40 protein-coding genes (1 of these 40 running past the window's edge) are annotated in these 57,671 nt (G+C 52.2%); 13 read left to right on the forward strand and 27 right to left on the reverse strand.

Annotated elements, in window-relative coordinates; all coding sequences use genetic code 11:
• Positions 1-49: 49 nt before the first annotated feature.
• Entirely contained in the window at positions 50-1,246 is a 1,197-nt protein-coding gene (locus G497_RS0100005) for a BaiN/RdsA family NAD(P)/FAD-dependent oxidoreductase (protein ID WP_027186601.1), read from the reverse strand.
• 106 nt (positions 1,247-1,352) lie between these two features.
• The gene (locus G497_RS0100010; protein WP_027186602.1) at positions 1,353-4,559 is read right to left on the reverse strand and encodes a DEAD/DEAH box helicase; all 3,207 of its coding nucleotides are present in this window, start codon (positions 4,557-4,559) and stop codon (positions 1,353-1,355) included.
• Positions 4,560-5,107: 548 nt separating this feature from the next.
• Between G497_RS0100010 and G497_RS15875 the strand changes: the two genes are divergently transcribed.
• From G497_RS15875 to G497_RS0100025, 3 genes are all read left to right on the forward strand, one after another.
• Positions 5,108-6,784: a peptide-binding protein gene (locus tag G497_RS15875; RefSeq protein ID WP_051257663.1), complete on the forward strand. Its 1,677-nt coding sequence runs from the start codon at positions 5,108-5,110 to the stop codon at positions 6,782-6,784.
• Positions 6,781-8,946 carry a RelA/SpoT family protein gene (locus G497_RS0100020; protein ID WP_027186603.1) on the forward strand — a complete coding sequence of 722 codons (2,166 nt, stop codon included), beginning with the start codon at positions 6,781-6,783 and terminating at the stop codon, positions 8,944-8,946. The genes G497_RS15875 and G497_RS0100020 overlap by 4 nt, the downstream gene beginning before the upstream one ends.
• A 484-nt stretch (positions 8,947-9,430) precedes the next feature.
• Complete coding sequence (locus G497_RS0100025; protein ID WP_027186604.1) at positions 9,431-10,126, forward strand: aspartate/glutamate racemase family protein; 696 nt, start codon at positions 9,431-9,433, stop codon at positions 10,124-10,126.
• A gap of 89 nt (positions 10,127-10,215) precedes the next feature.
• Here G497_RS0100025 and lptB read toward each other — a convergent pair whose 3' ends face one another.
• The 6 genes from lptB to pyrG form a co-directional block, all read right to left on the reverse strand.
• On the reverse strand, positions 10,216-10,956 hold the full coding sequence (gene lptB / locus G497_RS0100030) for an LPS export ABC transporter ATP-binding protein (protein ID WP_034635911.1): 741 nt from the start codon (positions 10,954-10,956) through the stop codon (positions 10,216-10,218).
• Positions 10,956-11,522, reverse strand: coding sequence for an LptA/OstA family protein (locus G497_RS15880; protein ID WP_051257664.1), 567 nt, complete (start codon positions 11,520-11,522; stop codon positions 10,956-10,958). Before G497_RS15880 ends, lptB begins: the two co-directional genes overlap by 1 nt.
• A 99-nt stretch (positions 11,523-11,621) precedes the next feature.
• The gene (gene lptC, locus G497_RS18745) at positions 11,622-12,638 is read right to left on the reverse strand and encodes an LPS export ABC transporter periplasmic protein LptC (RefSeq protein ID WP_051257665.1); all 1,017 of its coding nucleotides are present in this window, start codon (positions 12,636-12,638) and stop codon (positions 11,622-11,624) included.
• On the reverse strand, positions 12,632-13,186 hold the full coding sequence (locus G497_RS0100045) for a KdsC family phosphatase (RefSeq protein ID WP_245576321.1): 555 nt from the start codon (positions 13,184-13,186) through the stop codon (positions 12,632-12,634). Before G497_RS0100045 ends, lptC begins: the two co-directional genes overlap by 7 nt.
• On the reverse strand, positions 13,187-13,996 hold the full coding sequence (kdsA, locus tag G497_RS0100050) for a 3-deoxy-8-phosphooctulonate synthase (RefSeq protein WP_027186607.1): 810 nt from the start codon (positions 13,994-13,996) through the stop codon (positions 13,187-13,189).
• A 152-nt stretch (positions 13,997-14,148) separates the two neighbouring features.
• Positions 14,149-15,792 (reverse strand): CTP synthase, encoded by a 1,644-nt coding sequence (gene pyrG, locus G497_RS0100055; protein WP_034635946.1) that lies wholly within the window; start codon positions 15,790-15,792, stop codon positions 14,149-14,151.
• Positions 15,793-16,133: 341 nt separating this feature from the next.
• Here pyrG and G497_RS0100065 point away from each other — a divergent pair, with 341 nt between their 5' ends.
• Positions 16,134-16,949 (forward strand): phosphoribosylformylglycinamidine synthase subunit PurQ, encoded by an 816-nt coding sequence (locus G497_RS0100065; RefSeq protein ID WP_027186609.1) that lies wholly within the window; start codon positions 16,134-16,136, stop codon positions 16,947-16,949.
• Between the two features lie 79 nt (positions 16,950-17,028).
• Here the strand turns inward: G497_RS0100065 and G497_RS0100070 are convergent, their stop codons facing one another.
• From G497_RS0100070 to G497_RS0100085, 3 genes are all read right to left on the reverse strand, one after another.
• Positions 17,029-18,465, reverse strand: coding sequence for a sodium:solute symporter family protein (locus G497_RS0100070; RefSeq protein ID WP_027186610.1), 1,437 nt, complete (start codon positions 18,463-18,465; stop codon positions 17,029-17,031).
• Positions 18,466-18,770: 305 nt separating this feature from the next.
• The gene (locus G497_RS19505; protein ID WP_027186611.1) at positions 18,771-20,297 is read right to left on the reverse strand and encodes an LpxL/LpxP family acyltransferase; all 1,527 of its coding nucleotides are present in this window, start codon (positions 20,295-20,297) and stop codon (positions 18,771-18,773) included.
• 2 nt (positions 20,298-20,299) lie between these two features.
• Positions 20,300-22,081: an ABC transporter ATP-binding protein gene (locus tag G497_RS0100085; RefSeq protein WP_027186612.1), complete on the reverse strand. Its 1,782-nt coding sequence runs from the start codon at positions 22,079-22,081 to the stop codon at positions 20,300-20,302.
• A gap of 200 nt (positions 22,082-22,281) precedes the next feature.
• Here G497_RS0100085 and yedF point away from each other — a divergent pair, with 200 nt between their 5' ends.
• Complete coding sequence (gene yedF, locus G497_RS0100095; RefSeq protein ID WP_027186613.1) at positions 22,282-22,929, forward strand: sulfurtransferase-like selenium metabolism protein YedF; 648 nt, start codon at positions 22,282-22,284, stop codon at positions 22,927-22,929.
• Positions 22,926-23,675, forward strand: coding sequence for a pseudouridine synthase (locus G497_RS0100100; RefSeq protein WP_342663642.1), 750 nt, complete (start codon positions 22,926-22,928; stop codon positions 23,673-23,675). The genes yedF and G497_RS0100100 overlap by 4 nt, the downstream gene beginning before the upstream one ends.
• 355 nt (positions 23,676-24,030) lie before the next feature.
• Here the strand turns inward: G497_RS0100100 and murJ are convergent, their stop codons facing one another.
• Positions 24,031-25,596 carry a murein biosynthesis integral membrane protein MurJ gene (gene murJ / locus G497_RS0100105; RefSeq protein WP_027186615.1) on the reverse strand — a complete coding sequence of 522 codons (1,566 nt, stop codon included), beginning with the start codon at positions 25,594-25,596 and terminating at the stop codon, positions 24,031-24,033.
• 605 nt (positions 25,597-26,201) lie between these two features.
• Between murJ and thrB the strand changes: the two genes are divergently transcribed.
• Complete coding sequence (thrB, locus tag G497_RS15890; RefSeq protein ID WP_051257666.1) at positions 26,202-26,756, forward strand: homoserine kinase; 555 nt, start codon at positions 26,202-26,204, stop codon at positions 26,754-26,756.
• Positions 26,753-27,352, forward strand: coding sequence for a hypothetical protein (locus tag G497_RS0100115; RefSeq protein WP_027186616.1), 600 nt, complete (start codon positions 26,753-26,755; stop codon positions 27,350-27,352). Before thrB ends, G497_RS0100115 begins: the two co-directional genes overlap by 4 nt.
• A gap of 131 nt (positions 27,353-27,483) precedes the next feature.
• Here the strand turns inward: G497_RS0100115 and G497_RS15895 are convergent, their stop codons facing one another.
• From G497_RS15895 to G497_RS0100185, 12 genes are all read right to left on the reverse strand, one after another.
• Positions 27,484-29,934 (reverse strand): ArnT family glycosyltransferase, encoded by a 2,451-nt coding sequence (locus G497_RS15895; RefSeq protein WP_051257667.1) that lies wholly within the window; start codon positions 29,932-29,934, stop codon positions 27,484-27,486.
• 205 nt (positions 29,935-30,139) lie between these two features.
• Positions 30,140-30,874, reverse strand: a complete 735-nt coding sequence (locus G497_RS0100125) for an MlaA family lipoprotein (protein ID WP_169726946.1) — start codon at positions 30,872-30,874, stop codon at positions 30,140-30,142.
• Positions 30,875-30,882: 8 nt separating this feature from the next.
• The gene (locus G497_RS0100130) at positions 30,883-31,530 is read right to left on the reverse strand and encodes an MlaC/ttg2D family ABC transporter substrate-binding protein (RefSeq protein WP_027186618.1); all 648 of its coding nucleotides are present in this window, start codon (positions 31,528-31,530) and stop codon (positions 30,883-30,885) included.
• A complete protein-coding gene (gene mlaD / locus G497_RS0100135) occupies positions 31,530-31,976 on the reverse strand; it encodes an outer membrane lipid asymmetry maintenance protein MlaD (protein WP_027186619.1) in 447 nt (148 codons plus the stop codon). The genes G497_RS0100130 and mlaD overlap by 1 nt, the downstream gene beginning before the upstream one ends.
• Before the next feature lie 89 nt (positions 31,977-32,065).
• Entirely contained in the window at positions 32,066-32,899 is an 834-nt protein-coding gene (locus G497_RS0100140; RefSeq protein ID WP_027186620.1) for an ABC transporter ATP-binding protein, read from the reverse strand.
• Positions 32,896-33,684 (reverse strand): MlaE family ABC transporter permease, encoded by a 789-nt coding sequence (locus tag G497_RS0100145; RefSeq protein ID WP_027186621.1) that lies wholly within the window; start codon positions 33,682-33,684, stop codon positions 32,896-32,898. The genes G497_RS0100140 and G497_RS0100145 overlap by 4 nt, the downstream gene beginning before the upstream one ends.
• Before the next feature lie 18 nt (positions 33,685-33,702).
• Entirely contained in the window at positions 33,703-34,572 is an 870-nt protein-coding gene (locus G497_RS0100150) for an SPOR domain-containing protein (protein WP_027186622.1), read from the reverse strand.
• A 480-nt stretch (positions 34,573-35,052) separates the two neighbouring features.
• A complete protein-coding gene (gene argS, locus G497_RS0100155) occupies positions 35,053-36,702 on the reverse strand; it encodes an arginine--tRNA ligase (RefSeq protein ID WP_027186623.1) in 1,650 nt (549 codons plus the stop codon).
• Between the two features lie 248 nt (positions 36,703-36,950).
• Positions 36,951-38,498 carry a glycosyltransferase family 9 protein gene (locus G497_RS0100160; RefSeq protein ID WP_027186624.1) on the reverse strand — a complete coding sequence of 516 codons (1,548 nt, stop codon included), beginning with the start codon at positions 38,496-38,498 and terminating at the stop codon, positions 36,951-36,953.
• A 54-nt stretch (positions 38,499-38,552) separates the two neighbouring features.
• Complete coding sequence (locus G497_RS0100165) at positions 38,553-40,313, reverse strand: CgeB family protein (RefSeq protein ID WP_084515784.1); 1,761 nt, start codon at positions 40,311-40,313, stop codon at positions 38,553-38,555.
• A gap of 179 nt (positions 40,314-40,492) precedes the next feature.
• Positions 40,493-41,767 carry a dihydroorotase gene (locus tag G497_RS0100175; protein WP_027186626.1) on the reverse strand — a complete coding sequence of 425 codons (1,275 nt, stop codon included), beginning with the start codon at positions 41,765-41,767 and terminating at the stop codon, positions 40,493-40,495.
• 305 nt (positions 41,768-42,072) lie between these two features.
• Positions 42,073-43,023 (reverse strand): aspartate carbamoyltransferase catalytic subunit, encoded by a 951-nt coding sequence (locus G497_RS0100185; RefSeq protein ID WP_027186628.1) that lies wholly within the window; start codon positions 43,021-43,023, stop codon positions 42,073-42,075.
• A 587-nt stretch (positions 43,024-43,610) separates the two neighbouring features.
• Between G497_RS0100185 and G497_RS0100195 the strand changes: the two genes are divergently transcribed.
• Positions 43,611-48,068: an autotransporter outer membrane beta-barrel domain-containing protein gene (locus G497_RS0100195; protein ID WP_169726947.1), complete on the forward strand. Its 4,458-nt coding sequence runs from the start codon at positions 43,611-43,613 to the stop codon at positions 48,066-48,068.
• Positions 48,069-48,207: 139 nt separating this feature from the next.
• On the opposite strand, the gene G497_RS0100205 is transcribed toward G497_RS0100195, so the two are convergent.
• From G497_RS0100205 to G497_RS20680, 3 genes are all read right to left on the reverse strand, one after another.
• Positions 48,208-48,714 (reverse strand): outer membrane lipoprotein, encoded by a 507-nt coding sequence (locus tag G497_RS0100205; RefSeq protein WP_051257670.1) that lies wholly within the window; start codon positions 48,712-48,714, stop codon positions 48,208-48,210.
• 298 nt (positions 48,715-49,012) lie between these two features.
• On the reverse strand, positions 49,013-50,968 hold the full coding sequence (metG, locus tag G497_RS0100210) for a methionine--tRNA ligase (protein ID WP_027186631.1): 1,956 nt from the start codon (positions 50,966-50,968) through the stop codon (positions 49,013-49,015).
• Positions 50,969-51,004: 36 nt separating this feature from the next.
• Positions 51,005-52,315, reverse strand: a complete 1,311-nt coding sequence (locus tag G497_RS20680; RefSeq protein WP_051257671.1) for a PSP1 domain-containing protein — start codon at positions 52,313-52,315, stop codon at positions 51,005-51,007.
• 397 nt (positions 52,316-52,712) lie between these two features.
• Here G497_RS20680 and G497_RS0100220 point away from each other — a divergent pair, with 397 nt between their 5' ends.
• From G497_RS0100220 to G497_RS0100235, 4 genes are all read left to right on the forward strand, one after another.
• Complete coding sequence (locus G497_RS0100220; RefSeq protein WP_027186632.1) at positions 52,713-53,138, forward strand: ACT domain-containing protein; 426 nt, start codon at positions 52,713-52,715, stop codon at positions 53,136-53,138.
• A gap of 336 nt (positions 53,139-53,474) precedes the next feature.
• Complete coding sequence (gene fliD / locus G497_RS18755) at positions 53,475-55,874, forward strand: flagellar filament capping protein FliD (protein WP_051257672.1); 2,400 nt, start codon at positions 53,475-53,477, stop codon at positions 55,872-55,874.
• A gap of 121 nt (positions 55,875-55,995) precedes the next feature.
• On the forward strand, positions 55,996-56,664 hold the full coding sequence (gene fliS / locus G497_RS19510; RefSeq protein WP_084515788.1) for a flagellar export chaperone FliS: 669 nt from the start codon (positions 55,996-55,998) through the stop codon (positions 56,662-56,664).
• 634 nt (positions 56,665-57,298) lie between these two features.
• Positions 57,299-57,671: the 5' end (the start) of a hypothetical protein gene (locus G497_RS0100235; protein WP_027186633.1), read on the forward strand. It continues 2,180 nt past the right edge of the window; the window shows 373 of its 2,553 coding nt (coding positions 1-373); the start codon lies at positions 57,299-57,301; its stop codon lies beyond the right edge, outside the window.

Raw genomic sequence — 57,671 nt, forward strand, 5'->3', positions numbered from 1 at the left:
CAGGGGAAGGGGGAAAAGCCCCTTTCAAGGGGTTTTCCCCCTTCCCCTGCTACTCATTAGTCTTTATAACCTCACCTGCGGCAAAGCCGCTAGCCAGGGCCCAATGCAGGTTATAGCCACCCAGGCGGCCTGTCACGTCCAGCAGTTCCCCGCACACATACAGCCCCGGCATTTTGGTACTTTCCATGGTTTTGGAAGAAATTTCATGGGTGTTTACCCCGCCAGCGCAGGCTTCTGCCTTTCTGAACCCTTCATTGCCTGTGGGGGAAAGGGGAAACCGGGTACACAGGCTGGTGAGCATATCCCTGTCTTTACGGCTTGTTTCGGCAATACGTTTTTCAGCCAGGGCAGGGGGGAGCAACGCTTCCACCAGGCGGGCAGGCAGCAGGCCGCGCAGGCGGTTTTTCACGAGGGTTTTGCCGCTTTCCGGGGCATCCCACAAGGCATCTACACTCGTATCGGGTAAAAAATTACACACCAGTTCTGCCCCTGGCTGGCAGTAAAGAGAAGCCTGCAAGGCTGCCGGGCCGCTTACCCCTGTATGGGTGAAGAGCAAAGAAAGGTTTTGGGCCACAGGAAGGCTCTTTTTTTCACCAGGATTGGTAAGAGATAATGTCACGGGCAAGCTCATGCCAGCAAGGCCCAGTAAAGGGGAATTTTTGGGCAAATGCAACCCCACAAGGGCTGCACGGGGGGGCACCACACTGTGCCCAAACTGCTTTGCCAGGCTGAAGCCATAGGCACTCGCCCCGGTTTGGGGCCATGCCGGGCCACCCAGGGCCAGCACCAGGTGCGGGGCTGTAGCCTCGCCCGCTTCCCCGCGCACCACAAACATATCCTGTTCACGGGTCACAGCATGAATGCGCCCGCCAAGCTGGAACGCAGCCGCACCGGCCCCGGCAACCAGCCAGTTGCGCACATCTTCCGAAGTGCGTTTACAAAAAATTTGTCCTTCCTCCCGTTCTTCCAGGGGAATGCCCGCATCTTCCAGCATACGCAGCAGGTTAGCAGGGGTGAACCGGGTTAAGGCGGAACGGGTAAACGACGGGTTGCCGCTCAGGTAATGTTCTGGCAGCACATTACGGTTGGTAATATTGCATTTACCGCCGCCCGTAATTAACAGCTTACGCAGCGGCTTGCGGGCGTGGTCTATAACCATGACCTTGGCCCCATTTGCGGTAGCTTTTGCGGCACAGGCCATGCCGGAAACTCCGGCCCCAAGAATAATGCAATGTACGTGTTCCATAGGTGTGTGGTGGGGGTAATATGTAAAGAAAGGAAAAGAGGGAAGGTTGTTCCTTCCCTCTTAAATGGTATATTAATGGCATAAAGGACTCAAATGGTCCCCGATACTATACTTCAAAGAGCATTTCCAAGTCTTCCCGCGAGAGAGACTTGAACGTTTCAGCGCCGGGAATAATGGAGTCTGCCACATCTTTTTTGGCACTTTGCAGAGAAAGAATTTTTTCTTCCACTGTGTTCTGACAAATAAGCTTGTACGAGAATACCTGCTTTGTTTGCCCAATACGGTGTGAGCGGTCCGTGGCCTGGTTTTCCACAGCCGGGTTCCACCACGGGTCGTAGTGGACAACATAGTCTGCGCCAGTCAGGTTAAGCCCTGTGCCCCCGGCCTTCAAGGAAATAAGGAAGATGGGGATGGAGGGGTCGTTACTGAATTTGTCCACCTGGTCGAAGCGGTCTTTGCTTGTGCCGTCCAGGTAGCAGAAGGGCAGTTCACTGATTTGCAGCCAGGAGCGGATAATGTGCAGCATTTGCACGAACTGGGAGAAAACCAGCACGCGGTGGCCTTCTTCCACAATGTCCGTCATCATGTCTTTGAATGTATCGAACTTGCCGGAGGGCAGGTTGGTGGAAACACCAGGCATATCCAGCTTCAGCAGCCGTGGGTGGCAGCAGATTTGGCGCAGCTTGAGCAATGCATCCAGAATAGACATCTGGCTTTTGGCAATGCCATTCTTTTCCACCGTGGTCATTACCTGTTCCTTCAGCTTGCGTGCGAGCATTGAATAGAGCTCTGCCTGTTCTTCCGCAAGGCCACAATAGGTAATGTTTTCAATTTTTGGCGGCAGGTCTTTTGCCACTTCCGACTTGGTTCTGCGCAAAATAAACGGATGCACACGGGTACGCAGGAAGGTGAGGGTGTCGTCATCTCCTTCCTTGATGGGCTTGACCACCCCGCGCTTGAAGGCGTTTTGTGCGCCAAGAAAGCCCGGCATAAGAAACTCGAACAGCGACCACAGTTCAAACAGGTTGTTTTCAATGGGGGTACCGGAAAGGCACAGCCGCATATCGGCCTTGATGTGCCGCACGGAACGGGCTGTGATGGTGTTTGGGTTCTTAATGTTTTGGGCTTCATCCAGAATAATGGTGTTGAAATCGAACTTTTCCAGTTCTTCCAGGTCGCGCCGCAAAAGGGCGTATGTGGTAAGAACAATGTGGGACGAGTTGATTTGCTTGAACATGCTGTCGCGCCGGGTGCCATAAATGGCAAGGCACTTCAGGTCGGGAACAAACTTGGCGGCTTCACGTTCCCAGTTGGGAAGCACCGAAGTAGGCACAACAATCAGGTTTGGTCCTGTCATGCCATTTTCATACATGTACTGCAGGAAGGAAAGAGTTTGCACCGTTTTGCCAAGGCCCATTTCATCGGCCAGAATACCACCAAAGTGGTATTCGCGCAGAAAGTTCAGGTAGGCAAGGCCCTGCAATTGGTAACCACGTAAGGTGGCGTTCAAGCCACCGGGCTGGGGGATGGGTGTAATTTCCTTGAAAGTATGAATTTTTTCACGCAACGTGTCCCAAAAACCATCGGTTACCGTACCGGGCAGGTCGTCCAGCAAGCTGTCCAGCACAGGGGCTTCAAATTGGGCAAACTGCTTTTTGGGCGGTTCGGAAGGGTCAAGGCCCAAAGCTTGCAACTTATGGGCAATGCGCTCCAGCCAACCTTCCGGCAGGCTGGTGTAGGAACCGTCTTTCAGTTGCACATACCGCTTGCCCTGTGTCCAGGCTTCCCACACTTTTTCCAGAGCAACACTTTGGCCGTCGTACTGAATATCAATATCCAGGGTGAACCATTTTTCTTTTTCATCGCTCTTAATTTCAGCAGAAATAACAGGCTGGGAAAGGCGTACCTTGTAGCGGGAAAGGGCCGTTTCCCCATACACCCGGTAGTTTTCCACCAGCGTGGGGTACACATCCAGCAAAAAAGTAATGGCTTCCTCTGGTTCTAAAAACCAGATGCGCGAGTTACGCGGCTGGAATTTAATTTCAAGCAGCATGTTGGTAAGCGCAGCTTCTTCTTCCTGCATGCGCTTGATAAGGTAAGTTTGCCCTTCATAGGAATAGCTGCCTGTTTGAAAGTCCGGGTTGGGGCCGGGCATGGTAAATTCACCGTGTATGGTTTCATACACGTTTTGAATCTCAAGGGTAAGCAGGCTGCCTTCTTCATCAAGAAAAAGCTTGGGGTTGTATGTGGCAGGCACCAGGTACGGTTCCATTTGCCGCATAAAATCTTCCTGCCCGTACAAGGCGGAAGAGGGGAGCTTGCTCCACACCCTGTCCAGAAATTCGGAAAGCTCTTCCTGCGGTACAGCAAGGGGGTTGCTTGTAAGTTCTTGCACCAGCTTGGAGTCAATGGTGGAATACACAGGGAAAAAGCTGTGCTTCCAGCATACCCAAAGGGGCATTTGCCCGTGGAAGGTGGTGTCTGTTCCGGCAATGGGCACTGGGGGTTTCCCTTCCCGGTGCAGGAGCACGGCAAAAGTAAGCTGATTCTCAGCGATAAATTCAGGCCGAAAGCGCAGTTGCATGGTGCGCTGTTCAATACGGCAAGGGGAATCAGAATCTTGCCAGAACATGAAATATTCTTTGCGAACAGACCAGAGAAACCAGGTCAGCAAGCCGTCTGGAATGGTAATACGGTGGCCCAGGTAGTCGTCATACTGGCCAATAAGGGCTGCAACTTTGGGTAAGTTGGGGGAAAGTTCGCATAATTCCGGTGTGTTGATGATTTGTTCAAGAGTTACTTCATTTTGCACACTGGAAAGGCCCGACTTGTTCTGCCGGGCACGGAAAAAGGCCACCTGCAAGCGACCAGGTTCTGGGTAAAAACGCAAAATAAGGTAATGCTTTCCGGCTTCTGGTTCAATTTCAGAAGAAAAGAGAGAGCGAAATGTTTGGCGCCAGTCTACCCGGTTTCTGGTAGCGGGGGGGGCTTCATCATTATGCGCATCAAGGGTGGCAAGCAATTTTATAAGAGTGGCTGCCACGTGTGTACATACACCGGAAAAGGAATCCGAACAGTTGCAATGCGAACTTACCGTCCCTTCACCAGTAAAAATAGTCAGCCGCGGAGTGTAGTGTTGCAGGTCGTCCCCTTGAATGGTGGCTTCCACCTCCCAAATGGGATCATCCTTTTTCAGGCCAAGTTTTTGCACACCCCCGGAATTGATTATATTGTGGGCTGAATCCGCAATATATTCCGGTACAGAATCGTGCAAATATTCTTGTAAAATATTCTTTATTTTGCTTTCGTTCATGTTTCCTTCACCAAACAATGATACAAGACACCCAACCTGGCAATGTTTGCCTTTGTTTGCTATTTGCGCATACACAATGATATCAAAAGAGTAGAGATGTGACAAGAAGGGTATAGCGGCAATTTCAAATATTTGACATCCAGATGAAAACTATCCGTTTGTGTTTTTTTTCAGGTGACGTGCCATACAAGGGAAGCACTGGCTACGTGTTTCTCTATGGTTATTGCACAGTAAAAAGACCATAACCCATCCCTAAGGAGAATTCACTTCTTCTGTAAAGTGAGTGGATTATGTGCCTTTCCCAAACAAGTAAATGTTCCGTTGTTTGGGCATGAAGCTGCGGATTGCGAATGAACCAGCAGTTCCCATAAAAGCTTTTCTGCTTTTCTGCTACAAGTATTGCACAGAAAGCATAAAAGTTCAACGGCGTCAGCGGAAAATACCTTTTCCCTTTGCTTGCGTTATTCCCTCTAGTCTGCAAGAATAGAAGGAATAGTTGGAACAAGACACCTCAATACAATAAATTAACCATTTTTTTTCTGAATGCAATGATAATCCTTCCTCTACTACATCGCTTATGCCGCAAGCCCAAAGTAGCAACACTGCAAAAACAGTGTGCTGCTTTCCTTCCTTTATGCGTTATCGCCTGCCTGTGCTTTTGGCAGGCTGCCTGTGCGCCTGCTTTTGCCCAGGGGGAGGAGTATGGCGATTCTTTTATTACCGGCACCCTAGCAGACCCCAGCAATCTTATTCCGGCGCTTTCATCTGATGCTTCTTCAAGTGAAGTTTCAGGTAATTTTTATGTTTCTCTCATAAAATATGACAAGAGCCTTGTTATAGTTCCCTATGCGGCAGAATCATTTGAAGTGTTGGATGAAGGCCTGCGCCTGCGTTTTGTGCTGCGTAAAGGTATCTTGTGGCAAGATGGCGTAGAACTGACTGCTGATGATGTGGAATTTACCTACAAGATGATGATAGACCCGGCCACCCCCACGGCCTATGCTTCAGACTTTAAAGCAGTGAAGGAATTTCGCAAGCTGGACAAGTATACCGTTGAAGTGTTGTACGACAAGCCTTTTGCCCGCTCCCTAACCACCTGGATGAGCAGCATAATGCCAAAGCACGCCCTGGAAGGGCAAAATTTGCGCAGCACAGCTTTTGCAAGAAAACCGTTAAGCGCCGGGCCGTATATCCTGTTTGAATGGAAGCCGGGAGCGCGGGTGAATTTGCGTGCAAACCCCACCTATTTTGAAGGCAAGCCATATATAGATCAAATAGTATACAGAGTAATTCCAGATTTAACCACTATGTTTTTGGAATTAAAGGCTGGCAAGCTGGACTCATTGGGTAGCCTCACCCCCCAGCAGTACCGCTACCAGACCAACACTCTAGAGTTTCGCAAAGAATTTACGATTTTTCCTTCCTCCTCATTTACCTACACTTACCTTGGTTATAACCTGAAAAGTCCGCTGTTTAGTGATAAGCGGGTGCGCCAGGCCCTGGCCCATGGCATAAACAAAGAAGATATTATTAAAGGGGCGCTTTTAGGATTGGGGGACCCCACCATTGGCCCTTACCAACCAGGCACCTGGGTGTATAACACCCACATTCAGCCCTATGCCCATAGCCTGGAAAAAGCTAAAGCCCTGCTTGCAGAAGCTGGTTGGCAGCAGGGGAAAGACGGCGTACTGCGCAATGAAAAAGGTGAGCCCTTCAGCTTTACCCTGCTGGTGAACCAGGGGAATGAAACGCGCATAAAAACAGCGGTTATTTTACAAAACCAGTTGAAAGCACTTGGCATTAATGTGAACATTCGCACAGTGGAATGGGCCGCATTTTTGCAACAGTTTGTTAACCCCGGTTTTTTTGATGCCGTTATCCTGGCCTGGACAATACCCCTTGACCCGGACGGGTATGATGTGTGGCATTCATCACGGGCAGGGGGGGGCTTGAACTTTGTCAACTTCAAGAATGAAGAAGCTGACAAGTTACTTGAAGAAGGGCGCACCACCTTTGACCGGGACAAAAGAAAACGGGTGTACGACAGGTTTCAAGAAGTACTGCATGAAGAACAGCCATATTGTTTCTTATATGTACCGCACAGGTTGACTGTGATACAGAACCGTTTTAAAGGTTTAGAGACCGCCCCTGGGGGTATATTTCACAATTTTACCAAATGGTGGGTTCCTGCCGGGGACCAACGCCACAGAGTGCAGGCGCAATGAGCATTACCATAGAGAATATTCTTGAAAAAGTGCAGCGCTTCCATGGCCCGGAAAGCACGGTCCTGGTAAAAAAAGCCTATGCCTTTGCCAAGGAAGTGCATGCAGGGCAGGTGCGCCTTTCAGGCGAGCCCTACCTTTCACACCCCATGGCGGTGGCCTATACCCTTGCGGAAATGCGGCTTGATGTGCCTTCAGTGGTTGCTGGCTTATTACACGACACAGTGGAAGACACCATTGCCACTATTGAAGAAATTGATGAAAAATTTGGCGAAGATGTGGCCGACATCGTAGACGGTGTGACCAAAATCAGCCTTATGACCTTTGACAGCAAAGAAGCGCAACAGGCAGAGAACATTCGTAAAATGATTCTTGCCATGAATGAAGACATGCGCGTTTTGTTTGTAAAGCTGGCAGACAGGCTGCATAACATGCGCACCTTGGGCTTTCAGAAGCCGGAAAAACAACGGCGCATTGGTCAGGAAACCATGGACATTTATGCACCCCTTGCCAACCGGCTGGGGATGCACCGCATTAAACTTGAACTTGAAGATTTAAGCTTTCGCTATATTTCACCCGATGAATACAACCGCATTGCCGAATGGCTGCAACGGCATGAAGCAGATGACATGCAGTATATTGACGGAGTTATCAGCAAACTTCGAAAAATTCTGTATCAAAACGGCATTAAGGCGCAAATTAAGGGCCGTATTAAGCATATTTACAGTATTTACCGTAAAATGCAGGCTCAAAATACCACACTGGATGAGATGCATGACATTATAGCCTTCCGGGCCATTGTAGATGACCTGAAAGACTGTTACGCCGCCCTGGGGCTAGTGCATGCTACATGGAAGCCCGTACCTGGGCGCTTTAAAGACTACATTTCCATGCCCAAGCAGAACATGTACCAAAGCTTGCACACCACCGTTATTGGCCCGCGGGGTGAACGCATGGAAGTACAGATTCGTAGCGAAGAAATGGACAAGCTGGCTGAACATGGGCATGCCTCCCACTGGCTTTACAAGGAAGGCGGGCGCATTAAGCAAAAAGATGCCCGGGAATTTGCCTGGCTGCGTGAAATGCTGGACTGGCAAAAAATGGAGAGCAATTCCCAGGAGTTTTTACGCACCCTGCGCTTTGATTTGTTCAAAGACGAAATTTACGTTTTCACCCCGCGCGGTGCAGTAAAAGAATTGCCTGAAGGGGCCACCTCCATTGACTTTGCCTACCTCATTCACACAGACCTTGGTGACCATTGCGCCGGGGCCAAGGTGAATGGCAAGTTGGTGCCACTTTCCACAGCCCTGAAAAGTGGCGATACGGTAGAGGTTATTATTGACCAAAACCGCTTCCCCAGCCGCGACTGGCTGAATTTTGTAAAAACCGCCAAGGCCCGCACACGGGTGCAGCACCACCTGCGCACCAAGGAACGTGACCGCAGCATTACTGTGGGTAAGGAGATTCTGGAAAAAACAGGCCGCCGCATGAACGTGAACTTCAATAAGGTCTTGAAAAATGGCACCATTGCTGCCATTGCCAAGGAATTGAAGTTTGCTGAAGTGGGCGACCTTATTTCGGCTGTAGGGTATGCCCGCATTTCAGCGCGCAAAGTTTTTAACCTGATGCAGCCCAAAGAAGCTACGCCCCATGGGCACCCCCCGGTAGAGGAAGCAGCAGAGAAGGGCGGTAATGCTTCAAAATCTACGGGTGTTACCATTAAGGGCATTGGTGACTTGCTTACCAAACTTGCCAAGTGCTGCAACCCTGTACCCGGTGACGCTGTAGTGGGCTTTTCCAGCCGCGGGCGCGGTATTATTGTACACCGTACAGACTGCCCGCACATTGCCACCATGGAACCGGAGCGCCTGCTCAATGTGACCTGGGAAGGGCGGGAAGACAACAGTGCGCCATTCCCGGCACGTATTAGTGTTTTTTGCGTTAACAAGCGGGGTATGCTGGCCCAGGTTGCTTTAGTTATTGATAAAGAAGGCGCTAATATTGACTCCGGCTTTATCCGTTCCCACGTGGATGGCAAATCAGAATTTGAATTGCTTATTCAGGTTTCTGACGTAGCCCACCTGTTTCGTATTGTGGGGATGCTGCGCAAGGTGGATTCAGTATTCGAAGTTATTCGTTCCGCCGTTTCTTCGCACCCGGAATAGTGCCCGCGCTTTCCGGCGTGCCTCCTAAGCGCTTCCAATACAGAGCAACGGCCCCTCAGGTTCCTTGCTCTGTATTTTTTTGGAACAACAAAGGGACAATCAAACGTGAAAGCTGAAACAACAAACAGTGGGATATGTTCGAGCCAAAGGTACGAACAAGCAAATTCAGAGTATCAAGAACAAAAGACGCAACACGAAAAGCAATAATTACAGTAGATTATAATTGCAATTTTAGCAGGAGCATCATATTTCAACAGAAATACGCTTTTAACGCCAATAGCCTGTGCGGCAGGGATTAAATCGTTTTACTTGCTAAAACACCGGAAAAGGGCGTTTTTGAAGCCTCGTTATTCTCGCTGAATTTGTCCCATAATGTAAATTATGTTAACTTTAAAAGAGGGAAGAAACCCTCCCCTTTACTTCTTTCATAAAATCTTTACAGTTTACAGACTTCCATTATTCGCCATTTGCAGGAGACTTCTTCATGGAAAAACTTGGACTGATTGGTGGCATGGGGCCGGAATCCACACTCATATACTATAAACAACTCAACTATGGTTTCCAGCAAGCAAACACGAACAACCATTTTCCAGCTTTTGTTCTTGAAAATGTTGATGTGCACCAAGTGCTTCAATTTTGCGCTGTTCAAGATTATCCTGGGCTCTGTTCCTTTCTCCTGAATGCCATCCACAATGTGGCAAAAGCCGGAGCCACATTTGCTGCCCTGGCAGCCAATACCCCGCACATTGTTTATGAGCAGCTTGTGCCACGTTCGCCCATTCCTCTTGTTAGCATTATTGAAACGACCTGTTCTGCCGTGCAAAAGAAACAAATGACAAAAGTAGGATTGCTGGGTACTTCATTTACCATGCAGCAAGATTTTTACAAAAAGCCATTTCACGCTGCAGGTATTTCCGTTGCCATTCCTTGTGCTGAAGATGCTGCCAAAATAAATACCTATATCATGCAGGAACTTGAGCGTGGTATATTCCTGGAGACAACAAAACAAGAATTTTTACGTGTTATTCATAAAATGCAAGAAGATCAAGGTATTGAAGGAATTATTCTTGGATGTACGGAAATTCCATTGCTTTTGCCTGTAGCCGATGTCCCCTTGCCCGCCTTTGACACAATGCAAGAGCATATTGACGCTCTTGTACAGCGTATGCTCGGGCATTAATAAAAAACCTTCCAAGGCTTTTGGCTTTGGAAGGTGTCACTCTATCTGTGCGTATGCACTTTGCACTTGGTTGATTCATGTAAAAGTACTTACAGCGTAAAGCCTTCGCCCAAGTACACCCGGCGTGCTTTTGGGTCGTCCACCAGTTCTTGTGGCGAACCTTGCAGAATAACCTGGCCTTCAAACATCAGGTAGGCCCGGTCACAAATACGCAATGTCTCCCGCACGTTGTGGTCGGAAATCAGCACCCCAATCCCCTTATCACGCAATGCGCTGATAAGGGTTTGAATGTCATCCACAGCCAGGGGGTCAATGCCTGCAAAGGGTTCGTCCAGCAACACGAACTTGGGTTCACGCACCAGGGCCCGTGCAATTTCCAGGCGGCGGCGTTCCCCGCCGGAAAGTGTTGCAGCGTAGGAATTGCTGATGTGCGTAATGCGAAATTCTTCCAACAGCTCCTGCGCCCTGGCTTTTTGTTGGGCTTTAGTCAGGTCTGTATATTCCAGTACAATGCGCAAGTTATCATATACTGTGAGCTTTTTAAAAATGGAGCTTTCTTGTGGCAAGTAGGAAAGCCCTTTACGGGCCCGTAGGTGTAACGGCCAAGTAGCCATGTTGACGTTATTCAGGAACACATCGCCAGACGTAGGCTTCACAATACCTGTTATCATGTAGAACGAGGTGGTTTTGCCAGCACCGTTGGGGCCAAGCAAGCCAACAATTTCCCCCTGGTGTACATCCAGGGAAACGCCCCGCACCACTTCGCGCTCTCCATAACGTTTGCGCAGTTGGTTGGCCTGCAATACACTTGGCTGTTGTGCCCCCTGCATTATTTCTTTCTCCCCGTGGGAACAAGAGATCCTTGTTCAGACTTGTCCGGGGTAACAAAATTTGCTTCCACGCCCCCCATCACTTCGCTTTTGTTGGCTGCCATGTGGTGCACAATTTTGGTGCCGCGCAAAACGTTGTCCTTTTCCCGCAGGTTGGGGGAACCTTCCATAACAAACGTGTCTGAATTTGTATGGTAGGTGGCTACTTCGCAGCGCCCTTCCTTGCCCTCACTTTTCATAACCACATTATTCCGGGCTACAATACGGTCAATCTCCCCTGCGTTCATGTTTTGAATCGTGCCGACTTCCTCTTCACTTTCACTTTTTATCTTGTCTGAAGGCTTGAAGTATACGGTAAGCGTTTTGGACCACAATTCGAAGTCTGGACGCTTTACGTGAACATTGCCCGTGAACACGACGTTTTTCTGGTCCGCATCATAGGCCATGTGATCGGCTTTGATGTCTGTGGGAACAGCTTTTGAAGGCGCAGCCCAGGCAGGTGCGCACAAAGAAGAAAAGAACAGGGCCGTTGCAAGTAAACGCGAGGTCATAAAAGGAGTGTGCATGGGGTTGTATCCGGGCAAGGTCATGGTTAGTGTGCCAAATGGTATATATTCATATACCCAAGTCACAAACACGCAGGCTTTAGGCCTGTACCAGTGGTATTATTCAGTAGCTTTTGTAACTTTTTTGGCCGATTTAGTTACGCTTTTGGCACTTTTCTTCTGCCCTTTGGGCTGCGCTGTTTTTTTGGAGGCAGTCACTTTTTTGGGGCTAGGTGCTTTTTTTTGAGTAGGTGCTTTTTTTAGGACAGGTGCTTTGCTTGTTTTCGCTTTTGTATCACCAGCGGGTTTGCTTTCCTGCACTGCTTTTGTGGCAGGTTCAGTTTGTGGCTTGCTGGCAGCTTCTTGCACAACAGGGGTTGCCCCCATTGTTTGAACGTCTTGCGCCGTATTGTCAACCTTTGCGTTGGGGGCAAGAGGATTTATTTCTTCGGGTGTGGCAGGTTTCACAGTGTCTATCGCTTCCGGTGCCGGGGGCACTTCTGGTGCAATAGGCTGTTCCGTTGCGGGCCCGCTAAGCACAGGCTTACCTTGCAGATGCACTATTACGTTACCCTGGGCTTCAATAATGCGTGTAGGCATAAGCCACACAATCTTGTCGGCAGAGCCTTGCATGTCTTCGCCCACAAACCTGCTTGGTTCAGGAAAGCTCATGGTATGGGCTGTTCCATTATACACAAGAGTGGGCCCATAAATGGTGTTCTTTTCATATTGTGCGTCTACATCGCCCAAAAAGTGGATGGTTTGCGCAGCCTGGTCAATTTCCCCTTTCAGGGAATTGATGAACAAGTGTTTATTGTCACTGCCCGAAAGGGCGTAGTCCAATTTGGGCTTTTCCACCACAATAACATTGTCTTCATGCCGAATATTTGCCCAATGGGCTTTCAGGCGCCACAGTTCAAGGCCGCCCTCCCCTTGCTTCATGTTTATGGATTCAAGGGCAAAGTTAATGGCAGATTGGGAGGAACTGGTGCTATTTGTATTGGTGTCTTGAGGTTTTTGCGCTGTTTGTTCCATGGTTGGCTTTGTGGGAAAGAACAATAGCTTCCCTCCCATAAACCAAACGGCAGCCACCACAAGGCCCACACCTGCTCCCACCAGGGCAACGCGCTTTAGCACGGGCAGCTCCAGGCTTGCAGCACAGCGTCATATTTTCCCTGGGCCATAAGTAACTGGCGCACCACTTCGCGTACAGCACCCTGCCCGCCATGGGCCAGGGTTACATAATGGGCAATGGCTTTTACTTCCGGCTGGGCATTGGCTACAGCAAGGGGCAACCCCACTTTGCTCATAACCGCCAGGTCCACCCAGTCGTCCCCCAGGTAGGCTATTTCTTCCCATTCCAGGTTATATTTACTGCGAATTGTTTCAAGGGACGCACGTTTGTCCACATAACCAGCATAATAGTCGGTAATTTCCAGGTCGCGCATACGGCAGGCCACTGCTTTTGAATCAAGCCCGGTAATAACTGCCACAATAATGCCTGCTTTTTGGGCAATGCGAATACCAAGGCCGTCCTGCACATCAAACCGCTTCATGGTTTGGGCTTGTAGGTCGTAATACAGGCCGCCATCCGTGAGCACGCCGTCTACATCAAGCACCAAAAGCCGCACTTTAGCGGCTGCTTCCATGGGGGGGAATGCGTGGGGTACGAAAGATTCAGTCATTTATTCTACCATCCATATTGCGGAAAGCTGTTGCAAAAGGCGGGGTAAATCATCCAGGTGCAGGCTATTGGGGCCATCGCACAGGGCCTTGTCCGGGTTGGGGTGGCATTCAAGAAAAACCCCCTGCGCCCCGGCAGCGGCTGCGGCCTTGGCAATGGTGGCTACAAAACGTCTGTCCCCGCCGGAGCTTCCCCCCTGCCCGCCCGGCAATTGCACGGAATGGGTTGCATCAATAATGGTTGGTGCGCCAAGGGCATTCATTACCGGGAAGGAGCGCATGTCTACCACAAGGTTGTTATACCCAAAGGAAGCACCCCGTTCTGTAAGCAACACGCGGTGGTTGCCAGCCTGCACAAGCTTGTTATGCACGTTGGGCATATCCCAGGGGGCAAGAAATTGCCCTTTTTTCACGTTTACTACCCTGCCTGTTTTGGCGGCGGCCTCTAAAAGGGAGGTTTGGCGGCATAAAAAGGCGGGAATTTGTAAAATATCCACATGCTCTGCCACGGCGGCGGCTTCAGCGGGCTCATGAATGTCGGTAACAACGGGCAGGCCTGTTTCTTCCCTGATGCGGGCAAGCCAGGCAAGCCCTGTTTCCAGCCCCGGTCCACGGAAACTGCTGGCAGAAGTACGGTTTGCCTTGTCGTATGAAGCTTTAAATACGGCAAAAAGACCAGCCTGCTCTGCCGCAAGGCGTACCTTGTGGGCCACTTCAAGGGCAAGGTCAAAGCTTTCCAAAACGCATGGTCCGGCAAACACAAAGTGCCGTTCTTTCAGGGTATTATAAAGAAAATCTGGCGTGTACGGCATAATACCAACAAGGGGTTTGCGCATGGTTGCGTTTATGTAAGATTTCTAAGTAAGTACGCCAGCCATTGTTGGCAAGTGGCTACAAAAAACACGCATAACGTGCAAGAGAGCCGCCCCAAGGCTTTGGCAAGGGGCGGCTATACAAACCATCATTACTTGGAGTTTTCTTTTGCAGCCTTGATGAACTCACGGAACAAAGGGTGGGCACGCATCGGACGCGATTTGAATTCCGGGTGGAACTGGCAGCCCACAAACCAGGGGTGCCCAGGAATTTCAACAATTTCCGCCAAATCCCCATGGGGGGAAAGCCCGCTGAAAACAAGCCCGGCTTTTTCCAGGGTTTCCATGTAGTCATTATTGAATTCGTACCGGTGGCGGTGGCGTTCTTCAATGCTGCTGGCACCATAAGCCGCAAAGGCTTTTGTATTGTCTTTCAGCGTGCAGGGGTATGCCCCAAGGCGCATGGTGCCGCCTTTGCCGCTTTCATGGGTACGCTTCACCAGCCCCTGTTGGCGGTGGTCGTACCATTCTTTCATCAGGTAAATAACTTTGTCTTGGGCCAGGGGGTTGAATTCTTCGGAATCTGCCCCGGTAATGCCTGCAACATTGCGTGCATATTCAATAACAGCGCACTGCATACCAAGGCAAATGCCAAAAAATGGCACCCGGTTTTCCCGTGCGTAGGTAACGGCAGCAATTTTCCCGTCAACACCGCGCTCGCCAAACCCGCCGGGCACAAGAATGCCGTCCAGCTTGCCAAGAATACTCTTGGCGTTGGTTTCTGTAATATCTTCTGAAGGAACATAGTGCAGTGTAACGGCCACGTTGTTGGCAATGCCCCCATGCACAAGGGCTTCATGCAGGCTTTTGTAGGCTTCTTTCAGTTCCACATATTTGCCAACAATACCAATGTTCACTTCCCCTGCCGGGTGGTCCAGGGAGTACACAAGGTCGCGCCAGGCTTGCAGTTCCGGGTTTTTGGCAGGCAAGCGCAGCATAATGGCCACCTTCTGGTCAAACCCTTCATCGTAAAATGCCAGGGGCACCTTGTACACATGGTCCACGTCCACGGAAGAAAAGACTGCATCTCTGTCCACATCGCAGAACAGGGCAATTTTGCGTTTCAAATCTTCCGGCACTGTCTGTTCACACCGGCATAAAATAATGTCAGGAGTAATGCCAATGCTACGCAGCTCTTTTACGCTGTGCTGGGTGGGCTTTGTTTTATACTCCCCTGCTGCGCGCAAATAAGGCACCAGTGTCAGGTGAATAAACAGGCAGTTGTTCCTGCCCAGGTCGCCGCGTAGTTGACGAATAGCTTCAAGGAACGGCTGGCTTTCAATGTCGCCTACTGTGCCGCCAATTTCCACCAACACCACGTCGGGTTGCGGTTCGGAATTGGCAAGGTTGCGAATCATCAGCTTGATTTCGTCGGTGATATGCGGAATAACCTGCACAGTACCGCCCAGGTAGTCGCCCCGGCGTTCCTTGCTGATAACGCTGTAATAAATGCTACCAGAAGTATAGTTGTTGCGCTGCGACATGGCCACATCTATGTAGCGCTCGTAATGGCCTAGGTCCAGGTCGGTTTCAGCGCCGTCGTCGGTAACGAACACTTCCCCGTGCTGGGTTGGGTTCATGGTACCGGGGTCCACGTTAATATAGGGGTCGAGCTTTTGAATGGTTACTTCAAGGCCCCTGGCCTTTAAAAGTGCCCCAAGTGAAGCGGCCGCCAGCCCTTTACCCAGGGAGGAAAGTACCCCACCAGTAATGAAAATAAATTTTGTTTCTTTCATATCCATCCAGTCCTTCAGGCTTATATCGGTAACAGGCGCTTCCTGCTCAGCGCATTCACTTCCTGTTTAAAGCAACAACAGAGGATAATACCTCATTTTTTTATGAAGGCAATTGGTTGACGGCAGCATGTAGGAAAGAGTAATATGTCTACCCTTCTACTGAAAAGCACCAGTTCCACGCTTGCCTTGCATGCAGGACAATGCCCTGCTGCCCTGCCATATTATTATATGGTGCGTGTGGTTTTCAGGCACAAAGCGCATGTTGCCCTCTGTTGCCTACAATGAACGTTTTCCTGCCTTTTGACAATCTCAATTTCTGCTTTGAGCCTTGAGGAGAACACATGGCCCCTACTGTAAAAACCCTGGTTATTACCGGCTATGGCACCAACTGCGAACACGAATGTGCCCATGCAGCCAAAGCTGCCGGGGCAGATGAAGCCGTTATTGCCCACTTTGCCGACCTTGTGGCAGGCCGTGTGCGCCTTGGTGACTTTCAGTTCCTTATTTTTCCCGGTGGATTTTTAGATGGCGACGACCTTGGCGCAGCCCAGGCCGCAGCCCAGCGCTGGCAGCACACCGTGACCGCTTCTGGTGCTTCCCTGCTGGAAGAACTTTCTGCCTTTGTAGCTTCCGGCGGATTGGTGCTTGGTATTTGCAACGGTTTTCAGCTTATGGTGAAGCTGGGGCTGCTGCCCGCCCTGGACCTGGCTTACTTTACCCGGCAGGTTTCCTTAACCCACAACGCTTCTGCCCGTTATGAAGATCGCTGGTGCCACCTGAAGGTAAACCAGCAATCCCCCTGCGTGTTCACCAAAGGGCTGGAATCGCTTTATGTGCCTGTGCGCCACGGGGAAGGCCGTCTGGTGCCCAATTCGCCGGAAACGCTGGAACGCCTGGTGAAAGAAAACCTTGTTGTGGTGCAGTATGCCCACCCGGAAACGGGCGAGGTAACCATGGAATACCCGCTGAACCCCAACGGCTCCCCCCAGGGCATTGCAGGCCTGTGCGACCCCACAGGGCGTGTATTTGGCCTTATGCCCCACCCAGAAGCCTTTAACCACCCCACCAACCATCCTTCCTGGACACGGGGCGACAAACCCACCCTTGGCCTTGTGGTGTTTGAAAACGCCATTCGTCATTTGCGCGGGCTGGCATAAAAGAACAACAGCTTTTTCCATACATTCCACAAAAAAACGCCCTTTTGGGCGTTTTTTTGTGGAATAACTCAGCGTTCCCCTAAGCCTCTTCCACCAAAGCGTCTTCTTTCTTCCCCGCCAAGGCAAGCGTCAGACCAAAACCTGCCAGGGAGAATACCATACCTACAAAAAATGGTGGCATGGCGGCCCAGTCTGCACCAAAAATGGGGGAGACCAGGGCTGTTGGCTTGTAAGCCAGCAGGTACCAGCCAAGGCAGGAAGTGAATCCGCTAATGGCAGAAGCAAGCGCGGCAGGGCCATTTTGTACATTAAACCGCACCAGAGCAATGTAAGGCACCAGGGCTGTGGCCCCCACCATGCTCCAGCTTGTGGTACACAGCAAAGCGATGAATTGCCCTTCCAACTGGGCACAGGATGCGGAAATAACAACACACAGGGCAATGCCCATAAGCCAGCCTGCTTTGCCCATTTTCCCACCGCTCAAATCTTCCGAAAAGGCTGAGGCAGCAATGTGGAACAGGGCTGTTGCTGTGGAAATGGAGGCAGAAACAATGGCCAGCACAAACAGGTGCAAGCCAAATTCCGGCAACAGCATGTGCACCAGCTTGGGCATTACGGCATCAGGCGAGGCTTGTTCCGGCAGAAAAAGGCGGGAAAGAGAAGCCGCAAAGTAGGTGCCACCCACCATAATGGTCAGTACTGCCATGGCAAGGGGGGCAGTGCGCCCGGCCTGCTGGGGTGAGCTAACGGCAAAGTGGCGCTGAATCATTTGTGGCTGTGCCCACACGGCAACAGAGGTAACAAACACCAGGGAAAGCACAAATAATCCTTGCCCCCCACCGGAAAGAGCTGCAAAACCGTTGGTTGCTTTGGCTGTGGGGGCTAGGGCAGCAAGGCTGCGTATGCCTTCCACCGGGCCACCCACCTTACTAATAACAGCGCCAATAAGCAGGGCCATACCCAAAAACATCACCACACCTTGCATAGCTTCTGTGTACAGCACCCCGCGAAAACCCCCAATGTACACACTTACGCCCACAAGCAGGGCAAGGCCCCAAATAATGGCCCACAAGGGAATGGGCAAGAGTTCCAGAAACAGCAACCCCGCGCCTTTGAGCACGGCGGAAGCATACACCCCAAGGAACACCAGGAAGACCAGGGCAAGAAAGTTTTTCAGGGCTGGAGAATTGTGCCCCAAGGCCAAAAGGGCTGTGGGGGTGCGCGCCCCAAGGCGTTTTTGCCACTGGCGGGTAGGCCAAGAGAAAAATTTATACACAACCCAGGTGCCCAGCACCACATTGCCAATGGCCACCAGCATTATTTGCAAGCCATAGGCGTGGGCAAGGCCCCCAAAGCCCACCAGGGCCACAGCGGAAATGTAGGTGGCAACATACGCAAACGCCTGCACAACAAAGCTTACTTTTCCTGAACGGGCTATGTCGTGCCCTTGCCCCTTGCGGGCAAGAAACACAAACAGGGCAATGTACGCCGTCCAAATGGCACTGTTCAAAAGCATGCTGTTTTTCTCCTGCTTGGTTGCTGAGAGTTTGCCATAATTATGCAATACCCTCGTTTTTGTCGTGTGCTGGCGGGGGCTACCACAAAAAAACCGCCAGCCCAGAGGCCGACGGTTCCTGATTTTGCTTTACCTGTACGTTTTAGAATACAGCGCACTCCACCGCTTGGCCTCGTTCATTGAAGCTGCGGTAATAATTGCTGTTAGCGAACACAAAAGATGTATTCATACTGTACTCCTGAAAAAAAACGTAACGTAAAAGGCTTTCTTGTGTCAATACACACAAGGTAAAAAACATCATTTTCTTACTCTTGGTCAGAGCGCGTTTTCCACCGTTTATGCATCCAGAACCACTGTTCCGGGTATTGTTGCACGCAACGGGCCACGGCATCTGTATAATGTTGGGCAATAATGGTACAACGTTCTGCCACGCTGCCTTTGAGTGTTGCCGTGCGTAGCGGCTCGGCAACATACAGGGTATGGCCACCTTCCGGTGTACGTAACAAGAAAGAGGGATACACAGTGGCTTTGCTGCGCAGGGCAAGCAAGGCAGGACCAATGTTCACTGCGGCAATATCTTCAAGAAAGGGCAAAAATACAGATTCTTTTTTGCTGGCGTTGTGGTCCACCAAAAAAGCCACCAGCCCATTGCGCTTCAAGCTAACCAATGCCTCGGTGCTGGCACTGCGGTGCCCTACTGCACGCACTCCGCCTGCGCTACGCAGGTCATGCATAGTTTCTGTTAGTGCTTTATCTTTTTGGCTGCGCACCACCACAATGCGTTCCTTGCTGGGGGCAAGGCGTGCGGCGTGTGGTTCCATAAGTTCCCATGACCCAATATGGGCCGTTGCCACGACCAGTGGGCCCTGTTCATTGCGGAACGCTTCCAGGCCGGGGGAATCTTCATAGGCAAAAGTTTGAGGGGAAGCGTACAAAGCGCCCGAATGAAAAATTTCCAGAAATGATGCAAAGTTATGATAAAAACTGGCTTTGGCCGTGGCAGTTGCTTTGGCTGTGGGGTAGTGCAAATGCTTTTCAATAGCTTGCACAGCCACCTTGCGCCGCTTGGGCAGGCCATGCCAAGCCACAAAAGCTATGGCCTTTGCCAGGCGGTGCAGGCCTTGCAGGCTTACCTTTTGCATGGCTTTGGCAAACATACTGTAAATGCGGAACCGTAAGCTTTGCCGCACGTCTGGTGCGGGTGTTGGGTCTTGCATAGAATGCAACAAATTTTCTAGGTGCTGGCTTTGCTCTGCTGCGTACTCTGCATCCATTTTACCTTCTGGCAGTAAGTAGGGTTCGCCAATTACCATGGTAATGCGAGAAAACGGCAACGGAAGCTGGAATTTATCCCAGGAGGAAAAACGGTAAGACCTGGAGTAAAACGAGCGTATAGGCACCATGTACGCATCGGCGCGGTGGGCCAGAAACACCGCCCCATCTTTCACTCTATGGCGCGGCCCACGCGGGCCATCCACTGTGATGCAGGCAAAATAATGTTCATCGCGCATGGTTTTTGCGGCACGTAAAAGGGCTTTTATACCCCCGCGTGAACTAGAGCCACGGGCCGTTTTTGTACCCATGGCTTCCAGTAGGCGGGCCACGTACTCGCCATCATTGCTGCCGCTCACAATACCAATAATAGGCAGGCGCTTTCGCATGTACGCCAAAGGAAAAACTTCGTCGTGCCACAGGCTTAGCACCATAAGCTTGCCTTCATCTTGCAGGGAATCCACCGCTTCTCGGCCCACCTGCGTAATACGCAGCGTGGAACACAGCAAACGGTACGCTGTATAGATAATCGGCGCAAGAATTCGAGGTGAAATTTTCATGGCTAGGCCCCTTCCCCGTTACTTTGATATTGCATGGTATACAACTTGGCATACAGTGGGCTGGACGCCAGCAGTTCTTGGTGGGTGCCCATGGCGGCAACTCGGCCCCCTTCCATTACCATAATGCGGGTGGCATTGATAATGGTGGAAAGGCGGTGGGCAATCACAATGCTGGTGCGTTCTTCCATAAGGTTGTCCAGGGCTTTTTGCACCGTGCGTTCTGATTCTGAATCCAGTGCACTGGTGGCTTCGTCCAGAATAAGCAGGGGTGCGTCTTTTACCAGGGCGCGGGCAATGGTCAAGCGCTGGCGTTGCCCGCCGGAAAGCTTCACCCCACGCTCGCCAATAACTGTATCATATCCTTGGGGGAGTGCTTCAATAAAATCGTGGGCATAGGCTGCCTTGGCTGCTTCTATCACCGCTTCACGGTTTACATTGGCAATGCCATAGGCAATGTTTTCTTCCACCGTCAGGTTGAACAGAAAATTATCTTGGGAAACGAGGGAAACAGCATGGCGCAAGGAGGGAAGCGTGTATTCCTGCACAGGCAGGCCATTTACCAGAATGCGTCCTTCACTGGGGTCGTAAAACCGGGGAATAAGGTTCACGCAGGTGGTTTTACCGGCGCCGGAGGGGCCAACAATGGCAATGCGCTCCCCGGCCTGCACGGTAAAGGAAATATCTTTCAGGGCCTGGGTGCCATCTGCATAGGTCAGGGAAACGTTCTGGAAGGCAAGGGACTGAAACGGGGTGTCTAGTTCCATGTTACCGCCCTGTTCCACTGTCAGGCGCGGGTCGTCCAGTAGACCAAAAATACGTTCTGCCCCGGCAAGGGCACGTTGCAGGGCGTTGTTGGCCCCGGTAAATTTTTTCACTGGTTCATACATCATAATAAGGGCAGTAACAAAAGAAAAAAAGGTGCCCGGCGTGGTTTTTCCTTCAATAACTTGCATACCGCCCACCCAAATAACCACAGCCACCCCAAGGGCTCCCACCAATTCCATCACGGCGGAAGAACTTTCGTTGGCAAGGCATTCCTTGCGGTTTAAGGTAAGCAGGCGCTTGTTGTTTTTGTCAAAGCGTTTTGCTTCTTCATCTTCTGTGCAAAAGGCCTTCACTACCCGTACACCACTAAGGGATTCCTGCAGCAAGGCGGTAATGTCGGCTGTTTGTTCCTGGCTTTTGCGGCCCAGTTTGCGCAGCCTGCGGGCAAAATACACAAAAGGAAAAAAGGCCAGGGGCAGGCCAATAATGGCCCACATAGCAAGGCGAAAGTCTTGGTAAAAAACCACTACCAGCAGGCTGGCAGCGCTTATTACCTGGCGGAGCATAAGCACAATGGTGGGCATGCTTACCCGTACTGCGGCAACGTCATTAATAATACGTGACATAAGCACCCCCACCTGGGAATGCTCAAAAAAACGCAAAGGCAGCATAATAACCTTGCGGTACAGTTCGTCGCGCAACACTTCCAGCACTTTCAGGCTGGCAATTTGCATAAGGTAGTTTTGAGCAAGGCGCGTGCCCCCTTTTACCAGGGTAAGCACAACAAAAGCGATGGGAACCCAAAAAAGGGCTTGCCTGTCTCCATTTATAAAAATATCATCCAAGGCTGGCTTTACCAACCAGGCAATTCCTGCAGAACTGAGCCCGGTAATAAGCATGGCAATGCAGGCAATAGTTATTATGAATTTGTGCGGCTTGAAGTACCCTGCACTCCGTTTCAAAATTTCCTTGGCGCTAGTGGGTGTGGCTGCTTGCGCCGCTTCTGGCTGGTGTGTCATGTATCCTCTGGTTCTCGTGTTCACTGCTGGTTCGCTAGGGTTCCGTTGTTGTTGCCACGCCTGCCTTTGCAAGGCACAACAGGCTTTCTGGCACAATGAAAAACGGAACACGAATCAACAATTGGTAATAAAACGGCAAGGCCGCAAAAGCGTGCATATTGTGCATGAAAGTTGACCCACAGGCAAGCAAGGAGTGCGTTATGCCTAAAAATACTACCCTGGATTGCCGGGGGCTGGACTGCCCCACCCCGGTTTTGCTTGTGCGTGAATGCATGGAAGCAACAGCTCCGGCAGTCCTGCGCGTGCTGGTAGACAACCTGCCCGCAGCGGAAAATGTTACCCGGTTGTTGCACCACTATGGCTATGTCGCTACCGTAACTGAAACAGAGGGCGTATGGGAGCTTTGTGCCCAGCGCCATAGCGGGGAAGAATCACCCCCCTCTGCCGCAACAACAAAACCCTCTTTCGCGGCAGCAATGCCAAAACCCCTTGCGCCCGAAGACGCACACAATGGTAAAACCCTGGTTGTTATTCCTTGCGAAGGTTTTGGGCAGGGGGACGAGGTTCTGGCCCAGCGCCTTATGCTCAACTTTTTAGCCACCCTGCCGGAAATGGGCAATTCCTTGTGGCGGGTGGTACTGCTTAACGGCGGGGTGCGCCTTGCCGCTACGGAAGGCCCAGCACTTGAGTCGTTACAACGCCTGGAGCGTGAAGGTGTGGACGTGCTGGTGTGCGGCGCGTGCCTTGAGTTTTTCAAACTGACAAAAGAAAAAAAGGTGGGGCAAACTACCAATATGCTTGATATTGTTACCAGCATGCAGCTTGCCGCAAAGGTTGTGCGTATATGAGTGAAATGCGTTTGAATAAAGCCCTGGCCGAAGCCGGAGTGTGTTCCCGCCGCAAGGCTGACGAACTTATTGCCGCAGGCTGGGTCACGGTGAATGGCCAGGTGGTGCAGGAAATGGGGCTGCGCGTTACCCCCGGCAAAGACGCCATTGCCGTGCAAGGACAAAAGGTATTTTTTACCCCAGGCCAGCAGGATGAAAAAATATATGTATTGTTGCACAAACCCGTACAGGTGGTATGCACCGCCAGCGACCCACAGGGCCGCGCTACCGTGCTGGACTACCTGCCCCAGCACCTGAAAAACAAGCGCCTGTACCCGGTGGGGCGGCTGGACTATTTCTCCGAAGGGTTGCTTTTGCTCACAGACGACGGTGAGCTGACCCACCGCCTGACCCACCCGCGCTACCACCTGCCCAAAGAATATGAAGTGCAGGTGCGGGAAATGCCCACCCAGCGCATGCTGGAAACCATGCACCGGGGTATGACCCTGGCCGAAGGGGAACGCCTTGCCCCGGTGGAAGCCCATGTGGCCCCGGATGCCCCCAACACCTTGCACCTTGTACTGCACCAGGGGCTGAACCGCCAAATTCGGCGTATGTGCCGCGACCTTGGCCTGACCATTTTGCGTCTTACTCGCGTAAGCCTTGGTCCCATAAGCCTTGGCGATTTGCCCAGCGGGAAAGCCCGGGTGCTGTACCACGATGAAATCGTAACCCTACGCCGCGCTGCCGGGCTTGGGAAACGCTGATTTATTCCGTTTGGCGGTGTTATACCCCTAAAGCCGACGGCAGTCGCGAGCATAGCGAGCCATGGAGTGAGGGCGGAGGGTACGGGTGGCTTTGCCGCCCGCACATTTCCACGAGGCCCGAGCGGAAAAAAGAAACAGTCGAGGACGGAAGAGTTGACTCGGCCCGTCCTGGGCCTCGGCCTTCGGCTCCCGCCCTTTGGGCAGTTCCCAATTCCGCTTTCCTGCGGAATTGTCACTCCTGCTTCAAAAAAAGCTCGCGCCTTGCCAAACGAAATAACTACGCGTTTCCAAAATACCATTTAAGTAGTATTTCTCTAACCAAAGAACAAGGGAGGCAGAGCCTCACCAATGCTTATTATTTTTTCAACCTGTTACGCAGCGCATGGAGCGGGGCTAGCAAGTCTGGTCGCAACAACTGGGCAAGGCCAAGGTAGACAGCGCAAAACACCACACCGCTGGCGCAGATGAATACGAATGCCCCTGCCAGAGAATATTCCGGGAACAGGCTTTGCAGCAACCGGCCTGTAAGCCCGGCAGCCAGCTTTGCCGGAATGCACAGGCATAGGGCAATAAAGGCCAAGGTAGCCACCCCGGCAAGGGCCCCTGCCCCATGCCGGCGCCACCACACAAAGCACAACAGCCCGGTGTACAGCGCCACCCCAAAGGCCCCGGCAAAGGCAATGCCCAGCGGCCCAAGGGAAATGGCACCATAATAATAGGCCCCCAGGGTAAACACCGTAGCCAAAGTGCCCAGCAGGGCCGGGGTAAGGGTGTCTTGGCAGGCATAGTAAGCCCGGCCCATAATTTGCTGAATGGTCCAGAACACCACGCTGGCCATCATCACCGCCAGTAAGAGGCCAGATTGCGCCGCAGCCTTGGGTGTGAAGCTGCCCTGCTGGAATACAAGGCGCATAATGGGTTCTGCCGCTACCATCATCCATAGGGAAACAGGAAACGCCACCAGCAGGGCATTTTGCAACGTGGTGTTCAGGGACGCTTCAAACCTGCGCTTGTCGCCCTTTGCCACCAACCCTGCCAGAAACGGGAAGGACGCAAGCCCTGCGGCCTGGGCAATAACCCCCACCGGCACAAGCATAATGCGCCGGGCATAGCTGAGCAGGCTCACGCTGCCTTCATGCGCCAACGACCCAAAAATACGGATAAACTGCTCGTCCAGGCTGACAATGGACTGCCCAAGCATAAGGGGCAGGGCCAGCTTCAGCACTGTTTTCATCATGGGGTGGGCAAGGCGCGGGGTAAAACGCAGGCCACCAGCCCGCACAGCCCACAGGGGCAAGGCAAAGCTGCCAGCAAAGGCCCCGGCCAGCACCCCCCAGCAAAACCCTTCCATGCCTTGTTCAGGCGCAAGAGCAAGCCCGGCAAGGCCCCCCAGAATAATGGCCCCGTTGTAGAATAACGGGGTAAGGGCGGGCACGGTAAATTGCTTGCGGCAGTAAAGCACAGCCGTAAAGCAGGCCCCTGGCAGGAAAAATATTTGGGCAGGTAAAATAATGCGTAGGTAGCGGGCCAGAAGCAGGCTTTTTTCACCGGAAAAGCCGGGGGCCACCAGCTTTGCAAGCTGCGGGGCAAACAACCACCCCAGCAGGCAAAACAGGCTTATGGCCAGGGTGGCCCAGCACACGGCAGCGGAAAAAAAGCGCCAAGCGTCGTCCTCGTCTTCCAGAAAACGCCGGGAAAGCAGCGGCACAAGGGTAATGGAAAAATACCCGCCTGCCAGCAAATAGCTAATGAAGTCTGGCACAACGAAAGCGGTGAAATACACATCGCTTTCCATGCCAGAACCAAAGTAGTAGGAAATAATTTTATCACGCACAAGGCCAAGAATACGCGAAAGAAAAACGCTTATTCCCAATGCCACGGCTGCCAGCCCGGCACTTTGTGCGCGCAATAGCAGCGCCATATGCTCTCCTTGCCACCACGAAACCTTCACTGGTCATCATGGGGCCTATCCCTGTGTAAGGCAGGCAACGCGCCCGCCCCGGTAAAGCGGCACTATACGCAAGCTTCCCACCCACAGCAAGACAAGGAAACGCTGATTTATTCCGTTTGGCTGCGTTACTTCACTTTTTTTCGCTCTTGCAGCGGGTTATACGCTTCGGCGGTGTAGCCGCCTTTGCCCCGCCGCCTCGCTCTACGGCTCGCTACGCTCGCGACTGCCGTCGGCTTTTATGAAACAGTCGAAGACAGAAGAGTTGACTCGGCCCGTCCTGGGCCTCGGCCTTCGGCTCCCGCCCTGCGGGCAGTTCCCAATTCCGCTTTCCTGCGGAATTGGGAACTCCTGCTTCAAAAAAAGCTCGCGCACAGAGCCTGTGTCCCCGACCTTGCCAAACGAAATAACTGCGCGTTTGCCAAATTCCCTGTAATTAGTGGTTCCTTAACGGGGGCACCCTTGACAGTTCTTGCCCTGCTTGAGTAACGTATCAAAACGATTTACATGAGTCTTGTCTTTTCTGTGGCACATGGTTTTTCCCTGCATGGCCTGCACCCATTACGGAACGAGCGCATATGGTTACCCTCCCTGCTTTCATCACTCCTTCCCCCAGCAAAATTTCGCCTGAAGGCTGCATGAGCATTGTGGGCATGGCAGGCGCTGGCAAAACCACTATTGGCAAGGAAATTGCCACCCTGCTCAACTGGGCCCACCTGGACAGCGACCATGTGATTGAAGCAACTTACGGGGCCCCGCTGCAACACATTACCAACAGCATGAGTAAAGACGCCTTCCTTGACCTTGAAAGCGCTGTTATTCAACGCCTGAACGTGCGGCGCACCGTTATTTCCACCGGGGGGAGCGCTGTGTACAGGCCGGAAAGCATACGCTACCTGCAAAGCCTTGGCCCCATATTGTATATTGCCGTGCCTCTGGAAATTATTCTGGAGCGCATTGCCAGAAAGCCGGAACGCGGCCTTGCCATTGCCCCTGGGCAAACGGTGGAAGATTTGTATTATGAGCGCGCCACACTCTATGCCGCAGCAGCCACCTTCATTGTGCAAGGGGGCAGTGCCCCTGCCCAAGACTATGCACGTGAAGCTGCGGAATGGCTTGAGGCAACAGAATGAACAAAGAGCTTGCCGCCCGGCTTGCCACCCTGTACCAGCGCATGGAGCAGGCGTATGATACCTGTGCTAAAGAGGCAGGCCTGAGCTGCTCCGGCTGCGAAACGAACTGCTGCACCAGCTTTTTTCAACACCACACCTACAGCGAATGGCTGTATTTATGGCAAGGGGTACGCACCCTGCCCCCGCAAAAACGCCTTGCCGTGCTGGACCGCGCCCGCGCCGTGGTGGCTGCCACCCACAAGGCGCAAGCAATGGGCCTGCCCCCGCAGGAAATGTGCCCCCTGAACGAAAACGGCCTGTGCATTTTGTACCGCTACCGCCTGATGATTTGCCGTATGCACGGTACTCGCAATGAAGTGCATAACCCGGACGGCACCCGCCGTTTATTCCCCGGCTGCCAGCGCTTTACCCACATGTACCCGCCCAACGCTGCGGCGGAACAACAGGGGTGCATTATTCCCACCCTGAACCGCACCCCCTTCTACCAGGAACTGGCCGCCATTGAACTGGCCCTGCGCCAAAGCGTGCGCCAGCCCCTGCCACGGGTAAACATGACCCTGGCGGAAATGCTGGCAAATGGGGCACCAAGGGTGTGACAATGTAGGATGTAGTATTGCTTTTTACACATGAATCACCCTCTTAGTTAACGACACTTTAGATAAAAAAACCGCGCACTTCTGTAAAAAACAGAGGTGCGCGGTTTGCTTTGTGCATTACCAACTATACCCTATTGATTTGGCTGTTTATCCCCGGCAGAGGTGCTGAAATCCTTAAGTTCTGCAGGTTCACTCTTTTCTGTGGGTTCACCCTGTTCGCCTGCGGGTTGTCCTGTAGGCTGCGGTACGGCTTGTTCCCCCGGTATACCCTGCATTGCAGGGGATTCTTCCACAGGGGGCTCACACACGGTGGGTTTAGTCAGGTCTGGCCCATTGCTTTCGGGCGGCACAGCTTTTTCCAATTCTGTGCTTCCTGTGCCATTGCGTTGGGGTACTATTGGGGCAATAGGAGCAATGGGGGGCACCACAGCCTCTTGGGGCAAGGGCTGGGGAATTTCCTGCCCTAACGGAGGGCAGGCTGCCAGCACGTAGCGGCTATTTTCAATCCATTGTTCATACACCGGGGTAAAGCAGGCGGGTTTATCGGCCCATTTATCAAAGCGTTTACGCTTCATGGCAACCACCACGCGGGTGCCCTGCTCTGCTTTTTGGGCAAGGTTTTCAAGGCTTATTTCCGGCACCACCTGCTCTGCATAAAAGGTATACGTGCCGCCGTAGTCGTTGTGGGTAAACGCCATATACCCGGCTTCCACATAACTTTTAAGGGTCTGGGCAATGGGTTTTGGGCTCAGGATGGCATTAAAAGCAGGCGCTACATATTTGGCCAGGGGGTAGCTTGCCAGTGTGGCGCACAGGGTCATAAGCAACAACACCCCTTCCGGCCGATTGCTGCCAAGGCCAAACACCAGCAACGCCGCTGCCCCCAGGAACAGGAGCGATACCGCAAAAAAGAAGACGTTGGGCGGAATGTGCCAGGCAGGCAGGTTGCCCAAGGCAGGCATGGGCAATGTGCCATACAGCATAAGGGTTCCCACCACACCTGCCACCCCGGCAACGGCCATGAACACTGCCATGGCGTAGCGCAGCATGGCAGCACCCATTGGCCCAAAGCCAAGCACAGCCCGTGCAGCCAAAATAGCCAGGGCGGGCAAGGCTGGCAAAAAGTAAATAACTATTTTGCCGCTGAGCAAGGAAAGAAGCCCAAGGGTGGCAAGCACAATGCACACAAGAAAGGCCGTGCCTTCAGCTTCCGGCTTGCGGGTGGCAAGCACCCCTTTCCAGAAAGAAGGGAGCAGCACCTTGCCCCAGGGCAGGCACAGCACAATAATGCTCCAGGGCAACAGGGCAAGGGGCAGGCGCACCAAATAATAGTGCCATTGTTCTTTGTGGTGGAAGGTATTGACAGCGCGGGCAAGTACCTGTTCTTTCAACACCACATTAATAAAATAGGAAGGTCCACCCATGGTGTAGCTTACGCCAGCGGCCCAGGCCCCAACAACAAGCACAGCAACGGCAAACCCCATAAGGGAATCTCTACGGAACAACCGCCCCGGTGTGCCCCGCCAGACCGTAAATACCAGGGTGGCAAGCAGGGGCAGCGCCAGGCCAAGGGGGCCCTTTACCAAGCAGGCCAGGCCAGCTGCAAAATAGGCCAGCACCATCCACAACATTGAACGCCTATGGCCCACGGCAATGAAAAACGCCGTAAAGCTGAGGGTAATGAGGGCGGCGAATAAAAAGTCCATGCGGCCGTAATGCAACAGCCCCATAATGTACCCGGTGCTAAGCAGCAACAGGCCAGCCCCCAGCAAGGTTTTGCCATCGGCCCTACCCGCCCCCCGGCCAAGCACCAGCGTGCTGAGCATAAACAGCACACCGGAAAGGGCTGCCCCGACAAAGAACACCACAGGAATGGACTGCCACCCGGCGGGAAGCACCTCATATAAGGCGCGCAGGAACAAAAAATACAGCGGTGGCTTGTCCGGGTATGGCTGGCCGTTCATTTCCAGCACCAACCACTTGCCGCCATCCAGCAGGTTGCGGAAGGCATCTGCATGGCGAATTTCGTCGGAATACCACAAATCGCGGGCGTCCAGCGTAAAAATGGTTTGCAGCACCACCAGGGCAACCAGCGTAATGAAAGGGGCATAGGCCAGCACGCCAAACAGCTTGGAACTGCCGGAAGGCGGCAAAGTGCTTTCCACCCGCATTATAGGGCGCTGGGCAAAAAAGGGCGGCTCTGCCACAACAGGGGAAGAAGCAGGGGCGGTGGCAGTTTCAGCGTGCGAGTTATCCGTTATGGGATGTTGGTACGCTGCATAGCTGGCATCCAAAGGAGTATCAAAGGGAGCATCCAAGGAAGCGTCCAAAGGGGTATCCATGGGCTGTGCACCCATTAACAGGGTATCGCCGTCAAGAATGGGGTTTGTAGCAGGGTCAAGGGCGGCATGAGGCGCAGCTTCAGATTCCAGCAACGCCGTTTGCGTGGCCCCCAACGGTTGTGCCCCGTGCTTGCTAGCCGCAATTACCTGCGCCACAGTCTTTTCCGGCGCTGGAGCGGCAGAAGCAGAGGAAGTGGACGCCACTACTTTGGAAGAAGGGGAAGAATCTTCAATGTTCATAGGTGGTTCCTGCAATACTGTCAAATAGCATTTGGGTAACGCTTGGTTTTTTGTTTGGCAAGGCACGATTTTTTTGAGGAAGTAACGTAGCGAAACGGAATGAATGCGCGTTTCCTAAAAAAATGGCCCACCTAGAGTACAAGGCAGGCCACTATTGCGGCAGCCTTGCAACACAAAGCGGGCCGTGCATGAAAAAAAACAGCGGTTATTTGGCAATAAGAGCCCTGCGGTGCTGTACATATGCATCCCGGAACGCCGTATATGGTTCTACTGCCATGCGGTTTATGTTGTCATATTGGTCCAGCACGCCGTCCAGCTCGTTAAACGTTCTCCCACCTTTCAGGCCAAGGCTGAGGCCCGTTGGGGAAATATACGTCAGGGGATCGAGAAAGTTGTCGCCTACCTTGCCAATAGTGTCACGCAGGGTAGAAGGGCCAAAGAACGGCAACACAAGATACACGCCTTCCCCCATGCCCCAAACGCCAAACGTTTGGCCAAGGTCTTCATCCGAAACAGGCACAATGGTTTTGTGATTCTCCGCCACATTGATAAGGCCACCCAGCCCGGCAGTGGTATTCAAAACAAAACGCGACATTTCCACCCCGGCAGCCTTGCCTTTGCCCTGTAAAATATTGTTTACAAAGCGCACCGGAAACAAGGCGTTATGAAAGGCATTCCCAATGCCTGTTCGTACAAAGCGCGGGGTAACATAGGAATAGCCTGTGTACAGGGGGCGGGCAACGTAATCAATTACCACATCGTTGAACGAGTGAATAACCCGGTTGATGGGCTTTAAGGGGTCTGCCACGGTAACAGACACTTTGTCCAGCATGGCGTCATCGTCATCAAGAGAAGGAGTAGAACCTACTGCCCAGGCAGGCAGGGAACAGAAAAGCCCCCACAGGCAAAGGCACACGGCAAACCTTTTCATGGTGTTCATTGGCAGGCTCATAAGGTAATTTGTTGTTTTTTGTTATAGGCACGTGTTTCCTGGGCTTTTGCCCCCACCTGACGAATAAGCGCTTCCACGTCGCCCTTCAGTAACAGGTCTTGAAACTGGGAGCGGTAGTTTTGTACCATGCTGATGCCTTCAATCACCATATCGTACACAACCCACCCGTCTTTCTTGATTATGCGGTAGGAAACAGGAACGTCTTTGCCTTTGATGTTAACGGAGGTAAGCACTTCCACCTTATCGCCTGCGGTGCTGGTTTGTTCCCCTTTGTATACAACGGTTTCCCCGTTATAGCCATTAAGCTTTTCCAGGTATGTTTCCCGCAACAGGTCAGAAAATTCATCAACAAAACGAGCTTTTTGGTCTGGGGTAAATTTTTTCCACCCAGGTCCCACCGTGCGTGCTGAAAGTTCTTCAAAGTCAAAAATACCCCGAATAACGGATTCAATACGCTGCAAAATGGCTTTTTGTTCTTCAACCTGATGCAGGCCCGGTTTATTCAGCTCTTGCAATACCTGGTTTATGGAAGCTTCCAGAGTTGCCCGTGCTTCTTGGGCCGGGGTGGCAAATGCAGGCAGGCACAGGGAAACAACAAGAATACCTGCAAGAGAAAAACTGGAAATCCACTTGGGTAGCCGCATTACTTTACTCCTCCAAACACATATTTAGAGATAAGACTTTCAAGGTCAATCGAAGCTTCCGTTTCTGAAATGCGCCCGCCAGCGGCAAGGGCGCTGCCCCCCCCAATGGAAAGGCTTACATACTTATCGCCAATAATACCACTTGTCTTTATGGAAGCAATGGTATCGTCGGTGATATGCACCGTCTCATTGAGGTTCATGGTAATGCGCGCGCCGTTTTCTTCGGGCAGCAGGCTTATGCTGGTTACCTTGCCCACTGAAACACCACAAATTTCTACCCCCGCCCCAGGCCTTAGCCCGGAAACAGAGGAAAAATCGGCTTCAAACGTGTGTCCATGGGAAGCGAAAAGCTCCATTTTTCCAAGCTTGATGGTGAGATACCCAAGGCACAGAAAGCCCACAAGAACAAATAGCCCGACTTGCAGTTCAAGAGAATATTTTTTCATGCTTTGCTCATTTCCATGCTTTTTTAAAAAATGCAGTGCAGGTTGGGCATGCCCAACAGTGCATAGCGCACCATAAATCATGCCAAAGGTTATTGCAACTCAAGTTCCCTGTGCATATGGGCGCGGGTTGCCTCGCTTAAGGGGTAGCTTGCTCCCTGTTCTTCTTCCCGCATGGGGGCGCGGGCAAGAAACTGGAGTAAATACGGCTTTGTAGTTTCTTGCAGGTTATGTAGGCTGCCTTGAAAAATAACCTGTTTTTCATGAAGCACCAGCACATGGTCGGCTATTGCTTTCACGCTTTCCATGTCGTGGCTGACGCACACAATGGTCATGGAAGGAAAGCGCTCCCTCATTTCCAGCAACAGGGCATCCATTTGGGCCGCACTAATGGGGTCCAGGCCAGAAGTAGGTTCGTCACACAGCAGAATGGGTGGGTCTGTAACCAGGGCCCTGGCCAAACCTGCCCGCTTACGCATACCGCCGGAAAGCTGGCTGGGGTAAAGCGCTGTCGTGTGGGCAAGCCCCACAAGAGAGAGCTTATGCAGCACAATTTCCTGCACTTCTGCTTCTTTCAGGTGGGTGTGTTCACGCAGGGGCAGGGCTATATTTTCTCCTACTGTCAGCGAACCAAGTAGCGCTCCATCTTGAAACAGAACGCCCATGCGCCGCCGCATACGGCGAAACTCTGCATCCTTCATAGCAAAAAAATCGTTGCCTCCCAAAAGCACTTTGCCTTCCATGGGGGCAGAAAGTCCAATAATTTGACGTAGTAAAGTTGATTTACCACACCCGGAACCACCAAGCACCATAGAAATTTTGCCACCGGGCAGCACGGTGCTAATATTTTCCAGCACCACTTTTGGGCCATACCCCGCCGTAAGCCCTTCCAGGGCAATGTCCCACACTTGCGTAGTTATTGTCATAGCAGCACCGAAGTAATGACGTAGTCCACCAGTAATAGCAGCACACAGGAAAGAACCACGGCAGAGGTAGTGGCATTGCCCACCGCAGCCGGGCCCATGCCGTCTTGCCGCAAGTTGGCAAAAAAGCCCTTGTAGCAACACACCGTAACAACGGTAAGAGCAAAGAACACCGATTTTATGAAGGTACCTGCCACGTCGGCAAAGACCACACTGCTTTCAATGCTGTAAAAATACACCCCTTGGTTTACCCCCAAAAGCTGCACCCCGGTAAGGTAGCCGCCCAAAATGCCCACCACGTTAAACACAGCAGTAAGCAGCGGGAACACAAACAAGCAGGCGGTTATGCGGGGGGAAACAAGGTAGGCATAGGGGTTTATGTCCATTACTTCCAAAGCATCTATCTGGTCGGAAATGCGCATAACCCCAATTTCCGCTGCCATGGCAGAACCGGCACGGCCAGTTACCATAATGGCCGTAAGCACTGGCCCAAGTTCGCGAATAAGCGTAAGGGCCACAGCAGAGCCCAGCATGCCAACCGAGCCATACCTTGTAAGGGTGTAATACCCTTGCAGGCCAAGCACCATGCCGGTAAACAGCCCAATAAGCGCAATAAGGAAAAAAGAGCCAGCCCCAATAACATGCACCTGGCGCAGCACGCGTTGCAGTTGCTTGGTGGAGGAACACATGTGCCGCATGCCAAGCAGAAGGAAAATGAGCATTGCCCCCATTTCCCCCACAAAAGCAAGGCTTGCACGCCCCACTGCCACCACTGGCACTGTTACCATACGCATAGCCTGACCAACCTAAGAGGTTACGGGTTTTTTCGATTTACGAACAAGCGACTGCACGCCCTGGCGCTTCAGGGCCGGGCGCAGGGTTGCGTCCACCTCTTCAGGTGTGCCGCGGAAGGTAACCATGCTTTTGAACCACACAGTGCCTTTTTCGGTTACTTTTTCCACTGTGGTGGTAAAGCCTGCACGGCGCAGTTTATCTGTCATGGCCTGTGCAGGGGCATTGTCTTTGTAGGCAGCTACCTGAAATTCATATACAAAAATATTCTTCCCGTTTTTGGCTGCCTTGGCCTTGGCAGCGGCTTGTTCTGCTTCTTTGGCTTTTTGGGCAGCCGCTTTTGTTGCCGCTTCCTGCTCTTTCTTTTTGGCAGCCTCTGTTTTCTTTTCTTGGGCGCCTGCTTCCGTCTTTGCCGTGCGTTTGGCTGGGGAAGAATTAGTTACATTGGGTTTAGGCTTCAAGGCTTCATGAAAGCCAAAGTCCTGCCTGCCCATAACCTGCGGCCCTTCCTGCGTTTCCACTTCCATGGGAGTTGTGCCAGGTGCTTTTTGTGCCGGGGCAGAAGAGGCAGGCTTTGCACCTTCCGCAGCACTGGGCGGGGGGGCGTCTGCCGCAAGCAATGTAGGAACTGAAGGAACACCCTGTGGCATCAGTTTGCCAAGGCGGGGAATTTTATCTTCCGGAAAGTGCCCGGTGCCAAGAATGACCCCGAGAAAAAAAATCCACAAGCAGGCAAAGCTGGCTGCAAGCAGGGCCGTAATAAGTGTGGGCAAGGTAAAAGTAATGGTAAAGGTTCTGCCCTTTTTTTTGCCTCCCTTTCCCCCGGTGGCTTCACCGCCGCCCCCGCCGGGGCCTCCTTGTGGTGGTCTTCCTTGTTCTGCCATATGCGTAACCTTACTGCACCGTGTGCTGTATGAATAAAATTTGTTGTTCTTCAATGCTAACTGGCTCAAAAACCGGATAGTATTAATTTTTATGTTTTGGGGAATACGCGCTTAGGCCACACATGCCCATAATAGCCTACTTTTTGCCATGAACTCTTAAGCCATACCTGTAACAGGCCGTTGATGCAAGAATATTCCCGCCTCGCAAGGTGATTAACTGGTATTCTTAAGGCGGCTTCACACAGGGAAGACGCTCCCAAAAGTTCGAATAAGGGAAATTTACTTTCCCTGTTACATGAGCGCTTTTTCGGACTTAGGCCATGTTTCGGTCTACATAGGCAGAACGAAGCAGGATGGAAAAGGCACGTAAAACGTCGTTTTGCAATGGTCTTTACCTTATTGAAAAGCAGGGAAAAGCGCCATGCACCTTTCCCTGCCCGGATGTTTGCGAAAATAAGCGTGTTGTTGGCCAAAAACAGGCTACATGCTGTCTGGAGCTTCCACACCCAAAAGCAACAGTCCATTTTTAACCGTTTGGGCAACGCTTTGCAAAAGGCGCAAGCGGGCGGCTGTTTGCTCCAGGTTTTCAGCCAGCACCACCTGGTGCACTGCATAATACTTATGCAGCAATCCGGCAAGGTCCATAAGGTAATAACTGATAAAATGCGGCGCACAGCCTGTGGCTGCATCCTGTACCACCTGGGGGAACCTGTCCAGGCAGCGCAAAAGGTCAAGGGCTTCTTCTTCCTGCAATAAAGCAAGGCTGCTGGAAGCCTGGGTGCCAATGCCCTGCTCGGCGGCACGGCGCAGCACGGCCTTTACCCGTGCATGGGCATACTGCACATAGTATACCGGGTTGTCCATGGTACGCTGGCGCACTAGGTCCAGGTCAAAGTCCAGCTTGCTGTCGCTTTTGCGGGAAAGGAAGATAAAACGGGCAGCATCCACCCCCACGTCTTTTAGCACATCTTCCAGGGTTTCGAACTCTCCGGCACGTGTAGACATGGCCACCTGCTTGCCTTCACGCATCAGGTTTACCAGTTGCACCAAAATTACGTCAAAAGCTTCGGCCGGGCGGCCAAGGGCTTCAATGCAGGCCCGCATACGGGGAATATAGCCGTGGTGGTCTGCCCCCCACACATCAATAACGGCATCAAACCCACGGTTATACTTGTTGGCGTGGTAGGCGATATCGGAAGCAAAATAGGTGAGGGAACCGTCTGACTTGCGCAACACCCGGTCTTTGTCGTCGCCAAGGGCGCTGGAGCGGAACCACAGGGCACCATCCGCTTCATACACATGCCCGCTGGCCTTCATGGCATTCAGGGTGCGCTCCACTTCGCCATTGGCCACAAGGCTGAGCTCGGAAAACCATACATCGTGGTGCACGCGGAAATTTTTGAGGTCGTTTTTTATGCCATCCAGAATAAGGGCCAGGCCTGTTTCATAGCATAGTTGCCGCCCTTCAGCTTCCGGCAACGTGGGCAGTGTGGCATTTTCCTGCAACATGCCACGGGCAATGTCCGTAATATATTCGCCCTGGTAGCATGTTTCAGGGAATGGCACCGTGCTGTTGCCCACCAGTTCCTGCACACGCAGCCAAATGGAAAGCCCCAAGGTTTGCATTTGGTTGCCAGCATCGTTCAGGTAGTATTCTGCCTGCGTTTCATACCCGGAAAAGCGCAAAATACGCACCATGCTGTCGCCCACGGCAGCGCCGCGCCCATGGCCCACGTGCAATGGCCCGGTGGGGTTAGCGGAAACAAATTCCACCTGCATTTTTTTACCCTTACCAAGGGTGGAAGAACCGTATGCATCGCCCTGTTCTTCAGTGCGCACAATATTTGCCTGCCAAAATTGCGGGGTAAAGGTAATGTTCACAAACCCCGGGCCAGCCACTTCCGCTTTGGCAATATCGGCAGAAGCGCCCAAAAGGGCCTTTGCCATTTCTTCTGCCAGGGTGCGTGGGGGCTTGCCCACCTGCTTTGCCAACAACAAAGCACAGTTAACGGCAAGGTCGCCAAATTTTTTATCTTTTGGGGGTTCAATGGTGGTTTTTTCAGGCCACGGCAGGCCCAATTCCTGCAGCACAGTGTGCAATAACGCAGTAAGGTGTTTGGTGGAGCGCATGAGGTATCCGGTATGCTTATTGGTGAAAAAAATGCCTGCAACGCAACCTGAACAGCAGTGCCACTGAGAGCTGTTGAAAATAAAGTGCTCTGCACAAGGCGCTTGATGGCAGCAAAGGCAAGGCAGTTCTTATACAGCAAAATGCAGCAGCATGCAAAGGGCAACTCGTGCCCTCTTTTTGCAGTAAAAAACAGAGTGGAGAGTCTTTTTCTTAAAAAATATGAAGCAACGCCGCCAAACGGAATAACTCAGCGTTTCTCTAAGAGGCTGGTAAGCCTCTCAACCCATTGCAGCACTGTGCCCCGTGCAGCAAGGCTGCCATTAGCGTTTTGCAGGAACATTTGCGCGTACCCGGCAAGCGGGTGTACTAACTGTGGTGTTTCTTGCCACTGTTCGCTGAATTTATGGGAAAAATCTTTTGGCTCGGCAGGTAGCCGCACAGTGAACAAGGCAAGAGCACGGGCCGCACCCTGCAAGGCCTTGGCCAATTCCGGGTGCTGCTGGGCAAGGGCTGCGGCGGTGTGTTCCAGGGGTATTGCAGGGGCGTGGCCAAGAGTGCTTATAAACCATTGTTGCCAAAAATTGGCTAGCAGTTGCCGGGCTTGGGGCACGCCGGGCTCTGCAAAGGCAAGCAGTCCTGTGGTTTCTGCCTCATTGCCATTACGGGTGCTATGCTGCTGGCCCGGCAAGGCCCGGCCTGTGCACAGGGTGGTAAGGGTATAAAGGCCTTCTTTCCCCCTGCCCGACTCCAACAATTCCAGGCCTGCCAGACGTGTGGCAAGACCTGTGCGTTGAAAGGCGGCAGCCGCATCGTCCTTCTGTTGGGAGTTGCCTTGTAAAATGGCTTCTACTGCCGCAATCACCCTGGGGGGGGCTATGTGCTTGTGGCAGGTAAGAGGGGGGCAGGCGTTCCAGCACCCGGTGCAGTCCAGGTTGGCCCGCAGCACATGGTGCCCAGGAAAAAACGGCCCTGTTTCCCAGGCATGCACAGGCCCCATGGAAAGGTTCAGCACAGGCGTCTGCGCCCACACGGCAAGGTGCATGGGGCCAGTATCCGGCGTAATGAACAAATCGAGCTCTGCAATAAATGCCACCAGCTCTGCCAGGGAAAACCGACCGCACATGTTGGTAACGTCACCCACCTGGGCGGCTACCGCCCGCCCCAGGGGTTGTTCGGCAGGTCCACCCAATAATACAGGTTTGGCACCTTTGGCGCGCAGGAGTTTTGTAAGCTCAGCCCAGAAAGAGGCATTGGGATGTTTTTCCGGTTCGCTTGCCCCCAAAAAAAGACCAATGCGTGGGCTGTGCCCCTTGGCACTAGCTGCCAAGGCACGGGGTGCAGACCATACACTGTTCTTCACTGCGGCTAAGGAAACCATGTCCAAGGCATTCAAGTCTGCCCAGTGGAACAGGTTATAGCGATTGTTGCCTGTAAGTCCGGCGCGGTACAGTTGCCATGCCCCTTGAATATGCAGCGCTTGCCCGCCAGCATCTTTCATATACGGGCCAAACAGGGCGTCGCTGTGCAGGCTGCCTGCCAGCAGAGCCGCCTCGGGCCTGTGGCTTAAATTTAACACAATATGGAATTGGTGCTGGCGTAATTGATCCAGTTTACTGGCATCAAAATAGGTAATGCCGGGGGTAAGGGGCTGCAATGGTGCAGAAAACATGCGCTCTGCCACCACCCACACAGGGTGCCCAGGAAAAGAACGCTGCAACAGGCGCACCGCCGGGCAGGAAAGCACCAGGTCGCCCATGCGTTGCATTTGCAAAACAAGTAACGGAGCCTTACTCATGGCGAGGGGGCCCCCCTTCATGCAAAACCACATTCATTATCCACATGGTCCACATCAGGCAAAGGCTTTACGCATGGTGGCAAAAAGTGCTTCCAGACGTTTTTCATAGGTATGGTCGGCAAGAATACGCTTGCGTGCCGCCTGGGCAACCTGGGTGCGCCGGGCTTCATGCTTGAGGTAAAAGTCCACCAGTTCTGTTGCTTCTTCCGGCGACTGGTAGCACACCACTTCCTTGTCCAGGTGGAACAGGTCGGCAATTTGTTCCCGAAAGTCGGTAACCAGAAACGCGCCTGTGGCGGGCACATCAAACACTCGCTGGTTCACGGCCCCTTTCATCTGCTTGCTGGTGCAGTTAAAGTTCACTGTGGAAAGGGGATAAAAGCGCGGCAAATCTTCATAATAATTCAATTCTGTAGCATAGCGCCAGCCACTTTGAGGCAGCAGGGAATGCCAGCCACCATCCCCCACAATTAGCGGGGAAAACGGCAACACCCCCTGCACACAGGAAAGGCGGTATTGCAGCGTTGCTTCCCAGGTCAGCATAGCTTCATAACACAGCTTGCGCTCTGCCGTATCCAGCGCTTCATAGGCCGCCCCTTCTGCCGGAAAATGCGCCTGTAAAAATGCGGTTACTGAGCGTTCTGCACTTTCGCTGAACGCTGCCGCAACGTCTTTATAGCGTTCAAGCAGCACCGGGGGGAACTCGCCTGCTTCCTTGCGGGCCTCCACCTTGTACACCATGGAATTACCCACAAAGGAAACAGGAGCACGCCAACCAGCCGGGGCAGGAGCCTGGCTTGACTTGGGCAAGCAAAACCGCATGTGGTCCACCCCAAGGGGCAGGTAAAAGACATGCTCAAAGCCCATCTGCTTCAGGCTTGGCAGGTTGTCGCTATCCCAGGTGAAAATAGCCGTAAGGGGCGTTACCAGCCGGGAATACATGTGTAAAATAAGGTGGGGGTTATCCACAAACCAGGAAGCAAGCGGCAGTTGCAGGCGCTCCAAAAGGCCTGCCAGCACTCCTTCCCTGTCTACCCCAAGGTGGTTCAGTGTCAGCACAAAATCGGGTTGAAACTCCAGCACATGGCGCAGCAATTCTTCCACAAATTCTTCGGAGCCTGTTTCCCCTTCGGGCAAATGTACAAGCCTGTGCGGCACGCCCATGCGGTCGCATGCGGCAATTACTTCCCCCATAAGGAAGTATTTGCTGGTGAGCAGCAACACACGTGGCACCGGGCCAGCAAACCGGGGGTAACGCATACGTTCCCAAAAATTGGCCTTTTGGCTGGCTTCGCACGCTTCACGCAGGGGGGCATAAAATTCTCTGTCCAGGCGCAGGTAAAAGGGGTGTACCAGGGCTTTCAAGGCAAGGCCTTCAACAGCATCCTGCTCGTGGGTAATGCTGCACAAGGCCGCTTCAATTGTGGGGGCATGCACCCAGGTAATGCCTGTGAAAGCGGCAAACCGTTCACGGCAGCCGGAAGCTTCCAGCAGCGGCAATTCCTTATCTACCACCACCAGCCGGAAGTGTGTGCCAAAGCGGCTGGCAAGTGCCTGCACCAACGCATCCAGGGCAAACCCCACCCCGGCTCCCAGCAATACGGGCAGCACTGTTTGTGTGCCTCCACGGCTGGCTGGGCCGAGCCACTCTTCACAATAGTCCAGCAGGGCCAGTTCACGCGCAACGCCGCCTGGGCCAAGCACACGCAAGGTACGGCCTTCATGTGTTACTTCAAGGTCGCTTACTACGCCTTGCTCACGAATGGCCTTGGCACTGTAAATTGCCCCAGACTGTGATGGAGAAGATTTTTTCACGGCTCACCCAACGGAAAACAAATGTTAGTAAAGCAAAAGGCAATTAGTCGATTAAAAAACATGCACAATATGTGCCACCATACCAGTGGCATGGGCACAGGGCAAGGCGTATACGCAGCCAAAAACAGGAAGGGGGGCCAAAGCCCCCCAGGTAATACGTGCTCCCTTCAGGCAGCCTGTTACACCACCCGTACCCCTTGCAGGAAGTGGGCTGTCACCTTGCCTTGCAGGGTTTTGCCCCAGTACGGTGTGTTGCGGCTTTTGGAATGCGAGGTTTCCGGCCCCACTACCCACTCTTGCGTGGGGTGAAACAGGAAGAAGCAGGCAGGTGCCCCAGTTTCCACCTTATTGGGGGTAAGGCCAAACACGGCCACGGGGTTGTCGTGCCACATGCGTATGAAGGCTTCTTCTGTAATAAGCCCTTCCCGCACCAGCCCATACGTAAGGGTAACGGCCGTTTCAAGGCCAATAATGCCGTTGGGGGTATGGTCCAGGGGGTGTTCTTTTTCATGGGGGGCATGGGGCGCGTGGTCGGTAACAAACATATCGAACACGCCTTCCTGCACTGCCTTGCGCATAAATTCCACATCAGCTTTGGGGCGCAGGGGCGGGTTCATTTTTGCGTTGGAATCGTAAGTTTCCAGAGCAGTTTCATCCAGCAGCAGGTAATGGGGGCACGTTTCTGCGGTAACCTTCACCCCTTTTTTCTTGGCTGCGGCAATAAGCTCTGCAGACTGGCGGCAGCTTATGTGGGCCAAGTGCACGGGTAAATTCAGGTATTCAGCCAGCAGAATATCGCGGGCCACGTGCAAGGCTTCAGCCACAGTGCTTTGGCCCTTCACCCCAATGCGGCTGCTCACTTCGCCTTCATTCATATGGGTGCCTTTGGCAAGGTAAGGGTCTTCGCAATGGTCAATAACCACCTTACCAAACTGTGCGGCATATTCCATAGCCCGGCGGAATAGTTCCGTGTTTTCCACGGGCCTGCCGTCATTGGAAAATGCAGAACAACCCGCGTCTGCCAGTTCACCCATGGGGGCCAGTTCTTTGCCTTCAAGCCCCACTGTGAGCGCCCCAATGGGGTACAGCACCGGGCCATGGGGCCAGTGTAGGCGGGCTTTTTCCAGCATGCTTTCGGTTATGGTGGCGTTGTCGTTCACCGGGCTGGTGTTGGCCATGGCCATAACGCCACCGAAGCCGCCATAGGCTGCGGCACAAAGGCCAGAAGCAATATCTTCCTTGTAGGTATAGCCTGGGTCACGCAGGTGGACGTGGGCATCAATAAAGCTGGGGAACAGGAGCAACCCGGCGGCATTCACCGTTTCAGCCCCTTGAGGGGGGGTAAGGGAACCTGCGGGGCCCATGGCGGCAATGCGCCCACCAGTAACCACAACATCCACAAGCGCGCCTTTATACTGGGCCTGAGTAATATAATAAGCAGGGGCGTTGGTCATAACAGCCTCTATGGGTAAGCTAAGGGTGAAGCCAATTTCCTGACGCAAGGCCAGAGCAATGGTCTAGTAGTATTGAAGACAACCATTTTACATGGCACTTGGGAAGTGCTCATTTTTTCGTTTGGCAAGGCACGAGTTTTTTTTGAGGCGGGTGCTGCCAATTCCGCAGGAAAGCGGAATTGGGAACCGCGCGCAGTGCGGGAGCCGAAGGCCGAGGCCCAGGACGGGCCGAGTCAACTCTTTGGTCCTGCCCCGCTTCAAAAAAAAGCGAGTAACGCCGCCAAACGGAAAAATGAGTGCTTCCCCTAGGTTTCGGCAGGGCCGGAAGACCTAGAGCCGTAGATAAATAACAGTGCCATGCGGGTGGCAACCCCGGCGGCAACCTGGTCCAGAATGCGGCTTTGCGGCGCGTCTGCCAGTTCGGAAGAAATTTCAATACCACGGTTAATGGGGCCAGGGTGCATAATAACAGCACCAGGGGCTGCCATGGCAAGGTGGCGCTGCCCAAGGCAAAACCGCGTGGCATATTCACGCAGGTCTGGCAACAGGCCTGCCTGCTGGCGTTCCAGTTGCAGGCGCAGGCACATAAGGGCGTCTGCCCCTTCCGCGGCTTCTTCCAGGGTGTGGCACACCGTGGCAGGCCAGGTAGAAACATGGGCAGGCAACAAGGTGCGCGGGGCAAACAGGCGCACGTTTACCCCCAGGCGGGAAAGCAACATGACGTTGGAGCGGGCCACACGGCTGTGGGCAATGTCCCCAAAAATACTGACCGTTTTACCGGCAAAGTTCCCGCCCCACTGCTGGTACAGGGTAAAAGCATCCAGCAGGGCCTGGGTGGGGTGGGCGTGCCAGCCGTCCCCTGCGTTCACCACACTGCATTCAAGGCGCTGGGCCAAAAAAGCGGCTGCCCCGCTGGAAGAATGGCGAATAACAATAATATCCGGGCTCATGGCTTGCAGGGTAAGGGCAGTATCCTTCAGGGTTTCGCCCTTGTTCATACTGCTACCAGACTTGCTGAGGGAAAAGGTATCTGCTGAAAGACGCTTGCCGGCTACATCAAATGAAAGCCGGGTACGCGTACTGTCTTCCGCAAAAAAAAGTACCACGCTCTTGCCTCGAAGAGTAGGTACTTTCTTGATAGGTCTGGCATTAATTTCCTGAAACTGTTCTGCTGTACGTAAAATATGGAGTGCTTCACTGGGGGTAAGGTCGGTTACATCCAGCAGGTCTTTATGGGGCCATGGTTTATCGCTCATGCGCGCATGCCTCCTGCAAAGTCCATGTGTTCCAAGGCATAAGTTTTCTCTCCGTCATGGGTAAAAGCCGCTTTGCTGCGGCAGCGTTCTTTTGTAATTTTGGCACAGGTGTGGGCAAGAGTCTAGCCAAAAATAACTAAGAAGAAGAAATTCCCATATGGTGGTTATATGCAGGTAAGCACTTAGCTTACCAACAAGGAAGCCGCCTGGATGCAAATATTCTTTTAAATACACATAATGTCCATGGATTACTCTTGACTCCAATTTCATCTTGTGCTTTACAATAACCAGATAAAATAACTTCTCAACCCAACTCATTTCGCTATTTTTAAGTGTAGCACTGGAATTTTGTACCTATGAAACACATGCACACAACACGTTCTTCTTCTGCGTGCCCACCAACGCATGCCAGGTACCGCCAGCCATGGCAAAAAAAACATACATTTTTTGCAGTACTGGTACACCTTGTCTTGGTCATGTGTCTTGTTTTTCCTCCCAATGCCCTGGCCATAATATTTGAGTCGGTTACTTCCTCAGCCGATGTGGGTACAATGCGCCTTACGCAAGGTTCTTTGGGGAATGGTCCTTTGACTAACCCAACCCAGTTAAGCCCGGGGAACAATCAATTTAAGTATGTTACGGTGAACTTTCGCCCAACAGAATCTGGTACCTATGTTTTTGGGCAAACGAGTTCTCCTGTTGATACCGTTATGATTGTGTATAGTGGTGGTTTTGACCCAACAGCGCCCGGAACAAACGCCGTGAAAGGCAATGATGACACGGCGGAGAGCATCCACCGCACCACCTTGGGCGCTCTGGCCCCAACAATTATCAAGTGTGGCCCTAGTACTGGTTATTGCCCGCAAGTCGCATTGAATGTTGTGGCCGGTCAAGTCTATACATTACTTGTTTCTGTATATAGTCCGTCATATAATGCTACTTTTACTGTTCCTTTTGATTTTTATGCCAATAGAGATGGGGAATTCAGACAGCTTTCCAACATGACGCCCATTGATACCAACCAACCCAATTCGTCCAATGACCTAGATTTCTTGGTAAGGCGGGAGTTTAAAGGCGGCGTGTTGAAGATGGACCTGGCCAACAGCACCTACAACTTGAGCTTTACCGCCCACGGTGCTGGTGATTTTCTTCCGGGGGAGAGCAACCGCATTGACCAAAATGGCAACATCTCCATATTTTCCGGGGTCATCAGAGATTTTGACGGAAACCCAGGTGCCATGACCATCATCAACTCCGGCTCTGGTGGCAAGGTTACCTTTAAAGGCGACAATACCTATTCCGGCGGCACAACCATTGATACCAACGCCCTGCTCAGCATTGCTAAAGATGCCAACTTGGGGGAGGCGGCTGGGCGCTTGACCCTGACTGGCGGCACCTTGGAAACCACCGCAGCCATGACCTCAGGCCGTACTGTCACCTTGGGTGCAGGTGGCGGCACGTTTAACACGGCGGCCAATTTAATCTTGAACGGGCAAATAAGCAGCGCCGCTGGTGGCGGCTTGACCAAAACTGGCGCAGGTACCATGACACTGACCAACACCGCCAACCATGTGGCGGGTTCTGTTGCCGTGCAAAACGGGGGGCTGACTCTTAGTAACCCCAATAGTACCTTCCAGGTTGACGGCAATTACAGCACAGCAAACGGGGCCACCACCAGCCTGAACACGGCGGGGACCACCCTGAATGTGGGCGGCACCTTCACCCAGGCCGCTGGCAGTACCTTGAACATGACCCTCAATGATCGCAACACGGCAAAAATCAACGCCAACAGCGCCAGCCTTGGCGGCATCCTTACCATTTTTGGTTTTTTTGAAGAGGCCCTTGCCAAAGCCAGCCTGGTCACACAGCTGAATTCTTATACGCTTATCCACACAACCTCTGGCATTGTGGGCGATTTCAGTAATACCAATTTCTCTGCCACTGGCGCAGATTATCTTATGCTGCGCAATGGCCAGATAGTGGGCAACGACTATAAACTGACCTTTGGGCTGGCCTGGGATGACGGCGGTAACCAGTTTGGTACAGGCAGCTTCACCATGGGGGCAGGCACTGGCTTTGAGGTGGATGTGCCCCTTGTTAACCAGAGCGGGCTGTTTGCCTCGGGCTGGGACGGCACAACCCTGACCAAAAATGGAGACGGCACGCTTATCCTCTCCGCAGGCAATACTTACACCGGGGCCACCACCGTCAATGGCGGCACCTTGGCCCTTGCAGGTGCTGGCTCTATTGCGCAAAGCAGCGCCGTTGTCGTAAATGGCACAAGTACCTTTGACCTCAGCGCTCTTACACCAGGGAACACCGCTACCGTAAATAATTTTTCCGGCACGCAGAATACAGTAACAACGCTGGGCGGCAGCAGCTTGAATGTCGCCAACTCGGTTGGTACGGTGTATGCGGGCTCGTTCACTGGCACAGCAGGGAGTGCTCTGATAAAAACCGGCACTGCTGCCCTGACGCTGGAGAATGAAAATAATACAGTTGGCAGTGTGGATGTTCAGGAAGGAACGCTGCAGTTCACCCAGAACGATCCCCTTACCCCAACAACCTCCTTTGCAGCCCTTGGCTCATATACAACCCGTGACGGAGCCACCACCATACTTGGCGAAAACAACTCGGTGCTTGATATTGGCGGTGTGTTCACGCAGGAAGCTGGCTCCACTCTCAAAGTAGAGCTTGGTGCTTGGCTGGCTGGTGGGCGGGCCGATATTATAGCAGGGAGTGCTGTTCTTGATGGAACCCTGGAAATAACAGGTTTCACAGCCAGCGACACCCCCAACCGTTCCAGCATCATTACAGACCCTGCCCAGGGATACAAGCTTATAGATGCCGTAGGTGGCATCACAGGCACCTACGGAGGTGTCAATCTGATTGGTGTCAATGATACAGGCCTGGACTACATGTCCGTCAGCAGTGCCTTGCGCGCTGGCAACACAGAACTGTGGCTTGGCTTTACTTTAAATTGGTTAGACGGTGGGCAGCAGTATGGTACTGGCAACTTCACCCTTGATAGCGGACGCTTTACTGTTGATACGGTATTAAGTGATCAAACTTCAAGCTTTAGCGGCGGCATCTCAGATAAAGGATGGAACGGTAAAGACCTGAACAAATATGGTGTGGGTACCCTGCGGCTGGACGCAGTGAATACCTACACCGGGAAAACCACGGTTCATGAAGGCATACTGCAAGCCCTGGACACCAACAACGTATTCGCCACAAGCAGCAATATTCTTGTGAACAGTGCTGGCACCCTGGACTTGGCAGGTACAACCCAAACAGCTCAACGCCTGAGCAACGATGGCACCGCAGGTGGCCTTGTTACCTTGAACGGTGGCACCTTCATTGCCGACAACACCAACGGCAATAGCGCCTTTTACGGTACCATAACGGATGGAGATACCGCTGGTGGCACCTTTGTAAAAGAAGGCAGTGGGGAACTTACCCTTTTGGGAAAAACCCTTTGGCAGGGTGGAACCCATGTGAATACAGGCACCCTTACCCTTGATGGCAGCCTTGGCAACGCACAACTTACAAGCAACGTCATTGGGCAAAATGGCGCAACCCTGCAACTGCTTCATGGCGCAACGCTTACAGGCTGGGTTGACCCTCTGGACATGAACATTGACAGTTCAAGCGTATGGAATATGACCAGCAGCTCTGTTGTTTCTTCCATGCGCACTGAAGGCCGGATCAATTTTGTTCCCCCTGCCCTGCTTTCAGACATTGGCCTGCGTACCCTTAAGGTAGATACCCTTGTAGGCAACGGCGGCACCATAAGCCTGTATACGGTTCTTGGTGGTGCACCGCAAATAAGTGATAAAATTATTATTGACGGCGGCCAAGCAACCGGAAAAACTCACATTTTCATCAACACACTCAACGCCTTGGGGGACAAGACACAAGGGCTTGGCATTCCCGTTGTTACCGTGGAAAACGGCGGCAGCACAGCACCTAATTCTTTTGACCTTGCCAACCCTGGCGGCGTTGTGTTTGGTGGCCCTTATGTATACCGTTTAAACCGCAACGCTGCAGATGAAAACTGGTATTTGGCATCTGCCACGGTATTCCGTGCGGAAACATCACTTTACAGCAATATGTCTAACCAGGCCTTGCAATATGCAGAGCAAAGTATTGGCAGTTTGCATGAACGCATGGGGTCTGTTGCTGCGCTTGAACAATCCGGAGCAAAATTTTGGAGCCGCACCATAGGTGAACACAGAAGTAACCATGCTGGCGGGCTGGAAGACAATGCAGTGCGTACCTCGACAGACAGCGGTGCTTTCCAGGTGGGACAAGATGTTTGGGTAAGCCACAATGAGTTTGGCAGAACCAGCTTAGGACTGTTTGGCACCTTTGGCCTTAGCAAAAGCAATGTTGACCACCGCAGCTGGGACGATTCGTTTTCCGATGCAGGCTCCAGCACCCAGAACAACTGGGGTTTTGGTGCCTACCTGACGCACATTACCAGTAACAGAAGCTATTTTGATGCAGTTATTCAAGGCACCCGGTATGATATTGAAGCAAACTCTGTAAATCACCAGGAACTGAAAACATGGGGTGCCAGTTGGTCGGCCTCGGTTGAAGCTGGCCAAGGGTTTGAATTTGCCCCTGGCTGGGTGCTGGAACCACAAGCCCAGATTATTTATCAGCAGGTGAGCATTAGTAGCGCACATGATAATGCAGGCCACGTTTCTTTCGACGATGCCCAAAGCACAACCTTGCGCGGTGGCCTTCGTCTGGCAAAAGAATGGGGGGAAAACCCGGAAACCCAAAAGTCAGCTTGGGTTACATTCAATATGCTGGACACCTTTGGCAATGATACAAAAACGCGTTTTGCAACTCCTACACAAGGGGATGTGGTGTTTAAAAACACCCTGCCGGGAACCCGCATGGGCATACAAACCGGGTTTGATGCATCCATCAGCAAAAACATTTCGTTCAATGCCCGCGTAGGGTATGAGTATGGTTTTGACAAGCAAGAATCCAGAGCCATTTCCGGTCAACTGGGCCTGAAGGTGGAGTTTTAAACAGGGACAACAGTGACGTATTCCTTGCCGTTCCCTACAAAAAAGGCCAGCACAAGCTGGCCTTTTTTGTAGGGAACGCAAACAACGTAATCTAGAAATGCTGTAAACTCCATATGTTTCCTTATGAACTAGCGTTTGCTTACCTCCGTACGCGGGCAGAACCATCAGACCCGCGCAGCACCACCACCCTGTCGCCTGGGCGCATGGCACGCTCTTCCGGCCCCAGTTCCTGCACAATAGCAATGGTTTCCCCAGTTTCCAGGCGCAGGGTAATGTCAATGCCGTCGCGCCGGTTCAGGCGGCGTTCAATGCCAGCCCCCACCAGTGCCCCCAAAGCTGCGCCGGAAACACCCATGAGCACTCGGCCGGAACCGCCCCCCACAGCGCTGCCCGCAATGGCCCCTACTACAGCACCCCCAAGCGCCCCCCACAGGCTGGGATTATTTTCAATGTATGCCCTGTCGAGCTGTACAATCACCCCGCGTGTGGTGGTGTGGGTTACTTCGGCCTGCTGCGCGGAAACACTCTTTCCGGTGAGGGAAGCGCACCCGCTGAACAAGAGGGAAAACATGAGTAAAAAGCACAAAAGCTGGGACGTATGGCGCTGCACTCCAATGGAATGCAAGAAGTTTTGTGAGCTAGGCATAAAGTTGCTCCTGTATACTATGTGCGTTGTATGTATTGGAATAAACAACTTTTCCGACAAACGCGTTCAGTGGGAAGCCTATACCATACATAGCCCTGCCTGTATATACTGAACAAAACAAGCCTGCTTTAAAAAAGAAACGCTGCTGCACACGGCAACAGCGTTTCAAATATTCACTCGGGCGTCGTGGAGATGCTTCGGCGGCATAGCCGCCTGTGCCCTCCGCCCTCGCTCCACGGCTCGCGACTGCCGTCGGCTTTAGGGTAGCAACGCCGCCAAGCGGAAAAAACAGCGCTTTCTAGCTTACTTGAGAACCGTTGGGGACCACTCCGCTTGCCTGTACCAACTCCAGCCCGGTTTCTGTTTTTACTGCCAGAATCATGCCGTGGGAATCCAGCCCGCGCATGGCCCGAGGGGCCAGGTTAGCCACCACCACCACCTGTTTGCCCACCAAATCTTGCGGGGCAAAATAGGCAGCAATGCCTGCAAGCACTTGGCGGGGTTTTTCTTCCCCAAGGTCCACCAGCACACGCAACAGCTTGTCTGCATTGGGGTGCGGTTCACATTCAACCACGGTGCCAGCCCGCATGTCTATTTTGGCAAAATCTTCAAACTGAATGGTGGCAGGGGCTTCCGTTGCCTTGGCAGCTTCTTTGGCCTTGGGGGCCGGGGTCTTTTTCTCATTCACAGGCGCGGGTGCTGGCGCTTCTTCTTTGGCGGCCAGTTCCACCCTGGGGAACAGGTTGGAGTTTTTGGCCACTTCTGTGCCCGGCACAAGGCCGTTAAAATGCCCAATTTCCCCTTGCAGGTTGGCCTTGGCACCATCAAACGGCACGCCAAGCTGTTCCAACATACGCTCTGCCTTGCCGGGCATAATGGGCCACACGTGCAGCGCTATTTTACGCATACATTCCAGAAGCATATACAGCACAGTGTGCAGGCGTTCCGTTTCGCCATTCTTGGCTAATGCCCAAGGCGCGGCAGTGTCTACATATTTGTTCAGGCCGCGAACCAGTTCCCACAGGGCTTCAATACCCTGAGAAAAGCGCATGGACCCCAAAAGCATTTGAAAATTGCGCATACTGTCGTCTGCAAGGCGTACCAAATCTTCTTCCAGCGGGGTAAACGCCCCTGGCGCTGGAACCCGGCTGCCGCAGAACTTGGCTGTCATGGCAAGCACGCGGGAATACAGGTTGCCAAGGTCGTTGGCAAGGTCGGCATTCAAGCGGGCCACCAAAGCATCTTCGGAAAAACTGGCATCGTTGCCAAAGTGCATTTCACGCAGCAGGAAGTAGCGGAAGGCGTCAATGCCATACTGCTCTGCCATGCCCAGGGGGGAAACCACGTTGCCAATGCTTTTAGACATTTTCATGTCCCGCACCAGCCAGTAGCCATGCACATTCAAGTGGTTGTAAATGGGCAGGTTGGCGGCTTTGAGCATGGTAGGCCAGAAAATAGCATGGGGCTTTAAAATGTCTTTTGCCACCAGGTGCTGGGCGCTGGGCCAGTATTTGGCAAACCCTTCTGATTCCACCCCGCCAAGGGCGCTGATGTAGGTTAGCAAGGCATCAAACCACACATAGCACACATAGTCTTTATCAAAGGGCAGTTCAATGCCCCAGGTAAGGCGGCTTTTAGGCCGGGAAATGCACAAGTCCTCCAGCTCGCCGCTTTCCAGCAGGGCCAGAGCTTCCGTGCGGTAGCGTTCCGGGCGGATAAAGTCAGGATTATTGCGAATGTGGTCTTTCAGCCAGTCGGCATATTTGCTCATGCGGAAAAAGTAGTTTTTCTCGCTAATGTATTCCGGCTTAGTGAGGTGCTGGGGGCACATGCCGTTTTCCAGCTCTTTTTCCGTATAAAACCGTTCACAGCCAAGGCAGTAATGCCCGCCATATTCCCCAAAATAAATATCGCCGGAATCGTACACGCGCTGCAAAAACGCCTGCACTTCCTTGATGTGGGCCGGGTCTGTGGTGCGCATAAAGGCATGGGGCTCTGTTTCCAGCTTGGGCCACAAAGCGCGGAATGAATCACTCACTTCTGTGGTAAATACTTCTGGCGCTTTGCCTGCCTTTTCTGCAGCCTGCACAATTTTGTCACCATGTTCGTCTGTTCCGGTAATAAACACGGCATCATCACCCATCATGCGGTGAAAACGGGTGGCAACGTCTGCCACAATGGTGGTAAAGGCATGCCCCAGGTGGGGGTTGGCATTCACATAATAAATTGGCGTTGTTAAATAAAACTTGTTCACAAATGCTCCATTAGATCGAATTGCGGTGCGTATGCTCTATTCTTCCGGGCTTTCAGCCAAACCACCTGCTCCCGGTTGGGGGGCAGCTTCATTTTGCATGTTATGCTGGCTGGCATCAGTATGTTGTTGCTGGCTTTCTACCTCTTGCAAAGGGGCGGCAGCAGGCTCTTCAGCCCCATGCCCCGGCCTTTGTCTTGGGCCTTCTTCCAGCCTGCGCTTGCCCCCGGCACGAAAGTCCCGTGGCTCACGCGGTTCTTTGAAATCCCTTCCTTCCCTTGGCTCTCGCGGTGCTCTGCCTTCGCGTGGCTCCCTTGGGGGAACAGGGTCCATTTTTTTCCCTTCAGGCGGTGTTTCCACCCGTTTTGGGTTCATATTCTCCCAATCTTCAAGGGAATAGCTCACTTCCGTATTGTTTTCCGTCACAGCAAACACCATGCGAGAAAACAGATTGGACCGGGTTACGCGCACCACGCCTTCTTCCACCTGATAGCGCTTGCCCAGCTTGGGGGAACGGCGGTTGAATTCTTCATAGTTGCCCTGTTCAAAAGAAAGGCAACATAAAAGCCTGCCGCACATGCCGGAAAGTTTTGATGGGTTAAGGAACAGATTCTGTTCTTTCGCCATTTTGATGGTTACCGGAGCGAATTTGCGCAAATAACGCTGGCAGCAGCACACCATGCCGCAACTGCCAATGCCCCCCACCATTTGCGCTTCATGGCGCACGCCAATTTGACGCAGTTCAATGCGCGTTCTGTAGTTCCGCACCAGGTCTTTCACCAAGTCTCTGAAATCAATGCGTGAAGGCGCTGTAAAAAAGAAAATTATTTTGCTGCGGTCGTGCAGCACGTCCACATCCACCAGCTTCATATCCAACGTGCGTTGGCGAATGCATGTTTTGCAAAATGCTGCCGCTTCCGCCGCAAGAATGCGGTTTTCCGTATTGGTGGCAATGTCTTGCGCAGTGGCACGGCTAAGCAGCTCCCCTTCCCCCAGTTCAAAGGCTGGGGCCAGTTCACCTGTGGTGTTAATGCACACAACTTCACCCAGCACCTGGCCTTTATCCACCCCCACAAGGACGTTGTCGCCTATGCTGGCAGCTTCCTTCTGACCAGGAAAAAAAAGGACTTGCCCCATGCGCTGCATGCGCACACCATAAAGGCACTGCTCTGCATCAAGCTGGGTAATCGCCGGTGTTTCACGTTGTGTTGGTAAGGGGGTATCGTCTTCACCGGGAACAACAAAACTGTTGTCTTCCACGGCTGGGTCAAAGCGTTGCCCTGCTTGCTTGCCTGCTTCTTTGCCAGGCTGCTGGGGCACAGGGGAAGCTTTTTGACTATCTTCTTGCATACAGTTAATTTCTCCTGCCAGGCAAAACACAAATTAAGTATCAATACTGTGCGAAGACTACTCCGCGAGTATTGTTTGAGTATAATGAATCCATGCATCCGGCTTATCAGCCAGCGGGCATTACGGATGCACAGGAAGAATGCGAAATACACTCTGCTGTTCACAGGAAACTGCCTTGCCTAGGCAAGACCAGTAACCATAGCTCTTCTTCTTTGCCCTTTTTCCCGTACTGCTGTCAATGCACGATGTGCAACATACTCTTAAGGGTGGTTCCTTCCTTTTGGCTGCAAGCAAGGCTTTTACTTGTCAAGCAGGGGTGGTAGTGCTACCATTCTACATGGCATAATGAAAAAGCAACGGACAAGAATATTTATTAAAACATATGGGGAGAGGAAAAATGAAACTGGAACAACTTTCCATATTTCTTGAAAACAGAGTGGGCCGCTTGGCGGAAATTACCAGCACCCTGAGAACTTCCGGGGTAGACATGAAGGCTATTTCCCTGGCAGACACGTCTGAATTTGGCATTTTGCGCCTTATTGTGGATAAACACGACATTGCCAAGGCCGCGTTGAAAGAAAAAGGGTATACAGTGGGTTCTACCTCTGTTGTGGCTGTAGAAGTACCCCACACTCCCGGTGGGCTTGACAGCATTGTGCAAATGCTTGGTGAAGATGGCATTAACATTGAATACATGTATGGCTTTCCCTTGATGGAAAAACGAGCTATTATGGTATTTCGTATGGACAACACCGAAAAAGCCCTGGAAGTATTCAAAGAACGGGGTATTCATGTGCTGAGCAACGAAGACGTGTGCGCATAACCACATTTTTCCGCTTTCCCGCTCCTTCGGCGGGGTGCATGCTTCGGCGGCAGAGCCGCCTACGCTCCACGGCTGGCTAATTTAGAAACATATCAAAACTGTGCCTGGGTTATCCTGGGCACTTTTTTTAATCTGGTATTTTTTTACGATAATACTCGTATAGGGTATTAATGCTGATTGCTTTTTTTTGATGGCACGCAGGGCTCCCTTGATAAAGTTTTTCTTCTTTCTGCCGATACAATAGGCAGCACCGTTTCTTCTGGCACTAAACTTGCTTAGTTTCCAGCACGGTGGATTATATCAATCCAGTAGGCACATTTTTCCTGGAGCAATGTTATGGCTATCATGAGTGGCGGCACCATAAACTTTGATAAGCTGGGCACAGAAACTGACTTTAGTGAACTGACAAAAAAACTTCTTGCTGTGGAACAACGCTACGGCAAACAGCTTATATCATGGAAGTCCGACTGGACAAAACGCATTGAAGCATTTGGCAAAATACGCACTGAACTGACAAGCCTACGTAGCACGCTCAGCTCGTTGCGCAGTGTAGACAGTTTTTTGGTCAAAAATACTGTTTCCAGCAAACCAGAGGTGGCAACAGCCACCGCCAGCAGCCAGGCATTGGAAGGCACCTATAAGGTAGAAGTAGATACACTTGCCACTAACGCCATGTGGAGCATAAACACTGGTCTTGCCAACAAGAATGCGGTGTTAAACCAGGGGCCGGCAACAGGTGTTTTTACATATACATACAAAGGGGAGGAACGCACCGTAAACGTGCCCCCCGGTACCACACTGGAAGGGTTCAAAAACCTTATCAACGGCAACGCCACGCACAACGGGGTTAAAGCTTCCATTGTGCAAAGTTCTGGCGGGGCTGTGCTCCAGTTGCAAGGGGCGGGCACCGGGGAAGATTCTGCCCTGGTGGTAACAAGCAGTACTATTGCGGCGTTGCCTGTAACCATCAGTTACGCCAACACCTGGAAAATGGAATCTGGCAAGGCAACGCTGGAAAGAGCTTTTCTTGGCACAGATATTTTAAACAGTAGTAGTGGAACCCAAACATTCAACTTCAAGTATAACGGCACCAGCAAAACCATGCAGGTGCCTGCAGGTACTACTGTTGACGGGTTTATTACCAAGTTTAATACAGAAAATAATCCCCAAATGACGGCAAGCCTTAATGGCAGTGGCTACCTGGAAATTGCGTATTCTCCCACACGTTCAGAAACACCCACCCCCTTGCCCGGCGACCCATTAGCGACTGTTCTTGCCAACACCTACCCAGAAGACAGCGGGAACCAGCCTAAGATGCCTTCCAACACCTACACCTTCAAGTTTGATAAAGATGGTGACGGCGTTGAGGAAGAACATTCCTTTTCTTTGGGGGCAGACCACACACTCAATGACATTCGCGATAAAATTAATGGAATCGCTGGGCAAGATATTGCTTCTGTGTCTAAAACGGGAACAGACTATAAACTGGAAGTAGGCACAGCCACCTATAACAACTCATTTTCCATTTCCGGCACAGGCTCGCTGGAAAAACTTGCCTACACCCCTCCCACTGCGGACGGGTGGCTTGTGCAGCATGCCCAAAACGCCAAAGTACGCATAAATGGCTGGCCAGCAGAGCCTGAATGGCTGGAAACAGCCAGCAATACCATTAGCGACGTGGTGGAAGGCATGACCTTTAACCTTGTGGGGGAAGGCACTTCACTGGTTTCCGTAAAGGTAGACAGTGCTGCCATTACAGACAACGTGAAAAAATTTGTGGATGCCGTGAACAAGGTTCGCACTCTCATAAAGGACCTGACCAAGGTTGATAGCCAAAAAGACACCATTGACCCGAGCTTTGCGGAAAGCCAGTCTGAAATGCAGAAAGGCTCCATTCTTACAGGCAACTACGGCATTCAATTGCTCAGCTCCAAGCTGAAGCAGGCTGTGGCCTCTAGCGGGGCGGGTTTTGTCATGGCACAAGAAGTAAATGGCGTTTTGGAAGGAGATATATTCTCTTCCCTTTCTCAAATTGGCATTACTACCAACTCCAAGGAAGGCGACCCCAACTTCGGCCTTCTGGAAATTAAAGAATGGGAAGACGACAAAGGGGGCCTTACCTTTTCACAGGCTCTCGCCAAAGACCCCATGGCCATTGCGGAACTTTTTTCCGCAAGAAGCCAGGGTATTTCCCACTCCCCTGCTCTTGGCTTTAACAGCCACGTGGCTTCTATAACAAAGCCAGGCATTTATACTGTTTCCTATGAACTTGATGCAAACGGCAAAGTCAAGGCAGGAACAACGCCCACCATTAATGGAAAACCAGCCATTATTTATTATGATGATACTGGCAGGCCCAAACAATTCGGCCTTAGTCGGGACATTGGCGAAGTTAACGACGCTGACGGCCTGTTCGTTGATGTTTACGACCTGAACGAAGGCGCTCATACAGGGCAGGTAGCCATTCGTGATGGTAAGGTGAACGAACTTATTAACATGATGGATGGGGAAGAAGGCCTGTTGAGCAGAGAAAAAGGCATTCTGGGTATTCTTGAAAAAAACTATCAGCAAATTGCTGACAATATTGAAGAAAAAATAGTAAAAGAAGACGAGCGCTTGAAAAACTGGGAAGTAACTACCCGTTTGCGTTTTGCGCGGCTTGAAGAAGTTCTTTCCAAGTATAACTCGTTGCAGGCGAGCCTGAAGTCGCAACTTGCCCAGTTAGGCCAGAAATAGTTTAGCCAAACGGGCGTACCATGGTAATAAATGTGTGCGCCTCTTATGGAAAGCTGTTGCCAAAACGGAACGCCATTAGTGACCTGAACGCGTTCAACTGACGGAAAAATAAGGATTTTTCATGTACAAAGCGGTTAATACCTACTTTCAAACCCAAATGACCACTACAACTCAAGGCGATGTGCTGCTTTCGTTGTATGATGCGGCCATTCGGTTTTTAACGGAAGCAAAAGAACGCATCGACGCAAAAGACCCGGCGGGAAAGGGCAATCTTATTTCCAAGGCATTGGATATTATAGCCGAACTTGACGGCACGCTGAACATTGAAAAAGGCAAAGACCTTGCCCAAAACCTGCATAATTTGTACTTTTTTTGCAGCAAGCATTTGCTTATGGCCAACTTGAAGATGAGTAACCCCATGATTGATGAGGTGATAAAGATTCTTGCTGGCCTTCGTGATGCATACTCCCAAATAGCCAACCAGCCAGAAGCACAGGCAGCCGCGCGTGAAGCCGCTGAAATGGTGGCAACCACCAGCGCGCACACACGTAGCCAGCCAAGCATTGGTTCCACAGGCACCTTGCCTGGGGCCAACACGCCTGGGGTGGCACTGCGCCAGCGCAACAGCTATGCACAGGCCATGGGCCAAGGCCAGGAAGACACCAATGCCACACCTGCCCCAGAAGGCACTCAAGCCACTCCCCTTGCCCCACAGCAAGAGCAGGAAGCAGGCAGCACGGCCCCCAAGGGAATGGCTCTCAAAGGGTACAAGCTTTCCACTACCTTTTAGAGCAATTCCAAAGTGAAATTGCTTGGTGGCAGCAACGTTGCCACCCGCGGAGCGTGTCGTTTTATTATAGCAGAACAGATGACTACATTGGAAAAACTTATGCGCTGCACGGTAAGCCACTGTATACTTTCAACGTTGAACTGCTAGGCAGTGGCTCCCCCCATAGGCCCCTTATGTTACAAGCCTATGGCGCAGTAGCTGCAACGGCAAACAGCTCTATACGGTAAAACTTGCATTGTCATTTACTGGTGGGTGTCATGTTCTTCATGGCACCCACCAATTACGTTATGGCTCCCGTAAAAATTAGTTGCGTACAATCCCCATTCTAGCAAAACGTTGTTGAAATAGAGCGATTACCGCAACGAAACGAAATTAATCAACGTTTCCTAAAAAACAAAAAGCCTTAATCCCGCCCCTTCCCCTTGATTTACAACGCTCTCCACTATACACTATGCACCGCTGCACCGCACCCAAAGGGCAAATCCCCGGTGGCAGTGCTGTGTTTGTAATCTCGGCAATAAGTTGCGCTTAACAGCAGGCCTTTTCAACGCCAAGGGTATTGCCCCACAACTCTTTATTTTACGTTATGAGTTGCGCTTGTCCCTAGGCTTATTCCTGTTTTGGAAGCACCCCCATGATAGTTAAATGTCCCGAATGCGCCCACGTGCGCAGTGTAAGTGAAGACTTTATTCCGGCAAAAGCGGAATTTGCAACCTGCCCACGCTGTGGTTTCAGGTTTCGCTTTCGTACGGTACCCAAAGACCCCTTGCCAAAAATTGCTGCTGCCCCGTTACTACAGGAGCAGTCGCCTGCCCCTGCGCCAAAACCTGCCCAAACTGGCAATGGTGATATTTGGGATGCAGTGAATTCCTTGAACGACCAATGGCAAGATGTGCCTGAATGCACCCCGGCCAAAGCAGATGCACCCGAACTTGTTGGGCACGATTCTTCGTTGCCCCCATTGCCTGCACCCTCTTCCCAGCCACCATCTTCCCCATTGCCTGCCG

It is taken from the genome of Desulfovibrio cuneatus DSM 11391 (assembly GCF_000430005.1).
GTDB lineage: Bacteria > Desulfobacterota > Desulfovibrionia > Desulfovibrionales > Desulfovibrionaceae > Frigididesulfovibrio > Frigididesulfovibrio cuneatus.

What these genes read in the sequence shown, in the direction of transcription:
- thrB (WP_051257666.1), top strand. Translation starts at nt 26,202, where the DNA reads ATGGTTACCCTCCCTGCTTTCATCACTCCTTCCCCCAGCAAAATTTCG.
- G497_RS0100125 (WP_169726946.1), bottom strand. Translation starts at nt 30,874, where the DNA reads ATGAACACCATGAAAAGGTTTGCCGTGTGCCTTTGCCTGTGGGGGCTT.
- G497_RS0100100 (WP_342663642.1), top strand. Translation starts at nt 22,926, where the DNA reads ATGAGTGAAATGCGTTTGAATAAAGCCCTGGCCGAAGCCGGAGTGTGT.
- G497_RS0100020 (WP_027186603.1), top strand. Translation starts at nt 6,781, where the DNA reads ATGAGCATTACCATAGAGAATATTCTTGAAAAAGTGCAGCGCTTCCAT.
- G497_RS0100115 (WP_027186616.1), top strand. Translation starts at nt 26,753, where the DNA reads ATGAACAAAGAGCTTGCCGCCCGGCTTGCCACCCTGTACCAGCGCATG.
- G497_RS15875 (WP_051257663.1), top strand. Translation starts at nt 5,108, where the DNA reads ATGATAATCCTTCCTCTACTACATCGCTTATGCCGCAAGCCCAAAGTA.
- G497_RS0100085 (WP_027186612.1), bottom strand. Translation starts at nt 22,081, where the DNA reads ATGACACACCAGCCAGAAGCGGCGCAAGCAGCCACACCCACTAGCGCC.
- G497_RS0100005 (WP_027186601.1), bottom strand. Translation starts at nt 1,246, where the DNA reads ATGGAACACGTACATTGCATTATTCTTGGGGCCGGAGTTTCCGGCATG.
- argS (WP_027186623.1), bottom strand. Translation starts at nt 36,702, where the DNA reads ATGCGCTCCACCAAACACCTTACTGCGTTATTGCACACTGTGCTGCAG.
- kdsA (WP_027186607.1), bottom strand. Translation starts at nt 13,996, where the DNA reads ATGCCGTACACGCCAGATTTTCTTTATAATACCCTGAAAGAACGGCAC.
- G497_RS0100145 (WP_027186621.1), bottom strand. Translation starts at nt 33,684, where the DNA reads ATGGTAACAGTGCCAGTGGTGGCAGTGGGGCGTGCAAGCCTTGCTTTT.
- G497_RS0100130 (WP_027186618.1), bottom strand. Translation starts at nt 31,530, where the DNA reads ATGCGGCTACCCAAGTGGATTTCCAGTTTTTCTCTTGCAGGTATTCTT.
- G497_RS0100045 (WP_245576321.1), bottom strand. Translation starts at nt 13,186, where the DNA reads ATGACTGAATCTTTCGTACCCCACGCATTCCCCCCCATGGAAGCAGCC.
- G497_RS19505 (WP_027186611.1), bottom strand. Translation starts at nt 20,297, where the DNA reads ATGAAAATTTCACCTCGAATTCTTGCGCCGATTATCTATACAGCGTAC.
- yedF (WP_027186613.1), top strand. Translation starts at nt 22,282, where the DNA reads ATGCCTAAAAATACTACCCTGGATTGCCGGGGGCTGGACTGCCCCACC.
- mlaD (WP_027186619.1), bottom strand. Translation starts at nt 31,976, where the DNA reads ATGAAAAAATATTCTCTTGAACTGCAAGTCGGGCTATTTGTTCTTGTG.
- lptB (WP_034635911.1), bottom strand. Translation starts at nt 10,956, where the DNA reads ATGCAGGGGGCACAACAGCCAAGTGTATTGCAGGCCAACCAACTGCGC.
- G497_RS0100150 (WP_027186622.1), bottom strand. Translation starts at nt 34,572, where the DNA reads ATGGCAGAACAAGGAAGACCACCACAAGGAGGCCCCGGCGGGGGCGGC.
- G497_RS20680 (WP_051257671.1), bottom strand. Translation starts at nt 52,315, where the DNA reads ATGCAAGAAGATAGTCAAAAAGCTTCCCCTGTGCCCCAGCAGCCTGGC.
- G497_RS0100185 (WP_027186628.1), bottom strand. Translation starts at nt 43,023, where the DNA reads ATGAGCGATAAACCATGGCCCCATAAAGACCTGCTGGATGTAACCGAC.
- G497_RS15895 (WP_051257667.1), bottom strand. Translation starts at nt 29,934, where the DNA reads ATGAACATTGAAGATTCTTCCCCTTCTTCCAAAGTAGTGGCGTCCACT.
- G497_RS15880 (WP_051257664.1), bottom strand. Translation starts at nt 11,522, where the DNA reads ATGCACACTCCTTTTATGACCTCGCGTTTACTTGCAACGGCCCTGTTC.
- G497_RS0100140 (WP_027186620.1), bottom strand. Translation starts at nt 32,899, where the DNA reads ATGACAATAACTACGCAAGTGTGGGACATTGCCCTGGAAGGGCTTACG.
- fliS (WP_084515788.1), top strand. Translation starts at nt 55,996, where the DNA reads ATGTACAAAGCGGTTAATACCTACTTTCAAACCCAAATGACCACTACA.
- fliD (WP_051257672.1), top strand. Translation starts at nt 53,475, where the DNA reads ATGGCTATCATGAGTGGCGGCACCATAAACTTTGATAAGCTGGGCACA.
- murJ (WP_027186615.1), bottom strand. Translation starts at nt 25,596, where the DNA reads ATGGCGCTGCTATTGCGCGCACAAAGTGCCGGGCTGGCAGCCGTGGCA.
- G497_RS0100160 (WP_027186624.1), bottom strand. Translation starts at nt 38,498, where the DNA reads ATGAGTAAGGCTCCGTTACTTGTTTTGCAAATGCAACGCATGGGCGAC.
- G497_RS0100220 (WP_027186632.1), top strand. Translation starts at nt 52,713, where the DNA reads ATGAAACTGGAACAACTTTCCATATTTCTTGAAAACAGAGTGGGCCGC.
- G497_RS0100070 (WP_027186610.1), bottom strand. Translation starts at nt 18,465, where the DNA reads ATGCTTTTGAACAGTGCCATTTGGACGGCGTACATTGCCCTGTTTGTG.
- G497_RS0100065 (WP_027186609.1), top strand. Translation starts at nt 16,134, where the DNA reads ATGGCCCCTACTGTAAAAACCCTGGTTATTACCGGCTATGGCACCAAC.
- pyrG (WP_034635946.1), bottom strand. Translation starts at nt 15,792, where the DNA reads ATGAAAGAAACAAAATTTATTTTCATTACTGGTGGGGTACTTTCCTCC.
- G497_RS0100010 (WP_027186602.1), bottom strand. Translation starts at nt 4,559, where the DNA reads ATGAACGAAAGCAAAATAAAGAATATTTTACAAGAATATTTGCACGAT.
- G497_RS0100025 (WP_027186604.1), top strand. Translation starts at nt 9,431, where the DNA reads ATGGAAAAACTTGGACTGATTGGTGGCATGGGGCCGGAATCCACACTC.
- G497_RS0100175 (WP_027186626.1), bottom strand. Translation starts at nt 41,767, where the DNA reads ATGACCAACGCCCCTGCTTATTATATTACTCAGGCCCAGTATAAAGGC.
- G497_RS0100205 (WP_051257670.1), bottom strand. Translation starts at nt 48,714, where the DNA reads ATGCCTAGCTCACAAAACTTCTTGCATTCCATTGGAGTGCAGCGCCAT.